Raw genomic sequence first — 56,154 nt, 5'->3', positions numbered from 1 at the left:
CGGCGATGGTGGCGTTTGCCAGGGGGTTGGTGGCCGTGATGAGGCCGCTGGCCAGCCCGCGGAGCTTCTTGGGCGTCCATTCCATGGCCAGGGGGACGGCCGTGCTGTACTCACCGCCCAGGAACGCACCGCCGAGGAAACGGAGCAGGACCAGCAGGACTATAGCGAGACTGCCGACGCTCTGGTAGCCGGGCAGGCAGGCAATTCCCAGGGTGGCCAGGCCGAAACCGGCGAGCGCCACGAGGGTGAGCTTGTGGCGTCCGAACTTGTCCGCGAAATGGCCGAAGATGGCAGAACCGAGCGGCCGCGCGACGAGGGTGGACGCGAAGACCAGGGCGGCGATGGTCGCGGCGGTCCCCTTGTCCATTTCCGGCGGCTGGAAGTAGATCATGGCCGGCGCCAGGGCGATGATCGGCAGGTAGATGTCGAACTGGTCGGCGTAGTAGCCGAAAATCCCGCCCTTGAGCGCTGAACGTCCGGGGTTGGGGTTATTGGTGCGGTTTCGTCCAGCCCGTTGTGGGCGGGCGGGTTTCGCTGGTGCTTGCAGGGTGTTGTGTGCGGACATCGTCGTCCTCCGTTGCTTGTCAGTGGAATTCATCATGGTGGCGCTGGTTCCTAGTTGCGCTGGGCGCGTTCGACGACGCCGGCCAGCCGGCCGGTTGTCTGGTTGCGCTGGGTTCCGCCGCCGAGGGCGGCGGACAGTTCTGCTGCTGCGGTGGCCACGTCCCAGGCGGCCTGTGATTCGCGATCAAGGGTGAGGACGTGGTTGGTGGCGACGAGGGCGAGCGTGGCACAGATTCCGTGCTCGTCGAAGATCGGCGCCGCTACGGCATTGACACCCCCGAGATCGGGGCTCGTGGCCACACCGGTCACCCGGGTGAGCTCGATTTCGGCGCGCAGCGCTTCCTGCTGTTCCGCGGGGAGGGCCGAGAGCATTCGTTCTGCCCGCAGCTGGTCCGGGGTGAAGGCCAGGAACACCTTGGCCTGGGCCGAGACGAGGGGCAGCTGCGAGCCGACCCGCACGGAGACAACCACATTGCGGCTGGTGTCCTCCTCCACCCGTGACACCACGGGCCCTCCCGAGCCCCACAGGCTCAGGACGGCCGTCATGTGGGCTCCCAGGCTCAGGTCCCGCATCACGGCCGGAGCGAGGTCCAGGACCTTGCGCTGGCTCATGGCGAACGCGCCGAGCTGAAGGAGAAGGCCGCCCGGAACGAAGGACCCGATGGCGTGGCCGCGTTCCAGCAGTCCCGCGGCGACCAGCGAGTTGCAGTACCGGTACACGGTGGACCGGTTCAGATGCAGCAGATCCGCGGCCTCCGCGGCCGTCAGCTGCGGCCGGTTAGGACCGAACAACTGCAGGATCTGGGCGGCGCGGGTGACGGCTTGGATGTCCGACGCGGAACCGGCGGAGTTTTCTTCAGACAAGGGAGCCTCTTCGTTCGTATCGCTTTTGTTCGTATTGCTAATTGAATGTTCGCAATGCGGGACTATTTATTGATACTCTAAGTGAACTGGGACACAGTGGCAAGTGCTGGGCCCCCTCAACTGCCAGGCAAGACTGCCCGCCTTGTTCAAAATACGAAGCACGGATGTTTATAGCGAACACTTCCGTGGAGCCGAAGCCCGACCTCAAGGGAGAGACCCGCCATGTTTGATAAGTCAGATCCGCGCGCTGGCTTGAGCCGCAGCGCCCCCGCGGCCGCAGCAGACGCCGCCATTGCGGCGCCCCACTACACGGAGTTCGACGGCGAGCCCAGCGAGGTCAGCGCCCGGGGCAGCAAAACCTGGATCACCCGTGGCCAGAACTTCATCGTGGCCTACTCCAGCCTGGTCGCCGGTGATGAACTGCGCCGCCCGGCCGGGCAGGATGAATATGTGGTCATCCTGCACGAGGATGACGCCGTGGTCACCGTCCACGCCGGGAACGGGCAGGTGACCGCAAAGGGTCAGAGTCTCGTGGTGGTTCCGCCGGGGGAATCCGTGATCGTGGCAGATCAGCCGACGGACGTCGTGCGCGTCTTCGACATCCGAACCGACGACCTCGCGGCCCTGGCCGCGAATGCCGCGGACTACCGTGAACCCCACCCGCGGGTGGCCGCACTGGAAAGCTGGCCGGAGCCTGCCGACGGGGACAGACTGCGTGTCTATCCGCTGGACACCATCGCCGCCGAACCCGGCCGGTTCGGACGCATCTTCCGCACCCGCACGCTGATGATCAACTACATGTACCCGACCGAGGGGCCCCGCGACGCCAGTAAACTCTCGCCGCACCATCACGACGACTTCGAACAGGGGTCCCTGGCCGTCCGGGGCGAATTCATCCACCACATCCGCACGCCCTGGACGCCCGACATGAACCAGTGGAGGGACGACGAGCACACCCCCGTCGGCAGCCCGTCGCTGGCGATCATCCCGCCGCCCACGGTGCACACCACCAGGGCGACCGGGGCCGGCAGCAACATCCTGATCGACATCTTCAGCCCGCCGCGTGAGGACTTCTCCGACCAGCCCGGCTGGGTGCTCAACGCCGCCGAATATCCGCGCCAGTAGCACCGCCTGCCTCTCCATCAGTCCGGTCATCCATGAAAAGAAGGCTTCCAGTGTCAATCCTCAACACGCCAGGGGCAGTCGGCACCTGGGTCAAACTGCCCACCATCGAGTCGGTCCAGATCCTGGCGCATGCCGGCTACGATTTCGTCGTCATCGACCAGGAACATGCCCCCATCGACATCCGCACTGCCTACCAGCTCGTGAACACAGCCACGTCCGAGGGCCTGCTGGCCCTGGTACGCGTGGATGAACTGCGGCCGGCGTCGATCCAGCGGATCCTGGATGCCGGCGCCGCCGGCGTGCTGATTCCCCATATCGATACCCCCGAGCAGGCAGAACTAGCGGCCAGGTCGGTGCGCTTCCCGCCGTTCGGCATCCGGGGCGCCGGCGGCACCAGCCGCGCTGGCCGCTGGGGAACACTCCCGACAACGGACTATCTGGCCTCGGGCAACGACAAAGCGCTCTGCATCCCGCAGCTTGAAAGCAAGCTCGCGATCGACAACGTGGAGAAGATCGCGGCCGTGGCCGGCATCGATGCGTTGTTCGTGGGGGTCGCGGATCTCAGCATGGACATGGGCACCACGCCGTCGGACCCGCAAGTCGTCCGGCTCTACCTCCATGCCTTGGAGGTCGCCCACCGTGCGGGCAAGCCCTGCGGTTTCGCCTCGGGTTCGGCCGCCGGCGCCCGGGCTGCGCTGGACCAGGGCTTCGACTTCGTCATGGCCAGCAGCGATACCGCAATGCTCGTCGCCGAGGCATCCGGTGTTGTGGGAGCGGTCAAGGGCGCGCCCCGCTCCTGACCGCTCCCTGCGCATATCCGGGGCGGCGGCCGGACGCGTACGCTCGGTCTGTGGACATTGTTGAGTTCCTCTCCGCACGGATCAAGGAGGACGAGGCGGCGGCGCGAAGACTCCTGCTCGACAGGTCCGTCTCCGAGTCCGGCCAATGGTACGAGCGCCGCCTGCTGCTGGAGTGCGAGGCCAAGAAGAGGCTGATCCATATCGTGGAATCGGCACGGCAGTCCGCCCTGGCTTCGATGGTCAGCGACCCGTACGGGGACGGGCAGTGGATTCCGGAGGCCATCGGCTGGATGGCCGAGTCCCTCAATGCCCTCGCCCTGCCCTACTACGACCATCCGGACTTCGAGCAGGGCTGGCTGCGGTGAGCAGTCCTGCGCCAGGCCGGTCCGGCCGGACGGCCCACCCTAGGCTGCCAGGGGTGCGCCGAACAACGCGGTGGCCCGGCGGACGAGATAGTCCGGCACGTCTGCCTCGGCGCCGTGCAACGCGTGGCCGAGGAACACTGCGGTGCCCCGGGCCGCATCGGCGAGGTCCAGGCCGCACTCGTGCATCAGCTGGCCGGCCCGCAGGTTCGGCGGCAGGTTGTTGATCCTGCCGACTGAGTTGAAATAGATATGCCAGTCGCCGCGGGCGACCGAGTCCATGTCTCCCCCGACCAGCCGCCGGAGGTTCGCCAGGCTTGGCTCGAGGGACTCCACCCGGAGCGGCTGGTTGAGCTGGTCCGGAACTATCAGTGCAATACAAGTTGTGCTCATCGTACTTTCCTCTATATGGAGTAACCGAGCCGGGGCCGGATTCGTTCCCGGGACTGCTGAAATCCGCCGCGGACGACGGCGGGAAGCGTCGTCCGCCGTCGGGCAAAACGCTGCCGGATTCTGACATCGTGGTGTCCCTTCCCCTAAGCTGGGGTCATCCATCCGGGGAGATGGGGTGTGCAGCGATGGGGGACACTGTTGCGTTCGAATTCCGGCAACCGGGACGATCCGTCCCCGGCACATTTCCGCGCGGCCGACGACGGCAGGCCAGGGACCGTGCGACGTTCCGCCAGCGGACGCATCCCGCAGTGGGCGATAGACGAGGCCCTGGGAAAGATGGACGTTCCTTCCCCGTGGCGTGGCACCCCTGTCCCCGGCAAGAACGTGGAGAGGCCCGCTTCCCGCGCCCGCACGAAGCGTTCCGCCGGCGCGCGGCGCCGGGGCAGGACATCCGGCACGGTCCTCGGCGTTGCCCTCGTCGTGGGCTTGTATTTCAGCCCTGCCCTGTTCGAGCGGTTCGTCCTGCCGGCAGTCCGGCCATACCTGCCGGGTGCCACCATGCCGCCACCAGGGTTTGAGGCCGCGCAGTCCCCGCTCGGCCGCCCGCCCGCGGGCACGGGGTCACGTGCCTACTCGCTGCAACCGTCCCCGGACCCGGGCCAGCCCTTCGTCGCCTACGATCCGTGCCGGCCGGTCCACTACGTCGTCAGGCCCGACAACGCACCTCCCGGTTCAGACCAGCTGGTCCAGCAGGCCATTGCCAAAGTCTCCGCCGCAACCGGATTGCGGTTCCAGGACGACGGAGCCACGTCCGAGGCCCCCAGCGAGCACCGCACAACCTACCAGGACGACCGCTACGGCAAACGCTGGGCACCGGTGCTGATCGCTTGGTCCAACCCCGAGGAAACCCCGGGCCTCGCGGGAAGGATTGCCGGGCTGGGCGGCAGCAGCTATGCGCAGGCTCCCGGACATCCGCTGGTGCTGGTGGCGGGCCAGGTGGCACTGGATGCACCGGTCCTGGCAGACGCCATGCACGGGCCGGAAGGGCCCGCCCATGTCCGCGCCATCATCATGCACGAACTGGGCCACGTCGTCGGGCTCGACCACGTAGCCGACTCCAGCCAGCTGATGAACGCCGAGAACTCCGGGCTCACGGACTTCGCCGCCGGTGACCGCGCCGGCCTGGCCCTGCTGGGAAGCGGAACCTGCGTCCCGCAGCTGTAAGCAGCCAGGCAGAGAGCGCGCGGAACCATTTCCAAGATTTTCCCAAGGTCCGGGCTTAAAATGCGGGCGGAGGCTTAAGATTGGCCGGGGGGCACTCGCCAGCGAAGACGCTTAATGGGAGGCCACGATGTTCAGCCAATTCCGCCAGCCATCATCATCGCAGCCAGCAACCGTCACCGCCGGTCCGCGCAGCCACCGGCCCACGGACGTGGCCCGCCCGCCGACGGACAGATCATGGTCCCGCCGGATCCTGGCCGGCCTGGCGGCGGCGGCCCTGACCATTGGCGGCGGGATCGCGGCCGCCTCCCCCTCAGCCGCCGCGGAGCCGAAGGAAGACTACATCGTTGTCCTCAAGGACAGCGCCGTGGACCCCGCTGCCACCGCCGCGGCCCACCAGAGCACGTACGGGTTCACGACGTCGGGGATCTACCGGGACGCCGTGAGCGGCTACGCCGCCACGATGACGGCGGCCGAAGCCCAGCGCGTCCAGGCTGATCCCGGCGTCGACTTCGTCACCATGGGCCGGAAGTTCCACAAACCGCGGGACGCGGAACCGCCCAGCACCCAGGTGACTCCGCTGTGGCGGCAGCGCATCAGGGGCGCCGCGTCCGAGGGCGACAGCACCAGGGCCGGTGACGACGGGCGTGGTTCGCTCGACGTCAACGTGGCGGTCATCGACAGCGGCATCGATGCCACGCACCCCGACCTGAACGTGCGCGGCGGCGTCGACTGCACTTCCGGCTCGCCCGTCACAGTGACCCCCGTCGATGTCCTGGGCCACGGCACCGCCGTGGCCGGCGTCATCGGCGCCCGGAACAACCGCACCGGCGTGATCGGGACCGCACCCGGCACCCCGCTGTGGTCCGTCCGCGTGGTCGATGACGCCGGCATGATCTCCGAGCAGAGCATGATCTGCGCCATCGACTGGGTGACATCCACGCGCCGGGACAAGGACCGGAACAACAACATCGAAGTTGCCAACATCAGCATCGCCGGCCCCGGCACCGACACGGACAACTGCGGCAAGGGCACGGACCCGATGCACTACGCCATCTGCCGCTCGGTCAGCGCCGGAGTCGCCTACACCGTGGCGGCGGGCAATGCCGGTATGGATTTCGCCGGAACGGTCCCCGCCACCTATGACCAGGTGCTGACAGCGACGGCCATGGCGGACTTCGACGGCCGGCCGGATGGGCTGGCGGCACCCGTCTGCGGGACCCAGGCCTGGGGCGCCGCCTATGGGCAGAAGGATGACCAGCCGGCGTTCTTCTCCAACTTCGCCACCCAGCCGAAGGACAAGGCCCACACCGTCGCCGCCCCAGGCGCCTGCATGCTGTCCACGGCGCCGCTGTCCAAAGCGCCGGGCGGCTCTGCCGTCATGGATGGGACCAGCTTTGCCAGCCCCGCCGTGGCAGGATCGGTGGTCTTGTGCATCAGCCGCGGGGAATGCGAGGGCTCGGGCCAAGCCGTGATGGAGAAGTTCCTGGACGTGACCAAGGACTACAACAGGGCCCACCGTGACTACGGTTTCGGCGGCGATCCGATCCGCCCGATCGACGCGCACTACTACGGGTACCTGACCCAGGTCGCCAATTTCTGATCCGGCGGCGCTCCTTGAGGGTGGACCAGCCCTCCAAGCAAGAGGACGACGGCGGGAATTCCCGCCGTCGTCCTCTTGCCTTGCAGCGGGCGAGTCAGTGCTCGGCCGCAGATCTACGCACGTGCGCTACGAGTTCACCAGGCCTGGTGTTCGCGGGTCAGGCCGAAGGGGACGGCATCGCTGACGGCGATGGTGAAGGAATCGTGTCCGTGGCGGGTGACCAGGATGCCGCGGCGCTCGTGCATGGCCCTCGACTGGGCGAACGTCACTGCATCATTGAGTTGACGGTCCATGCTGGCGCGATCGGTGGCGGTGATCGTCAGGGGCAGTTCAGGGGTGATGGTTGTCATCGGTCTATCCTTGAGTTGGCTCGGTGGAGATCGGGGAAGATCCTTGCGCTCTGCTCGCGAGCTGGCCAGACCCCACGCCGGCCCCGCTCGTCTGACATCAACAGTAGCGGCATGGCAATATTTTGGCAATCGATTGCCACCCACCTTTTTCCCGACCCTCAGGAAGAATGCTCCCGCCATGAGGCGATCATGGCGGGAGCAGGAATCCGGATATCAGCCGAGGAGTCCGGCACTCGCGAGGGCTGCCTCGGCCTCCTCGGCCAGGCCGAAGTTTTCGCCGCCGCGGCTAAGGATCTCGGACAGCACTGCCGACAATGCGGTTTCCGGGTCTTCAACCATGCCATGGGCGCGCCAGCCGATGTGCTTGTCCGGACGGACCAGGATGACGCCGTCTTCCCCGATCTCGCGCTGGCGAAGCCAATCCCCGTACAGGTCCTGGACCTCACGGCCTTCACCGATCACCACGGCCGTCAGCTGGATGCCCAGGCGCTCGGCGACCTTCACCGCCGCATCGGCCCAGGCCTGGCCCGTGATTCCGGTGAAGATGGTGAAACCGGTACCCTTGGCGATGTCGTGAGTCGAATATTTGGATTTCTGATCGCCAAGCCAGGCGTGCGGCAGGCGCAGTCCCGGGAACGTGGATTTCTGGTGATGCAGCAGGGCGTCCTCGCTCAGCGACGGGCGCTCACCGCCGTCGCCCACCACGGCAGTCGACTCATAGAACTGGCCGATTTCCGTGCCCTGGGCGTTGAATTCATCGCCTAGATGTGGTCAGGAAACTCGGTCCTTCCGGGCCGAGAGGAATGGCCGTGCATGAGATCGGCCTAATCCGGTCGCTTCTGGGACTCGATGTACTCCTTGACGACCTCAAGAGGTGCGCCGCCGCAGGAGCCGGCGAAGTAGGACGGGGACCAGAAATGGCCACCCCAAAGGAACTGCTGGACCCTGGCGGAGTGGTCCTTCCGCAGCATCCGGGACGAGACGCCCTTCAGGGAGTTGACCAGTTTCGATACCTCCACGGTGGGCGGGTAATGCACGAGAAGGTGGACGTGGTCTTCTCCGCCGTTGAACCCGGTCAGGGTGGCCCCGAAGTCCTGGCATGTTTCCCGCATGACCCTTTCGCAGGTGGCGAGCATGGCATCATCGAAGACCTTGCGGCGGTATTTGGTCACAAAGACCAAATGAACATGCATGTTCCATATGGCACTTCTGCCCCTGCGTATATCCGGGTTTGGTTCCCATCGTGGTGACATTGACCAATTGTATCATTGGCGGTATTGTCGGCATCGTGAAGAAAACGGTGCAACTGAAGCTGACGCCCACAGGCGAACAGCGCACTGCCCTGCTCCGCACACTGGCAGGCTGCAATGAAGCTGCCAATTTCGCCTCAGAACGCATGCGAACAGAGAGGATCGCCTCGAAGTTCTCCCTTCACCGCGCGGTGTATGCAGATCTCAAAGCGCGAGGGCTCGCGGCCCAGGCGGCCGTCCGGGTCATCGGGAAGGTTGCCGACGCGTACACCACCCAGCGCGGCGCCATTAAAACAGGGGCACTGAAAGGCAAACGCAAAGCGAAAGCCCTTGCCAAGCCGATCAGCTTCCGCCCCGACGCGGCCCAGGCGTTCGATGACCGGAACCTCTCCTGGAACCACGGCGCACAGACCATCTCCATCTGGACGACCGCGGGACGCATCCAGGGCCTCCCCTACGTCGGGTCCGCGGAAGCAGCAGCCCTGGTGAGCGAGTTCCGCCGCGGCGAAACCGACCTGATCGAGCGCGGCGGGAAGCTGTACCTCATGGTCACCGTGGACGTGCCAGACCAGGAGCCAGCCATCCCGGACGGGTTCCTGGGCGTGGACCTCGGGATCGTCAACATCGCCACCACCTCCGACGGGGCCAACTGGTCCGGCGGGGCAGTCACGCTCCGCCGCAAGAAGAATGCCGCGTTGCGGGCGAAGCTCCAGGCCAAGGGCACCAAATCCGCCAAGCGGCTCCTGAAGAAACGCTCCGGGAAGGAAGCCCGGTTCGTCCGGGACATCAACCACCAGATCAGCAAGAAAATCACCACCGAGGCTAAACGCACCGGACGGGGCATTGCCATTGAAGACCTCAAGGGCATCCGCGAACGGGCACGGTTACGAAAGTCTCAAAACACGGCACTGCACTCCTGGGCGTTCGCCCAGCTGGGCGGATTCCTGGCTTACAAGGCGGCCGCCGCCGGCGTCGCCCTGACGGCCGTGGACCCGGCCTGCACATCGCAGCTCTGCCCGGCATGCGGAACGATCGGGCGACAGAACCGGCCCAACAGGGACCTGTTCCAGTGCGCGTCCTGCGGCCACACCGGGCCCGCGGACGTGATCGCTGCAGGGAACATGGCCACCCGCGCGCACCACAATTTTGGGGCTGCCATCAACCAGCCCGACGCAGCCTAAACACCACATCCAGTGGTGGCTAAGAGCCGCAAACCTGCCCCTTCAGGGGCGGATGGTTGATAGTCCTTGGCATCCAGCGCGGCGCCTTCCGGTGAATTCTCCTTGCGCAGCTGAAGCTTCTCGGTGAATTCCGTATCGGTGGTGGCATCAGTGACGCCGAGGGCGTCGAAGATGGGCTTGTAGTCGCGGCTGGACTGGTTGGCCCGGTTGACGATCTGCTTGGCGACCGGTGCGCGCTCGGTGGAGTACGTTTCGAGCAGCTCCGGGCCCCCGGTCCAGCCGCAGGCCCAGGACATAGCGGCCCAGCGTGAGGTCAGCTTCAGCGAACGCGCGTCCCAGCTGCCGCTCGCTGATGCCGACGGCGGCAGCCACCTCGGGCGTCGACAGTCCCGGATCGCCCAGGTGCCCTTCCACGTAGCCCTTGGCCGCGGCCAGATACCCGGCACCGGTGCCCGCACCGTGTCCCGAGGCGATGAGGCGGAATAACTCCAGAATGGAGTGCTCGACGTCGTCCGCGGGCTCCTGCCGGGACGCAACCGCCTGGCGGATCATCCTGGCCAGCTCCTGCGCCTGGGGTCCGGCACCGGGACCGAAATCGAAGCGCACGGGCCGGTTCAGGGGCTGGCCGTCGGACAGCTCCCGGAACAAGGGCCGGGGAATGGTGAGGACCAGCTCCTGCAACCCCTGCGCAAAGCCCCGCATGAAGGGCAAATCCGCGTCATACATGATGGCTTGCCCCGGTTTCAAAGACTCATGGCCGCCGCGGTGGTAGAAGAACGCATCGCCTGCCAGGGCAAAAAAGACGGCCACCACATCGGTGGGATTCTCCCGGATGAACGACTCCGACCGCTCGACGATTTGGGCGGTGCCCTGCACCTGGGCCAGACGCAGGGACGGGAATTGGAGGTTGACTTCGGACGCGTGCAGCGGCGATTCGTCGATGGTCCGGATGTCCAGGGAAATCAGGGCCTTCGCGTTGTGGCTTTCCCAAAGCTGGACACGGCTGAGAGGCGCGATGCCCTGCGTGCTGAACCGTAGGGCGCGGGGCGGCGAGTGCAGTCTGGGCTGCTGGCTGTCCATGGTTCCGTCGATTCTAGCCGAGTGGCAGCAGGCCCGGCTCAAGCTATCGGCTCCGCTGCCCCGGCGCCGGTCCGTCCTTCATCCGCCACGCACTGATGAGGAGCCAAACGGTCCAGACCACCGTCAGGGCTATCCCCGACAGTGTGGGCACGGAGTTTGCCGCCGAGAAGTCCCGACGATCCAGCGAGTCGGCGTGAAAGACCCCGGCCGCCAGCGACACCACGACGCCGGCAACGAGCAGCGTCGCAGCCAGGCGCACCGTTGTCCTTGCCGCGGTTCCGGCCCCCGGTCCTGTCAGGACCGCCGGAGGCCGGGTGCCGCCGTCGCCTGCCGGGAGATTTTCTAATGTCATCACCGCCCCTTTCCGGCCCCGCCCTGCACAGCCTCGACCGCCTCGAGGGCCAGCCGGACGTCCGCCATCCCGTTGTAGAGGTGGGGCGAGATCCGCACGCGTTTGTCGCCGGTCCAGGCCAGCACGCCGTGGGCCTCGAGGCCGCGGCGCCACCGGCTCTCGTCGTCGACGTTGAAGGCAACGATGCCTGCGCGCTTGCCGGAGTCCGCAGGAGTGAGCATGTCCATTCCCCGGGCGTCCAGCTCCGTCCACAGGACATCCGTGAGGGCACGCACGTGGCTTTCGATTCTGGCCAGTCCGCTGGCGCGAAGGTAGTCGATGCCGTTTCCCAGGATCTGCACGCACAGGGCCGCGGGGTTCCCCAGTTCGAAGCGCCGTCCGTCCCGGACCGGCGTCACCGTGGTGTCCCGGACGTCGGCGTCGACCCACGCGGCGGACGTCCACCCGGACTCCCGCGGCTGCCAGTCCGGCTGCCGGTCCGCATTGCAGTACGCGATTCCGGCGCCGTGCGTGCCCAGGGCCCACTTGTAGCCGCACGAGAACGCAAAGTCGGTCAAGGTGATGTCGAAGCCCGCCACGCCGAGGGTCTGGGACACGTCCACCACCAGCATCGCCCCGCACGAGTCCGCAATCGCCCGGTACTCGCTGAGGTCGATCAGCTCGCCGGTGTAGTAGGAGACCAGGCTGGTCACGATGGCCCGGGTGCGGCCGTCCACGGTGTCGGCGTAGCGCTGGGGATCCATCAGATGGTCCGGGCTCGTGACGAGACGGATCTCCAGGTCCGTGCCGGTCCGCCACGGATACAGGACGGAGGGATATTCCCATTGCGGCATCACGACGTTTCCCCCGGCCGCGTCGATGCCGCGGGCCACCAAGTTCACGGCCTGCGCGACATTCTGCGGAAACCCCAGCTCCGCGGCCCGGCACCCGAGCAGGGCCGCCAGCGAATCCGCCGCCCGTGACACCTTGGCGTAGATGCGTTCACGCCCTCCCATCCCCCGGGCCTTGTCCTGCATGAATTCGCTGAACACGGCCGCCTGCGAGGCGAGCATGGGCGTCTCCCCCGCGGCCGCCAGATGGCACAGCCCGGGAAGCCCGGCGAAATCACCCGGGCTGACAAGGGGTGGCAATCCCGGGTCCGGGACACCGTTCCGCTGCTGGGACATGCCGCCGCGCCTCCTCCGGAACTTGGGCCTTCCCCCGCCAGGCGATCGGCCGACGCTTCAATGCTGGCCTCGGTAACTGCCGGGCACAAGGGGCAGCGGGAACGACGACGGCGGGACGTCCCGCCGTCGTCCTCTCGCGGTGCGCCGGGGGCGCCCATCCTTGTCAGGGCGCGGCGGCCAGCCCGGTCCGAAGTTCCACTTCGAGGGCCGCGAGGGCCTCTGCCGCGTCAAGGATGGCGTTCACCTGATCTGCCGGAAGCCGCATCATGGCCGCACTGATGGAACCGGACCAGGCTTCCGCCACTAGCCTTTTGTTCTTCAGCGCAGTCTCGGTCGGATGCAGCAACGCCAGCCTGCGGTCAGACGGACTGGATTTCCGGCGGACGAGGCCGCGGTCGACCAGTGCCCTGACGGCCGCACTGGCATTGCTTTGACGCAACCCCAACGCAGCGGTGAGCTGCGAAACGGTCATCCCGGGTTCCGCAATGACGCGCTTCAAAACGGCCAGTTCCGAAGCGGGCAGCGGATCGAGGCCGGCAGCCGAGGGCAGAACGCGGTGGATCGTCCAGGCGAGGGTATGGAGCTGGGAGCCCAAGTCCTGCAATCGAAGGTCGCCGGTGGTCGTGGTCATGGTCCCAGCTTAACCCATATGTTGACATATATATAGATTCATAAGTACAGTCCTCGCGGACCATCACTCCCCTCCTGGTTAGGAACCACCTGTGACCACAACATCCCCGCCGGGCGCCGCCCAGCTGCCGGGCCTGGTGATCGCGGTCCTGGCCCTGCTGACCGCCGTGAGCCCGCTGTCCACCGACATGTACCTGCCCGCCTTCCCGCAGATGGCGGCCGATCTCGGCGCCTCGGCCACCGGCATCCAGCTGACGCTCACGACCTTTCTCGTCGGCCTGGCGCTCGGCCAGCTGGTCATCGGCCCCCTGTCCGACGGCACGGGACGGCGCAAGCCGCTGATCATTGGTGCCGCGATCTGCCTCCTGGCCAGCATCGCCACTGCCGTTGCCCCGACCATTGAATTCCTCATCGTGGCTCGCTTCATCCAGGGCTTCAGCGGCGCTGCCGGCGTGGTCCTGTCCCGCGCCATCATCGCCGACTCCGCCAAGGGCGTCCGCGGCGCCAAGCTGCTGGGCCTGATGATGATCATCGGCGGCATCGCCCCGGTGCTGGCCCCGGCGCTCGGGGGCGCCATCATCGCCGGGCTGGGTTGGCGCGGCGTCTTCTGGGTCCTCGCGTTCATGGTCGCCCTGATGTTCGTCGCCGCGCTGTGCTTCATCAAGGAATCCCTTCCGGCATCCGGGCGGCAGTCCGGCGGCGTGAAGGCCATGTTCCGCAGCGGCAGGACCGTGCCCTCGAACCGGAACTATGTGGGCTACCTGGTCACGTTCTGTTTCGCTTTCGCTGCCATGTTCGCCTACATCTCGGCGTCGCCGTTCGTCCTGCAAAACATCCTGGGCCTGTCCCCCGGCACGTACTCGCTGGTCTTCGGCGTCAATTCCCTGGCCATCATGATCTCCGCCATCATCGCCACCCGCCTGGCGGGCCGCGTCGCCTACCGCAAGATGCTCGGCGGCGGCGTCATCGCGCTTCTCCTCGCCTCGGTGGCGCTGCTGGCGGTCGTCATGACCGGCGTGTCCATGATCCCGACCCTCGTGCTGCTCTTCGTCTTCCAGGGTTCAGTGGGGTTCATCTACGGCAATGCCACAACCCTGGCCCTCGGGGAAGCCAGCCACCATGCCGGCACCGGTTCGGCCTTCCTCGGTGCCTTCCAATTCGTCCTCGGCGCCGCCGTCTCGCCGCTCGTCGGCCTGGCCGGCGACCACGATGCCCGCCCCATGGGCATCGCCATGGCCGTGGCCGCCGCCATCTCCGCCGCGGCGTTCTTCCTGCTGACCCGCCACCGTTCCGCCAGTGCAACAGGAACGGACGGGCAGCCCGCACAGACTCAAGCTGCAGAAGCGGCGGAAGCGGCTGCACACTGACATCTGCCGCCACTCCGGATGAGGGAGGAGCCGGCAGGCACCCCGGTGTGAACCGGCCCGTTGTGATCGGGCCTGTTGTGATCGGGCCTGTTGTGATCGGGCCGGCGAGCTTATCATATGGGGACAGGCCTGCCGGTAAACCGGCATGGAGGCCCGCCTCAGTGTGAGGGTGCAGAGCGCCAGACCCGCCCGGCCGGCACCCATCCTCAGAGTAAGGGGAGATGAAATTGGCCACATATGAATACTCATCCCCGGCCGCCACGGCCACGGCAGCCCCAAGTGTGGTGCCGGCGCGCAAAGGCAGCATCGTCGTCAAGTGGATCACCTCGACCGACCACAAGACCATCGGGTACCTGTACCTGATCGCGTCCTTCGTGTTCTTCTGTCTGGGAGGGGTGATGGCGCTGCTGATCCGTGCCGAGCTGTTCGAGCCCGGCATGCAGGTCCTGCAGACCAAGGAACAGTACAACCAGCTGTTCACCATGCACGGCACCGTCATGCTGCTCATGTTCGCGACGCCGCTGTTCGCCGGCTTCACCAACGTCATCATGCCGCTGCAGATCGGGGCACCCGACGTCGCCTTCCCGCGGCTGAATGCGCTGGCCTTCTGGTTCTTCCTCTTCGGCTCCACCATCGCCATGTCCGGGTTCATCACCCCGCAGGGCTCGGCGTCGTTCGGCTGGACCGCCTATGCGCCGCTGAACAACACCACATTCACCCCCGGGGTCGGCGGGGACCTGTGGGTCTTCGGCCTGGCACTCTCCGGCTTCGGCACCATCCTCGGCGCGGTCAACTTCATCACCACGATCATCTGCATGCGTGCCCCGGGCATGACCATGTGGCGCATGCCGATCTTCACCTGGAACGCGCTGGTCACGTCCATCCTGGTCCTGATGGCGTTCCCGCCGCTGGCCGCGGCGCTGTTCGGCGTCGGCGCGGACCGCCGCTTCGGCGCGCACATCTACGATCCCGAAAACGGCGGCGCCATCCTCTGGCAGCACCTGTTCTGGTTCTTCGGCCATCCCGAGGTCTACATCATCGCCCTGCCGTTCTTCGGCATCGTCTCCGAGATCTTCCCGGTCTTCAGCCGCAAGCCGATCTTCGGCTACAAGGGCCTGGTCTACGCCACGATCGCCATCGCCGCGCTGTCCGTCACCGTTTGGGCCCACCACATGTACGTCACCGGCTCGGTGCTGCTGCCGTTCTTCTCCTTCATGACCATGCTGATCGCCGTGCCCACGGGCGTGAAGTTCTTCAACTGGATCGGCACCTTGTGGGGTGGCTCCATCACGTTCGAGACCCCGATGCTGTGGAGCATCGGCTTCCTGGCCACGTTCCTCTTCGGCGGCCTGACCGGCATCATCCTGGCCTCACCGCCGCTGGACTTCCACGTCTCGGACTCCTACTTCGTGGTGGCGCACTTCCACTACGTCGTCTTCGGCACCGTGGTGTTCGCGATGTTCGCGGGCTTCTACTTCTGGTGGCCCAAGTGGACCGGCAAGATGCTCAACGAGCGGCTCGGCAAGATCCACTTCTGGATGCTGTTCCTGGGCTTCCACGCCACGTTCCTGATCCAGCACTGGCTCGGCGTCAGCGGCATGCCCCGCCGCTACGCGGACTACATGCCGCAGGACAACTTCACCTGGATGAACCAGTTCTCCACCTACGGGTCCTTCCTGCTGGGCGCGTCGATGATCCCGTTCCTCTGGAACGTGTACATCACCTGGCGCAGCAACGAACGGGTGGAAGTCGATGACCCGTGGGGCTTCGGCGCCTCGCTCGAGTGGGCCACGTCCTGCCCGCCGCCGCGCCACAACTTCACCTCACTGCCGCGCATCCGTTCCGAACGCCCGGCCCTGGACCTGCACCACCCCGAACTCCGGGTCCGCTCGCACGAGACAACCCACTCGCCTGCGGCGGAAGTTCTCGGCGCAGCCGATATCGGCGAAAAGGATGTCCGCAGCCCCAACCCGGACGAATAACATCCGGACGTCCGGCGCCGCTGCCCCGCTGCAGGAACGGGCGCTGCCGGCACCACGGCAGGCCGCTCCGCCACAGGGCGGGCCAGCCGCCGTCGGGAGCGCCGCCTGATCATCTGCAAGGCGCAGGTTTCGATTTGTGAGTCCTCGATTTCCGGAACCTAAGCAAACAAGGGTTTGCTTAGGTATGCCCGGGCGATCGGCGGCACCCGCGTCCGGCAACCAGTACCAGAATGAGTGTCCGGAAGGGCGGAGGCCGGCATGAGGCAGTCCCTGCTGCGGCATTTCCGTACCCTGCACAGCCTCGCCCCGGCCAACAACGATCATTTATCGGCGCTGCGCGTGGCCGTGAGCGTGGCCGTTCCGTCACTGGTTCTCCTCGTCGCCGGGCGCCCCGAGCTGATCATCTACGCCGTCTTCGGCGCCCTGACGGGAATGTACGGGCGGTCCGAAGCCCACCAGCTTCGGCTCAGGCACCAGGCGCAAGCGGCGCTGGTGCTGCTGACCGGCGTGGGCGTGGGCGTCTTTCTGTCCGTGAATCACCTGCACTCGTGGTGGCTGGTGGGTGTGGAAGCGCTCTTGGCCGGCGTCGGTTCGGTGTTCTCCGACAGGGTGAACCTCAAGCCCAACGGCCCGTTCTTCGGCATCCTTGCCCTGGGCGCGTGCGCTTCCGTTCCCACGGCGGTTCCCTGGCCGGTCGCGCTGCTCATCTGCGCCGCAGCTGCCGGGCTTTCGCTCGCAGTGGGTTTTGGCGGCTGGATCCGCGGCCGGGCGTGGAACCCGGGAGCGGTCCGGGTGGCGGCGCCCCTGCGCGGACCCCGCAGGCAGCTGGCGGTCATCCACGCGGCACGGTACGTCCTGGCGGTCGGCACCGCGGGGACCATCGGCGTTCTCAGCGGCAGCGGCCATCCGCACTGGGCCATGGCGGCGGCGGCGGTCCCGCTGGCGGGCGCCGATTTGCCCAGCAGCGTGCACCGCGGGCTTCACCGCATCATGGGCACGTTCCTCGGCCTGGTGCTCGTCGCCGTCGTGCTTCTTCCAGGCCCGTGGGCCCCCTTGCGACTCTTCCCGGGGGCGGAGGCCGCAGTGATGGCGGTGCTGGTCATCATTTTCCAGTTCACCACCGAACTTTTCATGACCCGGCACTACGGCCTGGCCATGGTGTCCTTCACCCCGGTGATCCTGCTGATGACACAGCTTGCCGCTCCGGCGGACCCGTACGTCCTCATCACCGAACGCGGCGCGGAAACCCTGGTGGGCGCGGTGACCGGCATCCTGGTGATCGTCCTTGTCCGCCGGCACCGGCGGATTACACCTCGGTCCGCCGCGGCGGACCGAGGTGATCCGGGCGGGCAGCACCCGAAGATTACCGAAACTACCGTGTAGCGCCCGGCGGGGAGTGGGGCTGCCGGCCGTGGGGCCCAGTCAGGCGGCGAAGATACTCCAGGCGGCTTCATGGGTCGCGCCGGGTTCCAGCCGCACCAGGTCCTCGCCGCTGTTGAAGGCATCCGGCGGGCAGGTCATTGGTTCGACGGCGAGTCCCAGCCGGCTGGGCGAGGGCGGCTGCTTGTCCGCGGTGTGGACCTGCAGCCAGGGGCAGCTCCGGTCCCAGGCCATGCCGACGCCGGTTCCGCCCGGGTCCCGGACGGTCAGCTGTGCGCGGCCGCCAGCGTCGAAGGCGACGGCTGTGAAGGCGTGGTCAATTTCCGTGGCGCCGATGGCGCGCGGCGCGCGGAAATCGAACTCGTGGCCCGCCACGCTCCGGGTGGCAACGGGCAGCAGCCGGTCCGGTGTCACCTCAAGGAAGGAACCCGCCGGGATCTGAAGTGTCCATTCATCCAGCGGCGCCGGCCCAGCCAGCAGGTAGGGGTGCGGGCACACGCCGTAGGGCGCCGCATCCACACCGGTGTTGGCTGCTGTTACGCGACTGTGCAGCCCCTCGGCGGACAGCCGGTAGCGGACGGTGAGGTGCAGGCTGAACGGGTAGCCGGGTGTCGGCTCCAAGGTGCAGGAGAGCTCCACCGACGACTCGTCGCGGGATTCCAGGGTCCATGCCGTGCCGAAAGCGAAGCCGTGAAGGGCACACGCCCGTTCGGGTTCGTTGACGGGCACCTCGTAGTCCACGCTGTCGAAGGTGTACCTGCCGTCGGGGATCCGGTTGGGCCAGGGCGCGGCGATAATTCCCCGAAAATCGGGAATGGGGCCGCCCGCCGGGAACGGGACGATCAGGTCCCGTCCCCGGTGGCGCAGCTCGCGGAGGGCGCCGGCGCGTGCCGTGACGACGGCGGCGTACTCCCCTGCCTGGATCTTGTATTCGCCTGTCCTCACAGTCCGCCGGCCAGCCTGTAATAGGCGGCGTTCCAGTTCAGTTCCTTCTTGAACCCCTTGATGGTGGTGCCCTCGTCGATCGTCAGGAGCTCGGTGCGGGCGATCTCCGCGAAGTCCTCGAAGACATCCATGCCCACAGCCGTGGTCAGCACCGTGTGGTGTGCCGCCCCGGCGGTCAGCCAGGCAGCGGCGGAGGTGGCGAAGTCGGGCTTGGGGGACCACAGCGCCCGCGCCACCGGCAGGTTCGGCAGCGGCTCGTCCAGGTCGACGACGTCGACGGCGTTCGCGACCAGGCGGAAGCGGTCGCGCATGTCGGACAGGGCAACGACCACCCCGGGTCCGGCGTCGGTGTCGAAGACCATGCGGACCGGGTCCTCCTTGCCGCCGATGCCCAGCGGGTGGATTTCGACGCGGGGTTTGGTGGCGGTCAGGGACGGGCAGACCTCCAGCATGTGCGCGCCGAGGATCTTCTCCTGTCCGGGCGTCAGGTGGTACGTGTAGTCCTCCATAAGCGAGGCGCCGCCGGGCAGTCCGGCGCCCATGACCTTGGCCGCGCGGACCAGGATGGCGGTTTTCCAGTCGCCCTCGGCGCCGAAGCCATAGCCGTCGGCCATCAGCCGCTGGACGGCCATGCCGGGAAGCTGCCGCAGCGCGCCGAGGTCCTCGAAGGACATGGTGAAGGCGGCGGAGCCGTTGGCCTCAAGGAAGCTGCGCAGGCCGAGTTCGATGCGGGCGCTGTAGCGCAGCGAGTCGTGCCGCGCTCCGCCGGCGCGGAGCTCGGGAACCACCTCGTAGAGGCGCTCATATTCGGCGACGAGGGCGTCGACGTCGGACTCAGCTGCGCCGTGCACGGCGTCGGCAAGCTCGTTGACGGACCAGGTGTTCACCGAGACGCCGAAGCGCAGCTCGGCTTCGGTCTTGTCACCTTCGGTGACGGCGACATTGCGCATGTTGTCGCCGAAGCGGGTCAGTTTCAGCCTGCGGACCGCCGCCCAGCCCGCCGAGGCGCGCTGCCACACTCCCACCTGCCGGGAAACCTCGGGATTGGAAACGTGGCCCACCACCGTCTTGCGGGGAATGCCCAGGCGGGACTGGATGTAGCCGAACTCGCGGTCGCCGTGGGCGGCCTGGTTGAGGTTCATGAAGTCGAAGTCGATGTCGGCCCAGGGCAGTTCCACATTGGCCTGGGTGTGCAGGTGCAGGAGAGGCTTCCGCAGCAGGTCCAGGCCCTGGATCCACATCTTGGCGGGCGAGAACGTGTGCATCCAGGCGGTCACGCCGATCACTGCGTCGTCGGAGTTGGCTTCGAGCGCGGTCCGGCGGATGGCTTCGGAGTCGGTGAGGACAGGCCTCCAGACGATCCTGACCGGGACGTCGGAGGACTGGTTGAGCTGGTGGGTTATCGCCTGGGACTGCGCGGCCACCTGCTTGAGGACATCTTCACCGTAGAGGTGCTGGCTTCCGGTGAGGAACCAGACCTCGTACTGCTTGAGGGAGGTGTTGTTGGCGTTCGACATGGGTTCTCTCCTGGGAATTCTGGGAAGGTTTCGGGCGGCCTAGCGGCCGTAGACGTTCTGGTAGCGGGCGTAGAGGGATTCGATCTTGGCCGGATCGATCGGCAGCGGCTCGCCCAGCTGCCGTGAAATGTGGACCGTGCGGGCCACTTCCTCGCACATGACGGCGGCCTTGACGGCGGAGCGGGCATCTTTGCCGATGGTGAACGGGCCATGGTTCTGCATCAGGACGGCCGGCGAGTGGGAGGCCTGCAGGGTTTCGACGATGCCGCGGCCGATCGAGTCGTCCCCGATCAGCGCGAACGGGCCAACCGGGATGCTTCCGCCGAATTCGTCGCCCATCATGGTCAGCACGCACGGGATGGCCTCGCCCCGCGCGGCCCAGGCAGTGGCGTAGGTGGAGTGGGTGTGGACCACTCCCCCGACGTCCGGCATGTGGCGGTAGACATAGCCGTGCGCGGCCGTGTCCGAGGATGGCGAGAGTTCCGGGTTGGTCCACTCCACCGGGGTTCCGCCTGAGTCGGCGGAAATCCCTGTCACCGGGCTGCCGTAAAGGTCCGTGACCACCATGAGCCCGGGGGTCAGCTCGTCGTACGAAACCCCGGACGGCTTGATGACCATCAGGTCATAGCCCGGGACCCGGGCGGAGACGTTGCCGGCGGTCCAGACCACCAGCTCGTAACGGGTGAGCTCGGAGTGCAGGTCACAGACCTCGCGGCGGATCCGGGCGATCGTTTCCAGCAGCGCGCTCATGCCGAGACCTCCTCTACGCGTTCGGCGGCATCGGTTGCGCCGGACACGGGTCCGGCGTCGCCCAGGCCGGGCCTGGCCTTACGCTGGATGGCCTTGAGCCGGTGCATGACCTCGTTCGTTCCCCGGCCGAAGTAGTCATGCAGGCTCCGGTACTCCCGGAACAGTTCCTCGTAGGCCGCGACGTTTTCCGGGATAGGGGTGTAAACGGCGCCTGGCTCGGATCCCATGGCTTCCGCGGCGGCCCGGATGTCCGGGTACTCGCCGGCGGCGACCGCCGCGTGGATGGCTGATCCGAGGGCAGGTCCTTGGCTCGACCCGATCGTGGAGAGCTGCAGGCCCGTGATGTCGGCGTAGATCTGCATCAGGAGCGGGTTTTTCAGCAGCCCGCCGGCGACGATGAACTCCGTCACGGGGACGCCCGAGTCGCGGAAGGCATCAACGATGGTGCGGGTGCCGAAAGCCGTGGCCTCCAGCAGGGCACGGTAGGTGTCCTCCGGGCGCGTGGCCAGGGTCTGCCCCACCACGACACCGGACAGTTCGTGGTCCACCAGCACCGAACGGTTGCCCGAGTGCCAGTCCAAGGCAATGAGTCCGTGCTCGCCGATCGCCTGGCGGGAGGCGAGTTCCGTGAGGTACTCGTGGATGCCGAGCCCCTGCCGGTCCGCGGCCTGATGGTATTCCGGCGGAACGCCGTACTTGGTGAACCAGCCGAAGATGTCTCCCACGCCGCTCTGGCCGGCCTCGTAGCCCCACAGTCCGTCCACGATGCCGCCGTCGACGACGCCGCACATGCCGGGGACCTCATGCAGCCCGGTGCCGTTCATGACATGGCAGGTGGAGGTGCCCATGATGGCAACCAGCTGGCCCGGCTCGACAGCCTTCGCCGCCGGCGCCGTGACATGGGCGTCCACATTGCCCACCGCGACGGCGATCCCCTCGGGCAGGCCTGTCCAGGCTGCGGCTTCGGCGGTGAGGTAGCCGGCGGCATCCCCCAGCCGGCCGATGGTGTGCTCCAGCTTGGCGCTGACGAAGTCCTTGAACTCCGGGTTCAGGGCAGCGAGGAAGTCCTCGGAAGGGTAACGGCGATCCTGGTAGATGCCCTTGTAGCCGGCGGTGCAGGCGTTGCGGACGTAGTTTCCGCACAGCTGCCAGACAATCCAGTCGGCTGCCTCGACCCAGTGGTCCATGGCCGCGTACGCTTCCGGATCCTCTTCCAGCAGCTGCAGGCCTTTGGCGAACTCCCACTCGGAGGAGATCAGCCCGCCGTAGCGCGGCAGCCAGGTTTCGCCCAGTTCCGCTGCAAGGGCATTGATGCGGTCCGCCTGGGGCTGTGCGGCGTGGTGCCTCCACAGCTTCACGTAGGCGTGCGGCCGGTTGGCGAATTCCGGCAGCTCGCTCAGCGGAGTGCCGTCTGCCTTGACCGGGACCATGGTGCACGCGGTGAAGTCGGTGGCGATTCCGACGACGGCGGAGGCAGCGATCCCGGCGTCGGCGATCGCGGCGGGGACGGCGTGGCGGAGGACGTCCCGGTAGTCGTTCGGGACCTGAAGTGCCCATTCCCCGGGAAGCCGGGCGGCGCCGTCGCCCGCTGTGTCTGCAGGAAGCGCATCGGACAGGACGGCGTGCGGATAGTCGAAGACCCCGCTGCCCAGCTCCTTGCCGTCGCTGACGCGCACCACCACGGCACGGCCGGAGAGCGTCCCGTAATCGACGCCAATCACAAAGTTTTCGGTTCCGCCGGCTGTCACGTCCATCAAAATCCTCCAATAAAGTTCCGCAGCGTTGCGAACCCTTTCATTGTTAGCGCTAACAATCAGCCTGTCAAGAATCAATCTCCAATGACGGCTCGGTTGACGCGGCAGACCGACCGGGTCGGGGCCGCGGGGCGGCCTACCGCGGAGCGGCCTACCGGGGGGCCTGCCGGGGGGCGGAAATATGCATGGTGGACGTGCTGGCGCGCACGACAAGTTCGGGATTCACCACGGTGGTGCTGCCTGCGGCGCCGTCCTCTATCTGCGCCCGCATCATGTCCATGCAGCGCCGCCCGAGCTCCTCGAAATCCTGCCGCACCGTGGTCAGCGGCGGCATGAAGTAGGCCGCTTCCGGCTGGTCATCGAAGCCGACCACCGACACGTCCCGGGGCACGCGGATACCGGCTTCGCCGAAGGCGCGGAGCATCCCGAGCGCCATCTGGTCGTTGCCCACGAACACTGCCGTCGCCGAGCGCTTTTCGGCGAGCCCCTGGCCGATGCGGTAGCCGCTGCCGGCACTCCAGTCACCTTCCACCAGGAGATCGGCTTCCAGGCCGGCCTCCGCCATCTCCTCACGCCAGCCCGCGGTCCTGGCTGCGGCATCGATCCAGTCCTGGGGGCCGGAAATGTGACCGATCCGCCGGTGGCCCCGGCTGATCAGATGGGCGACGGCCAGCCGCGCCCCCAGTTTCTGATCCACCATGGCACCGCTGAAGCGCCCTGCCCCGCCGGTTCCCACCACCGCAACCGGCACGGCAAGGTTCAGTTCTTCGAGGGCTTGGAGTGTCCCCTCGCGCGGGACGATCACGATGATTCCGTCGACACCCTGGTCCGTGAAGTGGCGGACAGCATCTGCGATGGAGTCCGCGCCGGATTCCTTCAAGGCGGCGATGCTGACGAAGTATTCTGCCTCGCGGGCGGCCTGCTGGACGCCGAGAAGGGTATTGGCGGGGCCGTACTGGCCAAGTTCGGTGCCCAGTACGCCGATGGTCTGCGACCGCCGGGTAACCAGGCTTCTGGCCGCAGTATTGCGCCGGTAACCGAGTTCGGCGATCACAGCCTCGACCCGTTCGCGGGTGGCCTTGCTGACATTGGGGTGCTTATTAACCACCCGCGAGACGGTCTGGTGGGAAACGCCGGCGCGCGCTGCAACGTCTTCAAGGCGCGGCACCTGCCGGTCACTGCTGTTCCCCATGCGAGGCACCCTTCCGGTACGGGACAAGTACGTTCCAACATCCTACGGCCGGCATCCGGCGTCGGTCGCGCCGGCGTCGGCCGGTGCGTTCACCGGAACCGCCGCCCAAGGGATCATGTCTCGGCCTGTGACTTGACCCACAACGCCGGGTGATGCAAACTTTCACTAACGAACTTGTTAGCGCTAACACTCTTCCGGGTCCGTCACCTCTCGTCGAGATAGCTAACCGGATCTTATTACAGGACCGTCGAAGAGCGCAGATGCTTTTCGAACCAGTACCACTTCGCGGACCCTACAGGACCGCGGAAGGAGAATATCGTGAGGATCAAGAAACTCCTGGGCGCCTTCGCTGTCGTCCTCGCAGTCACAGTGGGGGCCACGGGTTGTGGCTCGCGGGGCGGCGCCGCCAGCCCCTCCGGCACAGCGGATGCCGCGGGCTCCCTCGTGGGTATTTCAATGCCCACCCAGACGTCGGAGCGCTGGATCGCGGACGGCAAGAACGTCTCCGACTCCGTGACGAAGCTGGGCTATAAGACTGACCTGCAGTTCGCCAACGACGACATTCCTACGCAGGTTTCACAGATTGAAAACATGCTGACCAAGGGTGCGAAGGCCCTCATCGTCGCTGCCATTGACGGCACCACCCTGACCGATGTCCTCGCAAAGGCGAAGGAGCAGAACGTCAAGGTCATCGCGTATGACCGCCTCATCAACGGGTCACCGAACGTCGACTACTACACAACATTCGACAACTACACGGTGGGTGTCCAGCAGGCCACATCGCTGCTGACCGGCCTGGGCCTTCTTGACGCCAGCGGCAAGAAGGTGGACGGCACGGGCCCGTTCAACGTGGAACTCTTCGCCGGCAGCCCGGATGACAACAACGCCAACTTCTTCTGGACCGGGGCCATGGACACCCTGAAGCCGTTCATGGATGCGGGAACACTCAAGGTCCCCAGCGGCCAGACCAAATTCGAGCAGGCCGCCATCCTGAGGTGGCAGGCTCCCGTGGCACAGAAGCGCATGGAAGACCTCCTCACCGCGGCCTACAGCTCCGGCACCAAGCTCGACGGCGTCCTCTCCCCGTATGACGGCCTGTCCATCGGCATCATCTCGGCACTGACCAGCACCGGCGGCTACGCCAAGGGCAGCCTGCCCATCGTTACGGGCCAGGACGCCGAGAAGGGCTCGGTGAAGTCCATCATCGCCGGCGAACAGTACTCCACGATCTTCAAGGACACCCGCCAGCTCGGTGCACAGGCCGTGAAGATGGTTGATGCAGTCCTGAAGGGCCAGGAGCCCGAGGTCAACGACACCAAGACGTACAACAACAAGGTCAAGGTGGTTCCCGCGTACCTGCTCAAGTCCGTGATCATCACCAAGGACAACTACAAGAAGGAACTCATCGACTCGGGGTATTACCCCGAGGCCGACGTCAAGTAGCCACCTCGCGGGGTTGTGGCCGGGCATCCCGTCCGGCCACAACCCCTAGCGCAGGCCCCTGCAGCCGCAGGCAGCCCAGTTTCGACCAGTCAGTGGGAATTGACGATGAATACACCAATTCTTCAAATGCGAGGAATTACCAAGACCTTCCCGGGCGTGAAGGCCCTCCAGGACGTCACCCTGGACGTGAACCGCGGGGAAGTCCATGCCATCTGCGGTGAGAACGGAGCGGGAAAATCCACCCTCATGAAAGTGCTGTCCGGAGTTTACCCGCACAACTCTTTTGACGGCGAGATCCTGTTTGAAAACGAACCGTGCAGTTTTTCCAGCATTACCGACAGTGAAAAGCGCGGCATCGTCATCATCCACCAGGAGCTGGCACTAAGCCCGTACCTGTCGATCGCCGAGAACATCTACCTCGGAAACGAGCAGGCCAAGAACGGCTGGGTGGACTGGCGCAAGACCAACCTCGAAGCAGCCAAGCTGCTGGCACGCGTTGGCCTCAGCGAAAACCCCGTCACCCCAGTCCAGCACATCAGCGTGGGAAAACAGCAGTTGGTGGAAATCGCCAAGGCCCTTTCCAAGGAGGTCAAGCTGCTCATCCTGGATGAGCCCACCGCCGCCCTCAACGACGAGGATTCGGGCCACCTTCTGGACCTGATCCTCCACTTGAAAGGCCAGGGCATCACCAGCATCATCATCAGCCATAAGCTCAACGAGATCCGCAAAGTCGCGGACGCCGTCACCATCATCCGTGACGGCAAGACCATCGAGACCCTCCGCTTGGACGAGGGACAGATCACCCAGGAGCGGATCATCCGCGGCATGGTGGGCCGGGACCTGGAAAGTTTGTATCCGGACCGGGATCCCAAGATCGGCGAAGAAGTCCTCCGGATTGAGGACTGGTCCGTCCAACACCCGCAGGACCACACGCGCATCGTCGTCCATAATGCGAGCCTGAACGTGCGCAAGGGCGAAGTGGTCGGGCTGGCCGGCCTCATGGGAGCCGGACGGACCGAACTAGCCATGAGCGTCTTCGGACGTACATACGGCACCGCTATCTCAGGGAAAGTCTTCAAGTACGGGCAGGAAATCAACACCTCCACCGTTTCGGCGGCGATCAAACACGGCATCGCGTACGCAACGGAGGACCGCAAGCGCTACGGGCTGAACCTCATCGAGGACATCAAACGCAACGTCTCCATGGCGGCGCTCGGCAAGCTCGTCAAGCGCGGGTGGGTGGACAAGAACGAAGAAACCATCGTGGCCAACGGCTACCGGAAGAGCATGAACATCAAAGCTCCCTCGGTGGCTGCCATCACGGGCAAGCTTTCGGGCGGCAACCAGCAGAAAGTGGTGCTGAGCAAGTGGATGTTCTCCGACCCGGACGTGCTGATTCTTGATGAACCGACGCGGGGCATCGACGTCGGCGCCAAGTACGAGATCTACACGATTATCGCCAAGCTCGCAGCAGAGGGAAAAGCAGTCATCGTGATCTCCTCCGAACTGCCCGAGCTTCTGGGCATCTGCGACCGGATCTACACCCTGTCCGCCGGCCACGTCACCGGGGAAGTGGCCATCGCCGACGCATCCCAGGAAACCCTTATGCACTACATGACCAAGGAAAAGGAATAACGAACATGTCGGCCCTACGAGAATCCCTCGGCTTCCTGACTAGCCGCCTGCGCCAGATTGGCATCTTCGTCGCCCTGATCCTGATCGTCCTGCTCTTCCAGGTGCTGACCGGGGGAATCCTGCTGGAACCGCAGAACGTCACCAACCTCGTTGTCCAGAACAGCTACATCCTCATCCTGGCGATCGGCATGGTGATGGTGATCATTGCCGGCCACATCGACCTCTCCGTGGGATCCATCGCCGGTTTCATCGGTGCCGTTGCCGGTGTCATGATCGTCCACTGGGGATGGCCTTGGTGGCTTGCCATCCCGGCCTGCCTGCTGGTCGGCGCGCTGGTGGGCGCCTGGCAGGGGTACTGGATCGCCTACGTCGGCATCCCCGCCTTCATCGTCACCCTGGCCGGCATGCTGATCTTCCGCGGCCTGACCCTGATCACCCTCAAAAACCAGCAGATCACCCCGTTTCCCGCCGAGCTGCGCGCCTTGGGCGGAGGCTTCCTGCCCGACATCTCCGGCGGCACGTCGGCGCTGGAATGGCTGACGGTCTTACTGGGCGTCGGCGCCACGGTCGCCCTGCTGATCCAGGCGGTCAAGGAACGCCGGATCCGCAAGAAGTTCGAGCTGGAGAACGAACCGATGGCCTGGTTCGCCACCAAGACCACGTTCATTGCCCTGCTCATGCTGACCATCACTTTCCTGCTCGCCTCCTACCGCGGCACCCCGATTGTCCTGATTGTGCTCGCGGTCCTGGTGATCGTTTACACGGCCCTCATGAACAACAGCGTTTTCGGCCGCCACACCTACGCCATCGGCGGCAACCTGCACGCCGCGGAACTCTCCGGCGTCAAGACAAAGGCCGTCACGTTCCGGCTCTTCGTCAACATGGGCGTCCTCGCCGCACTGGCCGGCCTCGTATTCACTGCCCGCCTGAACTCGGCGCAGCCTGCGGGCGGCACCGGCTTCGAACTGGACTCCATTGCAGCGGCCTTTATCGGCGGCGCCGCGGTCACGGGCGGCATCGGGACCGTGGCCGGGGCCATGATCGGCGGCCTGATCATGGGCGTGCTCAACAACGGCATGTCCATCCTTGGCCTCGGCACGGATTACCAGCAGCTCATCAAGGGCCTGGTGCTCCTCCTGGCCGTCGGTTTCGACATCTTCAACAAGAACCGAGGTGGCCGCGGCGGCGGAGCCAGCATGGGCAAGCGTTTCAAGCTCAAGACGACGCCACCGGCCACCGAGCCGGCAAAACCTGCCGGGGAGCGCCCGGTTGCCGCGGGTATCCAGCAGACCAGCACCGTCCAGAACCGTTGACACAGCAGGGAGGGAAAGCCCCCATGACAACCATCGAACGCATCGACATCCGCGTCACCAGCAGGCGCCTGCTTGACGAACGTCTCCAAGCCGCCGTGCGGCACCTGCAGGAAATCGCCGTCCTGACCGGAACTCATGGAATCCTGATCACCCGAAACGGGCCCGGGAACTTCACTGCGGAGCTGTCCGAGCACGTTCCATTCGGAATGACCCGCGAACTCACGTACTGACAGCGGCCCGCCAGGGGCGTGCGCCAACTGTGCGGGCAGGGCAAGCTCCTGCCCGCACAGCCCGTTAAACACTCCGCCGCTACCTCCGTCAGGCTCAACCTGCCCGAGCCAGCGGCCCCGTTCCGGGCGTGATTTTCGCTGCGCAACTGCGCCCTCGCTGCGCAAAATACCCGGCGCTACGGGCATTCCCATTCACGTAGCGCCGGGTATTTTGCGCAGCGCAGCCCTGAACCCTTTACGAGGCTAGCTGCCGACGGTTGTTACTTTCAGCAGCACGGCGTGCTCCGGGTTGAGAATGGGCATGGGCAGGCCCACCTCGGCCAGGAAGCGGCCGCTGGCCTCAGCCCCGGATGCCAGCCATGCCGGGGGCTGGACCTGCGTGAAGGTGTGGGCGTAGTCAGCGTCGCCCGGCGCCGGGAAGACGGCCTCCACCCGGTAATTGGTTTCGGCGGGAAGGCCCGGGATGGCGACCCGTCCGGGCTGCTCCGAGAATGAGGTCCGCGTGCTGACCAGGGCAAACAGCGCCGCCGTCGAGCCCGGCACCGCACCGCCACCAGCCGCCACGTCGGCTACGACGCCGTGCAGCATCCGGGCGTCGTCGGGCATGTCCGCGCGGACCATCCGGCCGCTGTGGATCAGCCCGCGGTGCTCCTTGTAAAGCCGGATGAAGCGCTTGAGCTCCTCGCGCTCGGCGCCCTGCACCTGCCGGACGTCCCACTCCATCCCGAAGTGGCCGAACAGCGCCGTAATGGCGCGGAAGGAGAGGTCATGGGTGCGGGCCGTCGTATGCGAGGTCGTGGGGCCGATGTGTCCGCCCACGAGCTCCGGCGGAACCACCAGGCCGGTCCAGCGCTGGATGGTCTGCCGCTCCAGGGCATCGTTGCAGTCCGAACCCCAGATCCTGTCGGTGCGCTCCAGGATCCCGAGGTCCACCCGGGCACCGCCGGACGAGCAGCTTTCAATCTCGACACCGGGGTGGGCCTTGCGGAGCTCATCGAAGAGCCGGTAGGCGGCGAGGGTCTGTGCGTGGACCGAGGCGCGGCCGGCGTGGCCGTGCTCCAGCAGGTCCCGGTTCTGGTCCCACTTGAGGTAGCTGATGTTGTTCTCGCGCAGCAGCGCATCCACCCGATCGTAGATGTACTGCCACGCATCGGGATTGACGAGGTCGATGATGTGCTGGTGCCGCCACTCCAGCGGCAGGCGGCCGCCGTCCTTGTAGCTCTGGGCGGAGGGCCCCGCGATCCACTCCGGGTGCGCCCGGACAACATCGGAGTCGAGGTTGACCATTTCCGGTTCCACCCAGAGGCCGAACTCCATGCCGCGGGACGTGACCGCTTCGATCAGCGGCGTGAGTCCCGCCGGCCAGAGGGCCTCGTCCACGTACCAGTCGCCCAGGCCGGCGTGATCGTCGCGGCGTCCGCGGAACCAGCCGTCGTCGAGCACAAAGCGCTCGACGCCGAGCTCCGCGGCGGAGTCCGCGAGTTCGATCAGGGTTGTGAGGTTGTGGTCGAAATACACGGCCTCCCAGGTGTTCAGCACCACCGGGCGGGGCTTTCCGGCGCCGTGTCCCGCGGCGGCCGGCAGCACGTGGTGCGGGCGGTTCCGGAACCAGGCGTAGAAGGCTTCGCTGACGCCGTCGAGTCCGCGGTCCGAGTACGCGGCGAACAGCGCGGGGGTGGCGTAGCTGCCGCCGGGCGCCAGGACGATCTCGGCCGGGCCGAGCAGCTCCGATCCGCCGATCATGGTCCGGCCGTCCGCGACACTGTCCGCGAACTGCTCGTGGTTGCCGCTCCACGCCAGGTGCGTTGCCCAGACCTTGCCGTGGCGGTTGCCGAAGCCGGCGGTGCCCGCGGCGAGGAGCAGCGAGGAATCGTGCCCGGTGCGGCCGTGCCGGCCGGTCCGCACCCAGGTCCCCTGCTGGATCGTCCGTCGCTGCGGGTGGCGTTCCCGGCACCAGCGCCCGGTCAGGTCCAGGAGTTCGACGGCGTCCGGCGCCACCGGGAGCACCGTGGCCAGCTCGTCCAGCTGGAAGGGCGAGTTTCCCGTGTTGGTGACGGTATGGCGCAGCTCCAGCAGCCCGCCGTCGTGCAGCCTGAGGGAGGACGCAACGCTGATGCCGGCGTCGGCGTCAGACTGGACAATCACAGCGGTGTTAGGCACCGCGGAATTCCTGGCGGGGCCCGCACCGTCCGCGGACACGTCCGCCACGCGGAGCCGGACGGAGAAGTCATGGCCCGGGACGCCGTCGGCGATCCGGTGGCCGCGCAGGGCCGGACGGCCCTGCCAGCTCGAGGAAGCCTGCGGAAGCAGCCCGGCGGGCATGGCCGCATCGACGGCGGAGTGCGGGACGGGCCCGCCGAGGATGGCCAGGTCGGGAAGGGAGGCGCCCAGGTCGGCACCCCAGTGGATCACCTCGGCCTCCCCGCTGTCGAAGCTGATCACCAGGCTGGTGCTGGCGGAGCGCAGGTACAGGGGATCCATGGCGGGTCTCTTTCGGTGGTTCGGCGCGCGTCCGGGAACGCTGGAGTCGTGGGAGTGCGGGGTGGTGCGGGGAGGGAAGTCCCCGGGTGCCGCCGCCGCGGGGAGGAAGCGGCGGCACCCGGAGCGGGTGACGGCGGGCGGCGCCGCAGTCAGCGCCTGCCGTTCCGGCGTCGGGCCCTACTTGAAGAGGGCGTTGACCTGGTCGTTGGCTTCCGTGAGGGAACTGGCCGGCTTCTTGCCCGAGAGGACGGCGTCCATCGCCGGCTTCATGATGCCGTCCACCTTGGCCGCCTTATCCGCGATCGGGAAGAGGAACGTGGTGCTGTCCTTGACGTGGGTGGTGAAGGCGGAAACGTCGGTGCCCTTGTCCGCGAAGGCCTTGGCGGCGATCTCGGAGGAGCTGGTGATGGCCGGGAACACCACGGCCTTCTTGGCCACCACGTCCTGGCAGGCGGTGGAACCGAGGTATTCGACCCACTTGACCGAGGCAGCCGGGTTCTTGGTGCCGGCCCAGACGGAGTCGGCCAGGCCGTTGAACATGCTGGCGCGCTTGCCTTCAGGGCCCTTGGGGGTGGGGGCGAACGCGGTCTCCACGCCCTTGTAGCTCTGGTACTGGCCGATCAGCCAGTCACCGGTGGTGTTGATGGCGGCCTTGCCGGCACCGAAGTTGTCCGCCAGGCTGGCGCCCACGGTGGTCTCGAGCTTGGGCATGTAACCCTTCTCGGTGAGGCCGGCCCACCAGCTGATGGTGTCCTGGAAACGGGGGTCGTCATAGTTGAACTTGGTGCCCCACGGGTTCTTGTCCTTAGCGGTCCAGCCGGTGGTGCCGGTCAGGAAGCTCCACTCGGTCTGGCCCTGGCCGGAGCCGCCGCCGGCCAGGCCGAGGCCGTAGACCGCCACGTTGGTCTTGTCGAAGCCGGCCTCGTCGCCGCGGACGCCGTTCTTGTCCACGGTCAGGTGGGCGATCGCCTTCTCGTAGCTGCCGCCGTCCTTCGGGTTCCAGTCCAGGTTCGCCATCTGCTCGGCGCCCAGGCCTGCGGAGTCCGTCATGGCCTTGTTGTAGAACAGGCCTACCGTGTCCCAGTCCTTGGGCAGGCCGTAGCGCTTCCCGTCCTGACCCACCCAGAGCTCGGGGAGGCCCTTGCTGTAGCTGTCCAGCTTGATGCCGTCCTTGGCCACGGCGTCGTCGAGGGAGAGCAGCTGCTTCTTCGCGGCGTACTCGGGGTACTTCGAGAGGTGGTTGGTGAAGACGTCCGGGGCCGTGCCGGCAACGAAGCCGTTGGTCAGCGTGGTCCAGTAGTCGTCCCAGCCGCGCTGGGTGATCTTGACCTTGATGTCCGGGTTGGCCTTGGTGAAATCGTCCGCGCACTGCTGGTAGGCCGGGAGCTGGTTGGCGTCCCAGAGCCAGTAGTTGATTTCGCCCTTGGCTTCGGCGGATGCCGGGCCGGAACCGCCGCAGGCGGAGAGTGAGAGGGCGATGGCTGCGGCGGCAGCGACGGCGCCGAGGGTCTTCTTCATGGTGGACCTTTCGTGGAAGTGCTTGGGGAGTGAAGTGCTTGTGGAGTGTTTTCGGTGAAGAGTTACTTGATGCCGGAGAAGCCGATGGAGTTGACCACCCGTTTGCCGAAGGCGATGAAGAGCAGGAGTACGGGCAGGGCCGCCACCAGGGTTGCGGCCATCAGGCCGGACCAGTCGGGGGCTCCCTGCGGGGACTGGGACTTGAACACGCCCAGGCCCACGGTGAGGACGCGGACGCTTTCGTCCTGGCCCACCAGCAGCGGCCAGAAGTACTCGTTCCACTGGCCGATGAAGGTCAGGAGGGCCAGGGTGGCCAGCGGCGCGGCGGCGTTGGGCAGCACGATCTGGAAGAAGATCCGGAGGTGCCTGGCGCCGTCGAGCATGGCTGCTTCCTCCACCTCCCGGGACATGCTCAGGAAGAACTGCCGCAGGAAGAAGATGGCGAACGGGGTCATGAACAGGAACGGCAACGCCATGCCGGCGAAGGTGTTGAGCAGGCCCAGGTTCTTGATCATCAGGAAGTTCGGCAGGGCGGTGAAGATTGGCGGGACCATCATCGTGGCGAGGAACAGGGCGAAGACCACGTTCCGGCCGGGCCAGCGGAGCCTGGAGAAGGCGTACGCGGCCATCGCGCTGAAGAACACCTGGCCGGCGGTGGTGACGGAAGCGAAGATGATGGAGTTGCGCAGGTAGAGCCAGAAGTTGATGGCGGCGCCGGAGCCGCCGTCGGCGATGGCCTCTTCGGGGCTCTGCAGGCCGAGGACCCGTTTGAAGGCGCCCAGGCTGAAGTCCGCGGGAAGCAGGTTGCCGGCGTTGGCGGCCAGTGAGTGGTTGCTGGACAGCGCGGTGCGGAGCATCCAGAGGAACGGTGCCACCGTCACGGCGACGGCAACGGCGACGAGGGTCCAGGCGCCGACGCGGCGCCAGTTGACGGGCTTCCGGCGGGCTGGCTCCCCGGGGGCTGATTCCCCGGGAACGGAGGTGGCGCTGACTGGCTTCTTGCGGGAAAGGGTGGAGGTAGTCATGGCTGGGGTTCCTTAGTCCAGATCCGATTCGTTGCCCTTGAGGAACTTCATCTGGATGAAGGCCACCAGGGCGAGAATGACGAAGAGAATGACGGACAGGGCCGAGGCGTAGCCGAAGTCGGATTCACCGAAGGCCTTCTGGTAGATGTACATCTGGATGACGCGGGAGGCATTGACGGGGCCGCCGCCCGTGGTCACGGCCACGGTGTCGAAGACCTGGAAGGAACCGATCACGGTGACCACCAGGACCAGCACCAGCACCGGGCGCAGGAGCGGCATGGTGATGCTCCAGAAGGTCCGGGTGGGGGACGCGCCGTCGAGCGAGGCGACTTCGTAGACGTGGTTGGGGATGGACTGCAGGCCGGCGAAGATCAGCAGCGCCGTGTATCCCATGTGGCGCCAGACGTTGACACCGGCGATGGTGGGGATGGCCCACTGCTCGCTGCCGAAGAAGGCGATGCGGGGCAGGCCGAGCCAGCTGATCAGCTCATTGACGATGCCCATCTGGTAGTCGAGCATCCAGAACCACAGCAGGGCAACGATGACGTTGGCCACGAGGAACGGCAGCAGCAGTGCGCCCCGGATGAACGTGGACTTGGCCACCCGGTGCATCAGGAGGGCCAGCCCGAGGGCGATGATGGTCTGGAAGCCGATGTTGAGTCCGACGTACTGCACGGTCACCCCCATGGCGTTCCAGAACAGCTCGTCGCCGAAGATGGCGGTGTAGTTCTTGGTGCCGATCCAGGTGGGGTCACCCAGGATGCTGTATTCCGTGAAGCTGAGGTAAATGCCGCGCACCGTGGGAACCAGATAGAACGCGACGAAACCGACCATTGCCGGGAGGATGAACAGCAGGGCGATCCGGAGATCGCCGAGGCGGCGTCCCCTGCCGGCCTTTCCGGCCCTGCCTGCTTTTCCGCGATGCGAGGGCTTGGATCCGCCGGCCACTGGATCCGGAAGCTTGGTGATGGTAGTCATCGTCGACTCTTCCTGGTGGTGTGATGTGGATAACAACTGAGAGGGAATCTACACGAGTAGATAGCGAGTGGCAAGAGAGATTTCGCGGTTTCACTGTGTTTTTCTCGTTCTCACCAACAGTGATTGACTCGTGTAGATCCCCGTGCGACACTTTCCCAAAGCGTGCACGACGAGAGATTGGGCTGTGACAGCATGGATGCCATGAGAGCACCCGAAGCGCCGGCACCCCGCAGCCAGGTGACCCGCAAGGACGTGGCCCGCTACGCGGGCGTCAGCACCGCCGTCGTCAGCTATGTGGTGAACGGCGGCCCGAAGAAGGTGGCGCCCGGCACCGAAGCGAAGGTGCAGGATGCCATCCGGATCCTGGGCTACCGGCCCAACGCCGCCGCACGGGCGCTGAAGCTCGGTTCCAGCGAGACCTTCGGCCTGGTCCTTCCGGACAACTCCAACCCGTTCTTTTCCTTGCTGGCGCACGCGGTCGAGGACGCGGCGGCGGAGCGGGGCTTCGCGTTGCTGCTGACGAATTCTGACGGGAACCTCGCCAAGGAGCGCCGGCACGTGCGCAACCTCGCCGCGCGCCAGGTGGACGGCGTGGTGCTGGCCAGCGTCCTGTTCGAACCTGATCTGGCCGATCTCGAAGCGGCAGAGATTCCCTCGGTGCTGCTCAATCACGGCAGCGAATCCCCTGGATTCAACAGCGTAGGCGTGGACCTTGCGGCCGGCGCCAGATTGGCCGTCGAACACCTGATCGGCCACGGCCATACCAACATCGCCCTCGCGATGGGAACAAATTCGGGCAACGACTTCGACCGCCGCGAGCAGGGTTGGCTGGAGGCCCTCGAAGACGCCGGATTGTCCGAGGGCCAGATAGTCCGCGGGGCGTTCACCCGTGAGGGCGGCTACGCCGCAGGCCTGCGCTTCCTCGCCTCCGCGAACCGGCCCACCGCCATCTTCGCCAGCTCCGACATGCAGGCGATCGGCATCCTGCGCGCCATCCACGAAGCCGGGCTCACGGTGCCGGGCGATATCGCCCTGGCCTCCTTCGATGGTTCGGCCGAGGCCGAGTTCAGCTGGCCCCCGCTGACCACGGTGGAACAGCCCGTGCGGGACATGGCGGAGGCAGCTGTCGCGGCCCTCATCGGAGCACGCCGCGGCGAGCAGCCGGAGCACCGCACCTTCCCGACGGTCCTGCGGGTCCGGCAGTCCTGCGGCTGCGCCGGCCCGGCAGCGTAGCCTTCATCGACTGCTCCGTAAGCGCCGTTTTGAGGGGTCAAAAGGGCGGTTACGGAGCACTCGACGTCAGGAGATGCGTTCCGCTCCCGCGGCCGGCGTGACGGTGAAGATGTCCGGCCGGGTGAGGCCCGCCTCCGCGAAGGCGTGGACGACGGCGTCGCGGACCTGCTGCTCTTGCGCGACGGGAGTCAGTGCGATGGCCGAGCCGCCGAAGCCGCCCCCGGTCATCCGTGCGCCGATGGCACCGTGCGCACGGGCCGTATCCACCGCGAGGTCGAGTTCCGGGCAGGAAATCTCAAAATCATCCCGCATGGAGGCGTGACTGGCGTCAAGAAGGCTGCCGATGTGGGCCGGCCCCTGGGCCCGGAGGGTGTCCACGGCCTGCCGCACGCGGTCGTTTTCTGTGACGATGTGGCGGACCCGCCGGAAGGTCAACTCATCCAGCAGACCGCTGGCCTCGTCAAGGTCCGCGACAGCGACATCCCGTAAGGCCTTGACGCCCAGGACCTGGGCGCCAAGCTCACAGGAAGCGCGGCGGGAGGCGTAGCCGCCGTCGGCGTGGGAGTGCGAGACCTTCGTGTCGATGACCAGCAGGACAAGCCCGGCCTCCTGCGCCTCGAACGGGACGAGTTCCACGGCCTGGTCCCGGCAGTCGAGGAAGACGGCATGACCTCTGGCCCCGCGCAGGGACGCCGACTGGTCCATGATGCCGGTCGGTGCGCCGACGAAGGCGTTTTCCGCATGCTGGGTCAGCCGGACCATCTCCTCGACGGACAGCCCTGCCCCGGTGAGCTCGTTGAGGGCCGTGATGACGGCGCACTCGATCGCATGTGAGGACGACAGTCCGGCGCCGAGCGGCACGTCGGAGTCGAGCAGGAGGTCGAAGCCGGGAACCTCGACGCCGTGCTGCTGCAGAGCCCAGACCACGCCGAGGGGGTATTTCACCCAGCCCTTGACGGGCCCCGGGGTCAGGGCGGCGGCATCGGCCTCGGCGAGGCCCTGGTCGCCAAAGGTGGACAGCAGCCTTATCGTGGAGTCGCTGCGGAGGCGGACCGCGGTCCTGGCCCGCTTGTCGATGGCGAAAGGCAGCACGAAGCCCTCGTTGTAGTCGGTGTGCTCGCCGATCAGGTTCACCCTGCCGGGGGCGGCCCAGACGCCGTGCGGGGCTGCCCCGAACGTAGCCTTGAAGCGGTCCGCCTGGGCGCCGGTCTGGGCGTCGGCGCGTGTTGTCGTGTTCATGCGGGGGCGCCTTCCGGGGCCAGGGTGGCGGGGGCCAAAGCGCCGGGGGCCGCGACGGCGGCCAGTTCGCCGGCCACTTCGCGCAGCCGGGCAGCGACGGACTCGGGCGTGGTGTCGTTGATGAAGGCGCCCATGGCAGCCTCGGAGCCGGCCAGGTACTTGAGTTTGTCGGCCGCGCGGCGGGGTGAGGTCAGCTGGAGATGCAGCTGACCGGCCTGCCGCATGGCCGGCTCCAGCGGAGCCTGGTGCCAGGCTGCGATGTAGGGGGTCGGCGTCGGGTACAGGGCGTCGAAGCGCCGCAGGAGCTCCGGGTAGAGCTGCGCCAGTTCGTCGCGTTCCGCCCCGTTCAGGGCGGCCAGGTCCGGGACCTGGCGGTGCGGGACGAGGTGGACTTCCAGCGGCCAGCGGGCGGCGAACGGGACGTAGGCACTGAAGTGTTCGCCTTCGAGGACCATGCGGCTGCCGTCGCTGCGTTCGGCCTGCAGCAGGGACGAGGTGAGCGTCGCCGTGCCGTCCGAGTTGTCGAAGTATTCGCCGGCCGCGGCGGCCAGCACCGCGGCCCGTGGCGTCACGTAGGGGTAGGCGTAGATCTGCCCGTGCGGGTGGTGCAGGGTCACCCCGATCTCCGCTCCCCGGTTTTCGAAGGGGAAGACCTGCCGGATGCCGGGCAGGGCGCTGAGGGCGGCCGTCCGGTGGGCCCAGGCATCGATCACTGTCCGGGTGCGGCGCCAGCCCAGTTCCGCGAAGGAACCTGTGTGCTCCGGGGTGAACGCCACCACTTCGCACCTGCCGACCGCCGGTGCCGTTGTCCCCCAGCCCGGCGCCGTGCGGAGGTCGCTCGTGTCAGGGCCGAGCGAGGGAAAGCGGTTTTCAAAGACGGCCACGTCGTAGTCCGGTGCCGGGATCTCGGTCTGGTTGGCCTGAGTCGTCGGGCAGATCGGGCACTGGTCCGCCGGCGGCAGGTGGGTACGCGCCTGCCGGTGCGCGGCGACGGCAACCCATTCCCGGCTGAGGGCGTCAAAGCGCAGCTGGCCGGGGTCCGGGCGGGCCGGCAGTTCCCGGCGGTCCACCAGGGATTCCGCGGAGCGCGCGGCCGACCCGGCATCATCAAAGTAGAGGATCTCCCGGCCGTCGGCCAGGCGGGTCGTCGTGGTTCGTGTCATGACCTCATTTGTACACGAGAAAACATTTTCAAACAATAGAGAACATAATAAATCATGAGGGGGTGCCTCCTGGCGAGCGAAGATTAGGATGTGCTGGAGGAAGCCGGCGCAGCCGCCGTCGTCCGCTCCCCCGCTCCCTCGCTCCCTCGCTCCCTGTCAGCAAGCCACAAAGGACGCAGAATGCTAGCCGCAGCCCGCCACTCCGCCATCATCGCGGAGGTCCAGCGCGAGCGGATCGTCCGCGTTGCCGACCTCGCCCGGCTGCTGGGCGTTTCCCTCATGACTGTCCGGCGGGACATCGAAGCGCTGGATGCGGCGGGCGCCGTGGAAAAGATCCACGGCGGGGCCAAACTGCCCGGCGGGGTGAGCACCCACGAACCCGGCTTCGAGCTGAAGGTGACCCAGCTGCAGGCGGAGAAGATGGCGATCGCCCATGAGGCGGCGGCGCAGGTGCGCGAGGGCATGGCCGTGGGGCTCAGCGCCGGAACCACCACCTGGGCCCTGGCGCAGCTGCTGTCGGCCGGGCCACGGATCACCGTGGTCACCAACTCGGTGCGCATCGCAGACGTGTTTCATCAGAGCCAGTCCCCGTCCACTGTCATCCTCACCGGCGGCGAACGCACGCCCTCGGATGCACTGGTGGGGCCGCTGGCCACCTCCGCGCTGAAGCAGCTGCACCTCGACGTCCTCTTCCTGGGCGTCCACGGCGTGGACGCCGACGCCGGGTTCACGACGCCGAACGTGCTGGAGGCCGAAACGGACCGGGCCTTCGTGGCCGCGGCCCGCCGGGTGGTGGTGCTCGCCGACCACACGAAGTGGGGAACCTTCGGCATCAGCACCATCGCCGGCCTGGAGGAGGCGGACGAACTCATCAGCGATGCGGGCCTGCCCGGCGAAGCCCGGCGGATCCTCGGCGAGCGGGTGGGGCGGTTGCGTCTGGCGGGCGGGGCCGCCGGGGCCGCGGACGGATAGGCCTTGGCGCTGTGCGTTCACCACCCGTTTCAGGGCCGGACGCTTCTGTCTTCTACTGTCTGGGCAGAACGGCGGCCCGGCATTGAGGCCGTATCAGTGACGAGAGGCAGCGATGACGACAAATATCCACCAGCCCAAACTCAGCAGGCGGGCAGCGTTGGCTGCTGCCGGAACTCTTGGGGCGCTGGGAATCACGGTGGCCTCGGAAGCCGAGGGCAAAGCCGCACCAGGCGCGAAGGCGCCAAAGCCGACCCTCGCCTTTCGCCCGGACGGCGCATTCAAGATTGTCCAGTTCAACGACACCCAGGACGACGAGCAGACGGACCGCCGCACGATCGAACTCATGGACCGGACCCTGGATGCGGAAAAGCCTGACTTTGTGGTGATCAACGGAGATGTGATCAACGGGGGATGCGACTCTGAGCTGGAGGTCAAACAGGCGCTCAACCACGTGGTCCAGCCCATGGAACGCCGGCAGATCCCGTGGGCCGTGACCTTCGGCAACCATGACGAAGATTCAGTACAGCGAACAGGTATGACCGAAGCCAAAATGCTTCAGTTCCTGCAGACCTACGAGTTCAACGTGAACGCCGACTCCACGCCGGACCTCACCGGCACCTCCAACACGCAGCTGCTCGTGCAATCCTCCCGATCAAAAGCACCGGCCTTTGGCCTTTGGCTCATCGACACCGGCCGATACGCCCCCGACAGCATCAATGGCCAGGACTTCGAGGGATACCCGGACTGGGACTGGGTACGCATGGACCAGGTCGCCTGGTACCGCAATTTATCAATCGCAACGGAGAAAAAGTACGGAAAGAAAGTCCCTTCCCTCATGTGGGGCCATATCGCGCTTCATGAGCACCGCAACATGTGGTTTGCCAGCCTCGACTCGCGGACGGACACCGATCACGCGCGGGCGGTCAAGAGGCACAACATCGCCGGAGAGCGGAACGAAGACGAGTGCCCGGGGCCCATTAACTCCGGCCTGTTCAATGCCTTCCTGGAGCGCGGGGATGTACTCGGATACTTTGTGGGGCACGATCACGTCAACACGTATGCGGGCAACTACTACGGCGTCCAGCTCGGCTACGCACCCGGAACAGGATTCGGCGCCTATGGACTGCCCGGCCCGGACCGGAACCGCCTGCGCGGCGCGCGCGTCTTTGAGCTGGACGAGAACCACCCCGGAACCTACAAGGACACGCGGCTCGTTTTCGCCAAGGATCTCGGTATAGACCTGACGGCCAATGACCAGCCCATCGTTCCCCTCCCGCTGAATCCCCCGCAGCGCTAGCAAAGTCTCTGCGAGGGGTCGGGAATACCAACCCGGATGCAGAATGGCGTTTTTTAGCTCGGTTTGGCGGTTTTAGCTGATTCCGCTGACGAGGGTGGAGCGTGCGGCTTCGATGACGTCGTCGGTGATGGTGCTGAGCTCGTTGATTTTCATGAGCCGTTCGGCCTGGGTGAAGAGCCCGTCGATGAGGCGGAAGTTGAAACGGCCGGATCCGCTGGACCCTGGCTGTCCTCTATTGGCTGATCGGCCGGCGGACAGGCGGCACAAAAAGATCTCCGGCACGTGGGCCGGAGGGCGGTTGCCGGTGAATACGTCCTGATGGTTGACAGTGCAAACCGTTTTGGCTAGTGTGACTTACACAACAGGCAAAACGGTTTGCAAAGGAGCCAGGTAGTGGCAAAAGTAGGCATCCGTGATGTGGCGAAAGCTGCTCAGGTTTCCGTCACGACGGTGTCGCATGCTCTGAGCGACACCCATGGCGCCCGCGTAAATGCCTTGACCAGGGAGCATGTTCGGTCGGTCGCCGAGAGCCTCGGTTATGCTCCGAACCGGCTGGCGAGCGGGCTCCGCAACCAGCGCTCGTATCTGATCGGTCTCGTGAGCGATCAGATTGCGACGACTCCTTTTGCGGGCGAGATGATTCTGGGGGCCCAGGATGCTGCCTATGAACGGGGCTGGCTGCTGATGATGCTGGACACCGCCAGCGACCCTGAGCTGGAAAAGCGGCAGATCAGCACCCTGCTCCAGCACCAGGTCGATGGCATCGTCTACGCGAAGATGTACCATCAGCGGATCGGGGTCCCGGCCGAACTGGCAGGGGTCCCGACTGTCCTGCTGGATGCCGTTTCAGAGCACGGAAACGTGTCCTCCGTGGTCCCGGATGAGGTGGAAGCCGCACGGACCGCCGTACGCGCCCTGATAGGCGCCGGGCACCGGAGCATCGGATTCATCAACAACATCGATGACATTCCTGCAACGCACGGACGGCACCGGGGCTACGTGGAGGCCCTGACGGAGGGCGGCATCGAATTCGATCCCGCCCTGGTTGCCTCAGCGGTATCCGAGGCCCACGGCGGCAGAACGGCCGCACATCAATTGCTCTCCCGGCCTAAGCGGCCGACGGCCCTGTTCTGCTTCAATGACCGGATGGCCATGGGCGCCTATCAGGCGGCCGGTTCCCTCGGCATGAAGATTCCGGACGACGTGTCCGTCATCGGGATTGACAATCTCGAACTGATCGCCGGGAGCCTGTGGCCGGGCCTGACAACGGTGGCGCTTCCGCACTACGGCATGGGCCGCTGGGCTGTGACCAGGCTCTTGAACGAGATCGAAGGGCCCGAAGAAAAGGAGCCCGTCCAGATGATGTTCGACTGCCCGCTGGTCCAGCGCGGGTCGGTCGCCCCGCCGCTGCAGACCTGAGGGCACCGGCACACCGCACCTATCCTTGGTGCGCACAAAAAGGGGAGCGTGGCCGCAGCAACGGCCACGCTCCCTTGAACGGAACCGAACCATTCATGCAGGAATCAAGCAGAAAGATTCACCAACAATGAACAATCGTCTTAAGCGGCTCCTGGCCGCCAGTCTAACCGCCGCCGCCCTTGCCGGCAGCATGGCCGCCTGCGGCACAGGCGCCGGAAACTCCAAGGACGGGGCCAACGGCGATCTCACCCTCTGGACCCACAACGCCGGAAACCCGGAGGAACTGGGGGCCATCCAGTCCGTGGTGGACGCCTACAACCAGAGCCAGGGCAAGGTGAAGGTCAAGGTCCAGGCCTTCCCGCAGGACTCGTACAACGACTCCGTCGTCGCTGCGGCCTCGGCGAACAAGCTGCCGTGCATCGTCGACATCGACGGGCCGAACGTCCCGAACTGGGCGTGGTCGAAGTACTTGGCGCCGCTGAAGCTCTCGGCTGATCTGTCCCAGAACCTGCCCAGCACCCTGGGCAAATGGAACGGCCAGACCTACTCGTTCGGACACTACGATGTGGCCCTGGCCATGCTGGCCCGCGGCTCGGACCTGAAGGCGGCCGGCGTGCGGGTCGCTACCGCGGACAAACCCTGGACAAAGGACGAGTTCGATGGAGCGCTGGCCGCGCTGAAGAAGCTGGGCAAATGGGACACACCGCTGGACCTCGGCACGGCCGGTACCGGTGAATGGCTGCCCTACGCGTACTCGCCGTTCCTGCAGTCCTTCGGTGGGGACCTGATCAACCGCAACGACTTCCAGAGCGCCGACGGTGCCCTCAACGGTGACAAGGCGGTCGAGTGGGCCAGCTGGTTCCACGGCCTGATCGACAAGGGCTACGCCGCGCAGAAGAGCGGCAAGGACTCCACCGCCGACTTCCTGAACAACAAGAGCGTCATCGTCTACACGGGCAGCTGGGCCGCCGACAAGGCACGCACGGCGCTCGGCGATGACCTGGTCGTCATGCCGTCCGTGGACCTGGGCAACGGCCCGAAGATCGGCGGCGGATCCTGGCAGTGGGGTGTGACCACGGGCTGCAAGAACCCGGACGCAGCGATGGACTACCTCTCCTTCTCCCTCAAGCCGGAAAACATCGCCAAGGTCGCCAAGGCAACCGGCACGATTCCCGCCACCGACGCCGCTGCTGCCCTGGTGCCCGGTTACGAACCGACAGGCAAGAACCGGGCCTTCCTCGACTTCTCCAAGAAGTCTGCCGTGCTGCGGCCTGAAACACCGGCCTACCCGTTCATCGCCACCGAATTCGGCAAGGCCGCCCAGGACATCATTTCCGGCGCCGACCCGAAGCAGGTCCTGGACAAGGCCGTCAAGAATATTGACTCCAACATCAAGTCCAACAACGGCTACAAGAACTAGCCCGCCTCCGGGGTGCCGCGCTGCGATCGAACCGGCGCGGCACCCCGGGCCCGGACCCAGTCAGGACCAGAAACGATGAATTCCTCTCCAGCCCCGGCATCCTTGCCGACGACCGCCCCCGCCATCCCTTCAACCTCTTCACCACAGAAACCCCAGAAACCCCAGAAACCACGCCAGCTCAAGCAGTACCACCGGCGCGAGCAGCGCGCCGGATGGGCCATGCTGAGTCCCGCCGTGCTCCTGCTGCTGCTGTTCGTGTTCGTGCCTGCCATGCTCGCCTTCGGGCTGGCCTTCACCAACGCACGCCTGATCTCCCCGAACCCACCCATGTTCGTCGGCCTGGACAATTTCGTTCGCCTGTTCGCGGATGAAACGTTCTACCGCGCCCTGCTGAACGTGGCGTACTTCGCCGTCATTGTGGTGCCGCTGCAAGCCGGTGTGGCCCTGCTCATGGCGCTGCTGGTCAACGCGAAGGTCCGCGGGGTCAACTTCTTCCGCACCGTGTATTTTCTGCCCGTGGTCACTTCCATGGTGGTCGTCTCCCTGCTGTGGCTGTTCATCTACCGTCAGGACGGCCTGCTCAACGAAATCATCACCAGGCTGACGTTCGGGGCGGTCCATGGACCGGACTGGCTGAACAACACTGCCACGGCCATGCCGGCCATCATCCTGATGTCGGTCTGGCAGGGGGCCGGTTTCCACATGATCATCTGGCTCTCGGGGCTGCAGACCATTTCAGCGGACCTGTACGAAGCGGCTGCCATTGACGGGGTCAGCCGGTGGCAACGGTTCAGGTACATCACCTGGCCGGGGCTCTCCGCCACCCGCAGCCTGATCCTGATCACCATCACCATCCAGGCGTTGAGCCTGTTCACACAGATCAACGTGATGACCCAGGGCGGACCGCTCGATTCGACGACGACCATCGTCTACCAGGCTGTCCGTGCCGGCTTCAAGCAACAGGAAACCTCCTACGCCTCCGCGATTTCCCTGGTCTTCTTCGCGCTGGTACTCATCATCTCCGCAGTACAGCGCTACCTCACCCGAGAGAAGTCCTGACATGGCCACCACCTTAGAGGGCGCCGGTCCGCGCGCCCGAGCCCGTTCAACCTCCCAGAGCCCCCGTCGGGTGCGCGGTATCGGCGGCTGGATCGTGAGAATCCTGCTCGGCGTCGTCTTTACCTTCCCCCTGCTGTTCATGTTCGTGTCCTCGCTGAAACCGGACCAGCAAATCTTCGGAGACCTGTCGTCGATCGCCGCTTTCCTGCCGGTCGGCAACCTCTCGCTGGATAACTACGGCGCCGTCTTTGACCGGGTTCCCGCCGCCCGGTTCCTGATCAACTCCATCGGCATCTCGGCGGTGACCGTCGTTCTGGGTGTCCTGATCAACAGCCTCGCCGCATTCGCCCTGTCACGGATGCGGGTCCGCGGTAAGGGGATCATCCTGACGCTCATCATCGCGACCCTGATAGTGCCCTTTGAAACACTTGCCCTGCCGCTGGTCTGGTGGGTCAACCAGCTGCCCTGGCTGGACATCAACGGGTTCTCGCTGTCACTGACCACCGGATGGCTGGACACGTACCATGTGCAGATCATCCCGTTCGTAGCCAACGCCTTCTCCATCTACCTCTTCCACCAGTACTTCGAATCCATCCCCAAGGAACTGGACGAAGCGGCCCGGGTGGACGGGGCCGGCTGGTTCAAGATCTACCGTCAGATTGTCATGCCGCTGTCCGGACCGGCCATCGCCACAGTTTCCATTCTGACCTTTCTTCCGGCCTGGAACTCCTATCTGTGGCCGCTCATGGTTGTGCAGAGCGAGGAACTACGCCCGGTCATGATCGGGGTGCAGTACTTCTTCCAGCTCAATGTCTCCTGGGGCGAGGTCATGGCCTACTCCTCAATGATCACCCTGCCCGTCGTCGCCTTGTTTATCGCGTTCCAACGCTCCTTTGTCAACAGCATCGCCTCCAGCGGAGTCAAAGGCTGACCACGGCCACCTCTGTACTGCCTTGAGACGTTCCGGCTGAGCGCCTCGCCCGGACACATGTCCCACAGCACCGCCAAACGGGCAGCGTGAGGCGGAAACACAACCGTCGTCCCGCTTACGGGGCGCTCCGAACACAGAATAGAAACGAGATTCAGACCCCATGACCGCCGTGACCGCCACGACGCCCGATGCTTTCCGGCCCGCCCTGCACTACGCAGCCCGCAGTACCTGGCTCAACGATCCCAACGGCCTGATTTTCCATGAGGGCGTTTACCACCTCTATTACCAGAACAACCCGGAAGGCAATGTCTGGGGAAACATGTCCTGGGGCCACGCCACATCCCCGGATCTGGTGACCTGGACCGAGCACCCGGTTGCCATTGCGTGCGACGAGCTGGAAGACATCTTTTCCGGCAGCATCGTCTTTGACCGGCACAACACCAGCGGATTCGGCACTGAATTCAAGGCGCCGCTAGTGGCCGTGTACACCAGCGCCTATAAGCAGGCGTCGGAGCACCACGGTGTGCAGGCCCAGTCCCTGGCATACAGCCTCGACGGCGGCTACACCTGGACCAAGCACGCCGGCAACCCTGTACTGAGCCGGGGATCATCCGAGTTCCGCGACCCAAAGGTCTTCCGTTACGAGGGCGACGCCGGGAGCTACTGGGTCATGGTGGCTGTGGAGGCCCAGGATTTCGAAGCCGTCTTCTACAAGTCCGAGGACCTCAAGAGCTGGGAGCTGTTGAGCAGCTTCGGCCCGGCGAATGCAACCGGCGGCGTGTGGGAGTGCCCGGACCTCTTCCCGCTCGCTGTCGACGGTGATCCGGGAAACCTGAAATGGGTCCTGACAGTGAACCTCAATCCCGGCGGACCCAACGGCGGCTCAGCCGGACAGTATTTCGTGGGAGACTTCGACGGAACCACCTTCACCTCCGCCACCACAGTCACCAAAGGCCTGCAGGACCCGGACAGGCTGGGCCACTACCAGTGGCTCGACTGGGGCCGCGACTACTACGCTGCCGTCTCTTTCAGCGACGTCCCCGACGGCCGGCGGCTCATGATCGCGTGGATGAACAACTGGCAATACGCCAACAACATCCCCACCACACCGTGGCGCAGTCCCATGTCGCTGGTCCGCGACGTGTCCCTGAAGGGCACGGACGGGGGCTGGCGGCTCGTGCAGCAGGTCGCGCGGGAATTCACCTCCGTGCCTGCCGGGACCCCGCCGTTCATGGCCGGTGCCGGCGAGATCTCCGAAGGCACGCACCTCCTGGACGGTGCCGCGGGCAGCGTCCAGCGGATCGAGGCCACCTTTATGCCCGGAACAGCCGAGGAGTTCGGCCTGATTGTCCGCGGCAACGGAACACACGGCACCCGCATCGGCATCCGGCCCGCGGAAGGCCGCATCGTCGTCGACCGCCGGGAATCCGGGCAAACAGACTTCCACGAAACCTTCGCCTCGATCGACACAGCCCCGATCGAGCCGGCTGGAAATTCCTATGACCTCACCGTCTACGTGGACCAATGCTCCGTCGAGGTTTTCGCCCAGGGAGGCCAGGTCACCCTGTCCGAACTGATCTTCCCCGCCAGCACCAGCACGGACGTCTCGCTCTACGCCGCCGGCGGCACAGCAACCATAAATAGCCTGAACATCACTCAATACGCTTGACGGCGGCCTTCGAAGCGCAAGCTGCTGCCCTCAGGCCTCCCGCCCTCAGTTCCTGGACGTCGTCGTTGTCGGCGAAGCCCTCATCGACGTCGTCATCAGGGGTGAACGATGATCTTCACGGCCGTGTCGTTGTGGTTGATCAAGGTATCGAACCCCTTGTCCACGAGGTCTTCCAGCGCGATCCTGCCGGTGATGAATGGCTTCAGGTCCACCTTGCCGTCCTGGACCAGCCTGATCGCCTCGGCGTGGTCGCGCACGTAGGCGATTGTGCCCCGCAAATCGATCTCCTTCAGCACGATTTTCTGCATATCCACCGTCGCCGGATGGCCCCAGATGGACACGTTCACCACCACGCCGGCGGGCTTTACAGCATTAAGTAAGGTCTCCAGCACTGCGTTGACGCCGGCACATTCGAAGGCCACATCTGCGCCGACGCCATCGGTGATTTCCTGTACCCGTGTCTGGACGTCTTCCTGGCTCGGATCGATCACGTAATCCGCGACCCCGCTGGAGCGCGCCTTTTCCTTGCGGGCCGCGCTGAGCTCGCTGATGATCGTAGTGACACCCATACTTTTCAAAACGGCCGCCGTCAGCAGCCCGATGGGTCCGGAACCGCCGATCAGTGCGACGTCGCCTGTCTTGGCGCCGCTGCGGGTCACCGCGTGGTGGGCAACCGACAGCGGCTCGATCAACGCGGCCTCATCCAACGGAATGTCACCGATCTTATGGACCCACCTCGTGTCCACAACAATCTTCTCGCCGAGACCGCCGCCCCCGCCGGACAAGCCAATGAAACCCATCTTCGTGCACAGATGATAGTTGCCGGCCTTGCAGGGTGCGCACTCGTCGCACACGAAATAAGGTTCGACGACGACATTGTCGCCGACTGCCAGTTCGTCAACACCTTCCCCGACCTCCACAATCGTCCCGGAGAATTCATGGCCCATGGTGACCGGCGCTTCTTCGCCGGAGAGAGGATGGGGGTGTCCGGGTGCTGGGACAAAGATGGGGCCTTCCAGAAACTCATGGAGATCGGTTCCGCAGATGCCGCACCACGCAACCTGGATTTTTACTGTCCGGGCCCGCACCTCCGGCTCCGGAACATCGTCGATCCGCACGTCATTGCGGGCGTAAAACCGTGCTGCTTTCATGTTCTCTTCCGCCTTTGTATCGAGGTCTGATTCGTCAAGCTCAGCTATACAGGATGCCGCCGTCCACGAGCAGCGTTTGTCCCGTGACATAGTCCGAATCCGGGCCAGAATCGGAAAGCCCTTCACTGCGGCAATCGAAGCGGCTGAGATGATCCTGCCGGCGTGTTGAAGTTCATCGAACTTTGCAGCGGCCGCCTGGATGCCCCAGATCCGCCACGGCAACGCTGAATCCGTCCCGGGCCAATCTCAGCGCTATACCCCGGCCGATCCCCTGGCCGGCGCCGGTGACGAGGGCTACTTTGTTTTGAACAGTCATGTTGTTGGCGTCCTTCAGGCAGGGCGACGGCCGGGCCATGTCGGCCCAGCCGTGGCCTGGTTTGGGTGGTGATCAGCGTGTGTGGTGCGATGCCTGAAGCTCATACACCGGTGTGGGCAGCCCCTCCATCCGGGCCTTGAGCTGCAGGGCCAGGTAGTTGGAATAGTGCCGGCTCTGGTGCAGGTTGCCGCCGTGGATCCAGAGGTTTTCCACGTTGGTGGGCTTCCACATGTTCCGCAGCTCCCCCTCCCACGGACCCGGGTCCTTGGGCGTCTCCGAGCCGAAGCCCCAGCACTTGCCTACCCTGTCAGCCACCTCGGGTGAGACGAGGTCCGCGAGCCAGCCGTTCATCGAGCCGTAGCCGGTGGCATAGATGATCACGTCGGCTTCCAGTTCGGTGCCGCCGTCCATGACCACGGCGTTGCCCGTGATCTTGCTGACCTGGCCGTTGGCGAGTTTCACGCGGCCGTCGATGATCAGCTGGGACGCGCCGACGTCGATGTAGTAGCCGGAGCCGCGCCGCAGGTACTTCAGGAACAGCCCCGAGCCGTCCACACCGAAGTCCAGCTCGAATCCCGCCGCTTCGAGCTGTGAGTAGAACCCGGCGTCGCGCTGTGCCATCTCCTGGTACACCGGGATCTGGGCTTCCGGCAGGATCCGGTACGGCAGGGAGGCAAACAGGAGGTCGGCCTTTTCGGTGGTGACGCCGTTGGCCAGCGCCTTCTCGGAATAGAGGTCGCCGAGGGCCAGGTCCATCAGCGACTCGCTGCGGGCGATGTGGGTGGAGGAGCGCTGGACCATGGTGACATCGGCCCCGTGCTCCCAAAGATCCGCGCAGATGTCGTGGGCCGAGTTGTTCGACCCGATCACCACGGCCTTCTTGCCGGTCCAGTCTCCGCCGCCCGGGTGCTTGGACGAGTGGTACTGGTGCCCCAGGAAGCTCTCCGCGCCGTCGAACGTTGGCACGTTGGGGTAACCCGAGACGCCCAGGGCGAAGACGAGCTGCTTGGGACGCAAGGTGACCGGTTCGCCGTCGCGGATGACCTGGACGATCCATTCCTGGGCGTCCTCGTCGTAGCGGGCGTTGGTGCATTCGGTGCTGGACCAGTAGTTCAGCTCCATGATGCGGGTGTAATGCTCCAGCCAGTCGCCGATCTTGTCCTTGGCCGCGAAGACGGGCCAGTCCTCCGGGAACTTCAGGTACGGCAGGTGGTCGTACCAGACGGGGTCGTGCAGGTGCAGGGACTTGTAGCGGTTGCGCCAGGAGTCGCCGGGCTTTTCGTTCTTCTCGATGATGAGCGTGGGCACGCCGAGCCGGCGCAGCCGGGCGCCGAGGCCGATGCCGCCCTGCCCGCCCCCGATGATCACCGTGTAGGGCTGGTCCTCGTAGCCGAGCCTGGCTTCCTGCTCCTCCTTCAGCTCCAGCCAGGACTTGCGGCCCTTGCTGATGTGGTGGGCCACGCCCTTCTCACGGTTGGCACCCTTCTTCTCCTCGAAGCCCTTGAGCTCCTGCATGGTGGTGAGCAGGGTCCAGCATTTGCCGTTGCGCAGGCGCAGATGTGCGTAGCCGCGGGCCTGCGAGGTCTCGAAGTTGACCCAGGCCTCGGTGCTGGCGGCGTCCCCGGTGGCGTCCTCGGCCAGGGTCCAGTTGGACGGCTGGATATCCTCCAGCATGGCGTCCAGCATGCTCCTGATCTGGTCCTTGCCCTCAAGCGTCTTCAGATTCCAGGTGAAGGATACGAAGTCGCGCCAATACGATCCGTCCTCGAACAATTCCAGTGCGGCCCCGGTGTTGTGGCTGCGCAGCGCGTCGTCGAACTGCGCCAGCCACGCCTCGGCTATGCCGTTTGCGGTCTCAGGCATGTCTCCTCTTTCCATTGCTGACGATGAGCCATTTCCCGGTTCCGTATCAGCCGCCCGGATGGTGACTCGCATCACAAGTAAATGCCGCGGGGGGTTACAATCGGGTTACACGGGCCTCCCCCTTTCCTGTGGGGCTATTCGGGCAGATCGATTCGACGGCAAGTTGGGAGTAGACGCATGCGGCACGCGTTGGCGCCCGATCCCGGGCTCCGTTTCTCCTCTCCCCTGGAATACGCCAGGACACTCCGCACCGCACAGGAGGCCACGCTGGCCGGCTCGCCGGATCCGGCGTTCCCGCCGTCGCTGCTTGAGTCGTGGCGCCGCTCCCTCGCTCTGGGCATCAATCCCGAGCGGCACAGTCCGGTGCATCTGCATGAGGTTTCCGAAGCCCGCTCTTTGGGCGCCGGACACCGCCTGGCATCCGTGGTTCCGGCTTTGTCCCAGATGCTCGCCGATGAGTCCGCCGCCGGCCGCCACCTGCTGATCGTCACCGACCATCAGGGCGAGGTGCTGTGGCGGGTCGGCAGCGGGTCCGCGTTGCGGCAGGCCGACTCCTTGGAGTTCGTTGAAGGTGCCGACTGGTCCGAGTCCGGTATCGGCACCAACGCCATCAGCGAAGCGCTTGTTACCGGAGGCCCGGCCCAGTTGTTTTCGGCCGAGCACCTGGTGCGGACACACCACGACTGGGCATGCACCGCCGCCCCGATCCGTGACCCGTTCAGCGGGGAAATCGTCGGCGTGCTGGATGTTTCCGGGCCGATCGATACCGTGACGCCGGACAGCCTGCGCATGGTGCGTTGCGGCGTGCGGCTGGCCGAAGAGCTGCTGCGGTCCGCGGGCCCGACGGCGGCAGCGGGTCCGCGTGCCGCCGTCGGGCTTTCCCGTCCCGGCACCGCCTCTACGCTGGTCCTGCGGCTGCTCGGCGACAAGCCGACGGCAGAGCTCGACGGCGGCCGTGGCGTTCCGATCACGCTGCGCCGAGCCGAAATACTGGCCTTGCTGGCCTCCCGGACGCAAGGCTGGAGCGCCGAAGAGCTGGCCTACCAGCTGCACGGCGAAGACGGAGCGACCGCGACAATCCGGACGGAGATGCACCGGATCCGTGCGGTGCTGGGTGCCGTGGTGGAACCCAATCCGTACCGTTTTGCCGCTGGTGTGCGTGTGGTGTCCGACGCCGACGTAGTCGCCGGGCATTTGCGGGCCGGCCGCCTCGGAGAAGCGTTGGCCGCGTACCCGGCCCGCTTGCTCAATCGCTCGACGAATCTGACCGTGGAGCTCATGCGTGACGAATTGAATGAGGCTGTTGCAGCCTCGGTCCGTTCAAGCGGAGACGCCGAGGTGATCTCACGTTGGTGCGCCAGCGACATGGGCTCGGGCGACATAGCGGCCGCTGCCGCACTGGCAAGATTGACCGGTCCCGGGGACGCGCGTTTCCAGTTGGTGCGGGCTCGAATGGAACGGATTGATCGGGAGCTGCGGGCGTAGGCTCGGCGGTGGAGCCGGCATGGTGGTGTGGCCGAGTTTGCGGGTCTGATGCGGGTCCCGCGCAGGACGCCTGGGGCCCGTCCCTGGCGGTCGGTCCGGACTCGTCGTCCCCACCGGGTACAGCTTCAACCTCGACGGCGCCGCCATCTACCTTTCGCTGGCCGCCGTCTACATCGCCCAGGCCACCAACACCGAGTTGAGCATCGGCCAGCAGCTGGGCCTCATCGCCGTCATGCTGCTCACCTCCAAGGGTGCGGCCGGCGTCGCCGGCGGCGGCTTCATCGCCCTGACCGCCACACTGGCCACTTTGGGAACCATCCCGGCCGCCGGCATCACGCTCATCTTCGGCATCGACAAGTTCATGTCCGAATGCCGGGCCCTGGTGAACTTCACCGGCAACGCCGTCGCCACCCTGCTCGTCTACGCCGGCGCGCTGGCCGTGCTCGATGCGGAGGAGAATGCGGCCGGTTCCAACATCACGAATTTCGAGGATGCTCTCTGGTGGGCAATGACGACCATCACCACCGTCGGTTACGGCGACCATTTCCCGGTGACCTTGCTGGGTCGGCTGGTGGCCGCGGGGTTGATGATCGGAGGGATCGCTGTGCTCGGCGTCGTTACGGCCTCGGTGGCAGCCTGGCTTGTGGAGAACGTTGCGGTCGAGACCGCGGCCGACGTCGAGGCGAAGGAGGAGCCCCTCCGGCTGGAAATTGCCCGGCTCGCCCGCCAGATTGAACAGCTGAGCGCGCAACTGCCCGAGCGTGCAACCCACGAAGACAATGGATCAGCCCCGGATCTTGCCGCTTCCGATAAAGCCCCGCGGTGATTGCCTGCGCCGGATACTGAAGCTGACACGAACTGGATGCATCGCATTGTCAAACCGCTGGACTACGGTTGGCAGCACCAGCAATTTTTCTTCAGGGGGACAAATGGAATTTGCCGAAAAACTCTCAGCTCTGGCAGCAAAGGTGCGCCAGCAGCGAGGGGTGATTCAGACCGAAGAGGCAACCAAGAATGCCTTCGTCATGCCGTTCATTTCCACCATTCTCGGCTACGACGTCTTCAACCCGATGGAGGTGGTTCCCGAGTTCATTGCGGATGTGGGCCTCAAGAAGGGCGAGAAGGTCGACTACGCCATCGTCAAAGACGGCGAGATCCAAATCCTGATCGAGTGCAAGAAATCGACGGAGCCGGTAAAGATCGAGCATGCGTCCCAGCTGTTCCGCTACTTCGCGGTGACGAATGCCAGGATCGCGATCCTGACCAATGGTGAGATCTACCAGTTCTTCACCGACCTGGACGCACCCAACCGAATGGATGCGAAGCCGTTCCTGGTTCTGGACCTGAACGACATCGACGAGTCGCTCATCCCGGAGCTCGAGAAATTGTCCAAGGACGTCTTCGACCTCGATTCCATCATCAACGCCGCGGGCGAGCTGAAGTACATCGGCGAGCTCAAGCGGACGCTGGCCGCGCAGTTCAAGGACCCCGAGGACGAATGGGTCAAATTCCTGACGGCCCGCGTGTACACCGGCGCCTACACTCAAAAGGTCCGCGAGCAGTTCACGGCACTGGTGGCCAAGGCGTCGAAGCAGTTCCTCAACGACCAGGTCAACGAGCGGCTCAAGAAGGCCCTCGGGGCGCCGGGCTTCCCCCAGAACGACGACGCGGCCGCAGCGGCAACGGTCACCAGCGCACCGGTCGCCGAAGCTGACCTCGCGGACCCGGACGGCATCGAAACGACCCTTGAAGAAATCGAGGGCTACCAGATCGTCCGCGCCATCGTCTGCAGCGAGGTCAAGCCGTCGCGCGTCGCCCAGCGGGATGCCAAGTCATACTTCGCGGTGCTCCTCGACGACAACAACCGCAAGCCGATTGCCCGGCTGCACTTCAACCGCACCCAGAAATACATCGGGATCTTCGGCGCCGACAAAGAGGAAACCCGGGTACCGATCAGCTCTTTGGAAGAGATCTACGAACACACCGAGGCACTCCGCGCGAGCGTCAAGAGCTACCTGTGAGCGAAGTCGACGAGGCTGACCGCAGGACATGCCGCTGTTTTCGAGATGACGCGTCTGCGTTCACCCCAATGTGAGCCTGCGTCTGCCTGAAGGACAGAGGACGACGGCGGGAGCGTCCGCCGTCGTCCTCTCCCATCCCAGCGCCGTGAGTTGCCGACTGATGCCGCCCCGCACCTGTGATGAGATTCACCCGCAATAATCGCCATCTCGCTTGAGACGTTCGCACCGTCCCATGCACTATGGAAAGGCACGGCGGGACGGATCGTCCCGGCGGGCAGCCCCGACGTCCACCACGACGCTAAGCGTACGCAGTGGATCAGCGGCACAAGTTTTACCCATCCTGGTGGACGCAATGAGGCCAAACCGGTGAGCTCGCAGAGCTGCCCAAAGGTCACAGGCGTTCCTGGATTGGACCTACCGCGGCTCCGCATCGGTGCGGCAGCCGGACATCCGGATTCATGAATGGAAGCTGAACAATGACGTTTGAAACCGCGAACTCTGTAACCCACAAGCTCTGGGACCGCTCCACGATGCACCACGACCTGGACGCCCTGGTCCACGACCTCTCGGTCCGGCACAACACCGCCAAGAGCAACATCGCCGTCCACGCCAGCGGGCCGAACACCTTCACGCTCAGCCTGAACCACGGCGAAGCCAACCTCGAGACGGTCAACCTGTAGCAACACCAACAGTCGACGGCGGGAGGTAACCCCTCCCGCCGTCGTCCTTGGCTGTAAGCCCCGCCGTCGCCGTTTGAATCTTGGGACCGCCCGATATTCAGCCGTGGATGCTCCATGACGGTTGGGCCTGCACGAGACGATAGTTTTGTGGGATGACGGCCAGCTACAGGTATGACGTGGAGGTCCTGCATCTCCTGGTGTCGCCGGCGCACGCTTACTTCGGCCGCGCACGCGAGGGCGCAGCCGACATCCCCACCACAGATGCCGGGCAAGTGGAGCTGGTGGCCGGCAAGGGAATCGTCGGTGATCGGTTCTTCGGCAAGGCCGCGCACATGGATGCCGCAGTCACCGCGTTCGCGATCGAGGCTCTCGAAGCCATCGCCGCGGAGCTGGGAACGGCACCCCTTGACCCGCTCCTGACGCGTCGCAACGTGGTCCTCAGAGGAGCCCACCTGGCACCGCTGCTCGGACACGACTTCGCGCTGGAATCCCGCGGGGACCTGGTGCGGCTCAGGGCCGGGCGGCCTGCCCATCCTTGTGTCTGGATGGATGAGATGCTCGCCCCGGGTGCCCACAAAGCCATGCGCGGGCGGGGCGGCGTGCGGTGCCAGGTGCTTTCCGACGGCGTCCTGCACCGCGGACCGGCAGTGCTGATCAGCCCCGTGCCGCTCGACCCCGAACGCGCAGGCGACGCGACCCTGTTGCGGGCATCGCGGCTGCCCTAGCCTGACGCGGCCCCTCGCAGATCAGACGTGCTGGTCGACCAGCACCGGGTTGCCATCCGGATCCAGGACGATAAAGCTCGCCGGGCCCGTCGTGCCCTCGTCTGCCTCGGAAACGAACTCCGTGCCCGTGGCTTTCAGTTCCCGCTGGAGGTCACATCCGTGAACGGGTCCACCGCCTCCGCGGCCGCGATGTCCTTGACGGTGAGGCTGATCGAAAAAGTGCCGAGCTGCATGATTTACTCGACTCTCCGGGGGACGGATCGTACCGATGATACCCGCGGCCAACCGCCGTCGGAGCCGCGGGACGGGCCGGCCTCGCGGGCGAAGTTAAAGGACGACGGCGGGCGGCCCCGCCGTCGTCCGCTAATCGCCGAGGAAGCGCAGCAGGAACGGGACGGTGGCGTGCATCGTCCACAGGTCCCCGCCGCTGGCGGCCTGCTCGCCGAGGTAGTCACCATGGCCGCCGGGGACGATCAGCAGGCGGGCGCCCGGGATGACGCTGGCCATCCGCGCGGCATATTCGGCGGTGACAACGTCGCGGTCGGCGCTCACCACCAGCGTGGAGGCCGTGATGGTGCCCAGCTCTTCGTCGGACCATCCGGCGAAGGCCAGGATGCGCCGGCTGTCCAGCTCGAAGAGGCGCTCCAAGTGGCCAGGTGCCGGGTTGAGACGGCGGTCGGCGTCCTTGTAGGTGTCAGGCTCGTCATCAAGAGTGGCCTTCGCAATGCGGTCCCAGAACTCATCCGGCACGGAATCGCGGCTCGCAAAGGTGGAGGCCGCAATGAGGCGCCGCACAGCGGCGGGACGCCCGAGTGCCAGCGCGATGGCGGTATGGCCGCCGGCACTGAAGCCCAGCACATCCACAGTTTCTACGTTGAGCTGGTCCAAGACAGCGAGGATGTCGCCGGCGGAGTTCTCGGCCGTCAGGGGGCGGCTGGTGGGCTGCGTGCGGCCGTGGCCCTCCTCCTCAACGGCAATCACCCGGCGCTGTTCGGCCAGCAGCGGGATGAGTTCGCCGAAGTTGGTGCCGATCGTGGAGCCGCCGCCCGGGATGAGGAGC

51 protein-coding genes and 1 pseudogene (2 of these 52 cut by a window edge) are annotated in these 56,154 nt (G+C 65.8%); 26 read left to right on the top strand and 26 right to left on the bottom strand.

Annotation, left to right across the window (positions count from 1 at the left end):
* Both ACQCSZ_RS23905 and ACQCSZ_RS23900 read right to left on the bottom strand, forming a co-directional pair.
* Positions 1-565: the 5' portion of an MFS transporter gene (locus ACQCSZ_RS23905; protein WP_427006060.1), read on the bottom strand. The gene continues 824 nt to the left of window position 1, outside the view; the window shows 565 of its 1,389 coding nt (coding positions 1-565); the start codon lies at positions 563-565; its stop codon lies off the left edge, out of view.
* A 50-nt stretch (positions 566-615) separates the two neighbouring features.
* A complete protein-coding gene (locus tag ACQCSZ_RS23900) occupies positions 616-1,428 on the bottom strand; it encodes an IclR family transcriptional regulator (protein WP_427006059.1) in 813 nt (270 codons plus the stop codon).
* Positions 1,429-1,650: 222 nt separating this feature from the next.
* On the opposite strand from ACQCSZ_RS23900, the gene ACQCSZ_RS23895 reads away from it, so the two are divergent.
* Genes ACQCSZ_RS23895 through ACQCSZ_RS23885 form a run of 3 tightly spaced genes read left to right on the top strand, consistent with a single transcriptional unit; the run spans position 1,651 to position 3,718 of the window.
* Positions 1,651-2,553, top strand: coding sequence for a hypothetical protein (locus tag ACQCSZ_RS23895; protein ID WP_427006058.1), 903 nt, complete (start codon positions 1,651-1,653; stop codon positions 2,551-2,553).
* A gap of 50 nt (positions 2,554-2,603) precedes the next feature.
* On the top strand, positions 2,604-3,353 hold the full coding sequence (locus ACQCSZ_RS23890; protein WP_427006057.1) for an HpcH/HpaI aldolase family protein: 750 nt from the start codon (positions 2,604-2,606) through the stop codon (positions 3,351-3,353).
* Positions 3,354-3,403: 50 nt separating this feature from the next.
* Positions 3,404-3,718 (top strand): DUF6221 family protein, encoded by a 315-nt coding sequence (locus ACQCSZ_RS23885; protein WP_427006056.1) that lies wholly within the window; start codon positions 3,404-3,406, stop codon positions 3,716-3,718.
* Between the two features lie 39 nt (positions 3,719-3,757).
* Here ACQCSZ_RS23885 and ACQCSZ_RS23880 read toward each other — a convergent pair whose 3' ends face one another.
* Complete coding sequence (locus tag ACQCSZ_RS23880; protein WP_427006055.1) at positions 3,758-4,108, bottom strand: DUF3846 domain-containing protein; 351 nt, start codon at positions 4,106-4,108, stop codon at positions 3,758-3,760.
* A 198-nt stretch (positions 4,109-4,306) separates the two neighbouring features.
* Between ACQCSZ_RS23880 and ACQCSZ_RS23875 the strand changes: the two genes are divergently transcribed.
* Both ACQCSZ_RS23875 and ACQCSZ_RS23870 read left to right on the top strand, forming a co-directional pair.
* Positions 4,307-5,332: a peptidase gene (locus ACQCSZ_RS23875; protein ID WP_427006054.1), complete on the top strand. Its 1,026-nt coding sequence runs from the start codon at positions 4,307-4,309 to the stop codon at positions 5,330-5,332.
* Positions 5,333-5,459: 127 nt separating this feature from the next.
* On the top strand, positions 5,460-6,932 hold the full coding sequence (locus ACQCSZ_RS23870; RefSeq protein WP_427006053.1) for a S8 family peptidase: 1,473 nt from the start codon (positions 5,460-5,462) through the stop codon (positions 6,930-6,932).
* Between the two features lie 134 nt (positions 6,933-7,066).
* Here the strand turns inward: ACQCSZ_RS23870 and ACQCSZ_RS23865 are convergent, their stop codons facing one another.
* From ACQCSZ_RS23865 to tnpA, 3 genes are all read right to left on the bottom strand, one after another.
* Positions 7,067-7,282: a hypothetical protein gene (locus tag ACQCSZ_RS23865; protein WP_427006052.1), complete on the bottom strand. Its 216-nt coding sequence runs from the start codon at positions 7,280-7,282 to the stop codon at positions 7,067-7,069.
* Between the two features lie 213 nt (positions 7,283-7,495).
* Positions 7,496-7,984, bottom strand: a complete 489-nt coding sequence (locus ACQCSZ_RS23860) for a hypothetical protein (protein ID WP_427006051.1) — start codon at positions 7,982-7,984, stop codon at positions 7,496-7,498.
* A 122-nt stretch (positions 7,985-8,106) separates the two neighbouring features.
* Complete coding sequence (gene tnpA / locus ACQCSZ_RS23855; RefSeq protein WP_427006050.1) at positions 8,107-8,535, bottom strand: IS200/IS605 family transposase; 429 nt, start codon at positions 8,533-8,535, stop codon at positions 8,107-8,109.
* A gap of 35 nt (positions 8,536-8,570) precedes the next feature.
* On the opposite strand from tnpA, the gene ACQCSZ_RS23850 reads away from it, so the two are divergent.
* Positions 8,571-9,713 carry an RNA-guided endonuclease InsQ/TnpB family protein gene (locus ACQCSZ_RS23850; protein WP_427006049.1) on the top strand — a complete coding sequence of 381 codons (1,143 nt, stop codon included), beginning with the start codon at positions 8,571-8,573 and terminating at the stop codon, positions 9,711-9,713.
* A 147-nt stretch (positions 9,714-9,860) separates the two neighbouring features.
* Here the strand turns inward: ACQCSZ_RS23850 and ACQCSZ_RS23845 are convergent, their stop codons facing one another.
* From ACQCSZ_RS23845 to ACQCSZ_RS23830, 4 genes are all read right to left on the bottom strand, one after another.
* A complete protein-coding gene (locus ACQCSZ_RS23845; RefSeq protein ID WP_427006048.1) occupies positions 9,861-10,793 on the bottom strand; it encodes an AraC family transcriptional regulator in 933 nt (310 codons plus the stop codon).
* A gap of 43 nt (positions 10,794-10,836) precedes the next feature.
* A complete protein-coding gene (locus ACQCSZ_RS23840; RefSeq protein ID WP_427006047.1) occupies positions 10,837-11,145 on the bottom strand; it encodes a hypothetical protein in 309 nt (102 codons plus the stop codon).
* Positions 11,145-12,311 (bottom strand): aminotransferase class V-fold PLP-dependent enzyme, encoded by a 1,167-nt coding sequence (locus ACQCSZ_RS23835; protein WP_427006046.1) that lies wholly within the window; start codon positions 12,309-12,311, stop codon positions 11,145-11,147. The genes ACQCSZ_RS23840 and ACQCSZ_RS23835 overlap by 1 nt, the downstream gene beginning before the upstream one ends.
* Positions 12,312-12,474: 163 nt before the next feature.
* The gene (locus tag ACQCSZ_RS23830; protein ID WP_427006045.1) at positions 12,475-12,942 is read right to left on the bottom strand and encodes a MarR family winged helix-turn-helix transcriptional regulator; all 468 of its coding nucleotides are present in this window, start codon (positions 12,940-12,942) and stop codon (positions 12,475-12,477) included.
* 91 nt (positions 12,943-13,033) lie between these two features.
* Here ACQCSZ_RS23830 and ACQCSZ_RS23825 point away from each other — a divergent pair, with 91 nt between their 5' ends.
* From ACQCSZ_RS23825 to ACQCSZ_RS23815, 3 genes are all read left to right on the top strand, one after another.
* A complete protein-coding gene (locus ACQCSZ_RS23825; RefSeq protein WP_427006044.1) occupies positions 13,034-14,308 on the top strand; it encodes a multidrug effflux MFS transporter in 1,275 nt (424 codons plus the stop codon).
* 227 nt (positions 14,309-14,535) lie between these two features.
* Positions 14,536-16,290, top strand: coding sequence for a cytochrome c oxidase subunit I (ctaD, locus tag ACQCSZ_RS23820; protein WP_427008443.1), 1,755 nt, complete (start codon positions 14,536-14,538; stop codon positions 16,288-16,290).
* Positions 16,291-16,548: 258 nt separating this feature from the next.
* Positions 16,549-17,673: an FUSC family protein gene (locus ACQCSZ_RS23815; RefSeq protein WP_427006043.1), complete on the top strand. Its 1,125-nt coding sequence runs from the start codon at positions 16,549-16,551 to the stop codon at positions 17,671-17,673.
* 39 nt (positions 17,674-17,712) lie between these two features.
* Here ACQCSZ_RS23815 and ACQCSZ_RS23810 read toward each other — a convergent pair whose 3' ends face one another.
* The 5 genes from ACQCSZ_RS23810 to ACQCSZ_RS23790 form a co-directional block, all read right to left on the bottom strand.
* Complete coding sequence (locus ACQCSZ_RS23810) at positions 17,713-18,615, bottom strand: aldose 1-epimerase family protein (RefSeq protein ID WP_427006042.1); 903 nt, start codon at positions 18,613-18,615, stop codon at positions 17,713-17,715.
* Positions 18,612-20,132 carry an L-arabinose isomerase gene (araA, locus tag ACQCSZ_RS23805; RefSeq protein WP_427006041.1) on the bottom strand — a complete coding sequence of 507 codons (1,521 nt, stop codon included), beginning with the start codon at positions 20,130-20,132 and terminating at the stop codon, positions 18,612-18,614. Before araA ends, ACQCSZ_RS23810 begins: the two co-directional genes overlap by 4 nt.
* 39 nt (positions 20,133-20,171) lie before the next feature.
* Positions 20,172-20,882 carry an L-ribulose-5-phosphate 4-epimerase gene (locus tag ACQCSZ_RS23800; protein WP_427006040.1) on the bottom strand — a complete coding sequence of 237 codons (711 nt, stop codon included), beginning with the start codon at positions 20,880-20,882 and terminating at the stop codon, positions 20,172-20,174.
* Positions 20,879-22,636, bottom strand: coding sequence for a ribulokinase (araB, locus tag ACQCSZ_RS23795; protein WP_427006039.1), 1,758 nt, complete (start codon positions 22,634-22,636; stop codon positions 20,879-20,881). The genes ACQCSZ_RS23800 and araB overlap by 4 nt, the downstream gene beginning before the upstream one ends.
* Positions 22,637-22,787: 151 nt before the next feature.
* Positions 22,788-23,828 (bottom strand): LacI family DNA-binding transcriptional regulator, encoded by a 1,041-nt coding sequence (locus tag ACQCSZ_RS23790; protein ID WP_427006038.1) that lies wholly within the window; start codon positions 23,826-23,828, stop codon positions 22,788-22,790.
* A gap of 318 nt (positions 23,829-24,146) precedes the next feature.
* Between ACQCSZ_RS23790 and chvE the strand changes: the two genes are divergently transcribed.
* The 4 genes from chvE (at position 24,147) to ACQCSZ_RS23770 (ending at position 28,449) form a co-directional block, all read left to right on the top strand.
* Positions 24,147-25,271 (top strand): multiple monosaccharide ABC transporter substrate-binding protein, encoded by a 1,125-nt coding sequence (chvE, locus tag ACQCSZ_RS23785; RefSeq protein ID WP_427006037.1) that lies wholly within the window; start codon positions 24,147-24,149, stop codon positions 25,269-25,271.
* 105 nt (positions 25,272-25,376) lie between these two features.
* The gene (gene mmsA, locus ACQCSZ_RS23780; RefSeq protein ID WP_427006036.1) at positions 25,377-26,906 is read left to right on the top strand and encodes a multiple monosaccharide ABC transporter ATP-binding protein; all 1,530 of its coding nucleotides are present in this window, start codon (positions 25,377-25,379) and stop codon (positions 26,904-26,906) included.
* Positions 26,907-26,911: 5 nt separating this feature from the next.
* The gene (mmsB, locus tag ACQCSZ_RS23775; RefSeq protein ID WP_427006035.1) at positions 26,912-28,219 is read left to right on the top strand and encodes a multiple monosaccharide ABC transporter permease; all 1,308 of its coding nucleotides are present in this window, start codon (positions 26,912-26,914) and stop codon (positions 28,217-28,219) included.
* A gap of 23 nt (positions 28,220-28,242) precedes the next feature.
* A complete protein-coding gene (locus tag ACQCSZ_RS23770) occupies positions 28,243-28,449 on the top strand; it encodes a hypothetical protein (protein ID WP_427006034.1) in 207 nt (68 codons plus the stop codon).
* Between the two features lie 243 nt (positions 28,450-28,692).
* On the opposite strand, the gene ACQCSZ_RS23765 is transcribed toward ACQCSZ_RS23770, so the two are convergent.
* From ACQCSZ_RS23765 to ACQCSZ_RS23750, 4 genes are all read right to left on the bottom strand, one after another.
* Positions 28,693-30,930 (bottom strand): alpha-galactosidase, encoded by a 2,238-nt coding sequence (locus ACQCSZ_RS23765; RefSeq protein WP_427006033.1) that lies wholly within the window; start codon positions 30,928-30,930, stop codon positions 28,693-28,695.
* A gap of 177 nt (positions 30,931-31,107) precedes the next feature.
* Entirely contained in the window at positions 31,108-32,448 is a 1,341-nt protein-coding gene (locus ACQCSZ_RS23760; RefSeq protein WP_427006032.1) for an ABC transporter substrate-binding protein, read from the bottom strand.
* A gap of 62 nt (positions 32,449-32,510) precedes the next feature.
* The gene (locus ACQCSZ_RS23755) at positions 32,511-33,473 is read right to left on the bottom strand and encodes a carbohydrate ABC transporter permease (RefSeq protein WP_427006031.1); all 963 of its coding nucleotides are present in this window, start codon (positions 33,471-33,473) and stop codon (positions 32,511-32,513) included.
* A 12-nt stretch (positions 33,474-33,485) separates the two neighbouring features.
* Positions 33,486-34,451: a carbohydrate ABC transporter permease gene (locus ACQCSZ_RS23750; protein WP_427006030.1), complete on the bottom strand. Its 966-nt coding sequence runs from the start codon at positions 34,449-34,451 to the stop codon at positions 33,486-33,488.
* A gap of 201 nt (positions 34,452-34,652) precedes the next feature.
* Between ACQCSZ_RS23750 and ACQCSZ_RS23745 the strand changes: the two genes are divergently transcribed.
* Positions 34,653-35,684 carry a LacI family DNA-binding transcriptional regulator gene (locus tag ACQCSZ_RS23745; RefSeq protein ID WP_427006029.1) on the top strand — a complete coding sequence of 344 codons (1,032 nt, stop codon included), beginning with the start codon at positions 34,653-34,655 and terminating at the stop codon, positions 35,682-35,684.
* Positions 35,685-35,750: 66 nt separating this feature from the next.
* Here ACQCSZ_RS23745 and galK read toward each other — a convergent pair whose 3' ends face one another.
* Together galK and galT are read right to left on the bottom strand one after the other, a co-directional pair.
* A complete protein-coding gene (galK, locus tag ACQCSZ_RS23740; RefSeq protein WP_427006028.1) occupies positions 35,751-36,923 on the bottom strand; it encodes a galactokinase in 1,173 nt (390 codons plus the stop codon).
* Positions 36,920-38,086 (bottom strand): galactose-1-phosphate uridylyltransferase, encoded by a 1,167-nt coding sequence (gene galT / locus ACQCSZ_RS23735; protein ID WP_427006027.1) that lies wholly within the window; start codon positions 38,084-38,086, stop codon positions 36,920-36,922. The genes galK and galT overlap by 4 nt, the downstream gene beginning before the upstream one ends.
* 180 nt (positions 38,087-38,266) lie before the next feature.
* Between galT and ACQCSZ_RS23730 the strand changes: the two genes are divergently transcribed.
* The gene (locus tag ACQCSZ_RS23730) at positions 38,267-39,058 is read left to right on the top strand and encodes a DeoR/GlpR family DNA-binding transcription regulator (protein ID WP_427006026.1); all 792 of its coding nucleotides are present in this window, start codon (positions 38,267-38,269) and stop codon (positions 39,056-39,058) included.
* 112 nt (positions 39,059-39,170) lie between these two features.
* Positions 39,171-40,355: a metallophosphoesterase family protein gene (locus ACQCSZ_RS23725; RefSeq protein WP_427006025.1), complete on the top strand. Its 1,185-nt coding sequence runs from the start codon at positions 39,171-39,173 to the stop codon at positions 40,353-40,355.
* 72 nt (positions 40,356-40,427) lie between these two features.
* Here ACQCSZ_RS23725 and ACQCSZ_RS23720 read toward each other — a convergent pair.
* Positions 40,428-40,559: pseudogene (locus ACQCSZ_RS23720) on the bottom strand (AAA family ATPase); the annotation flags it as partial.
* A gap of 189 nt (positions 40,560-40,748) precedes the next feature.
* Here ACQCSZ_RS23720 and ACQCSZ_RS23715 point away from each other — a divergent pair.
* From ACQCSZ_RS23715 to ACQCSZ_RS23695, 5 genes are all read left to right on the top strand, one after another.
* Positions 40,749-41,774, top strand: a complete 1,026-nt coding sequence (locus ACQCSZ_RS23715; RefSeq protein WP_427006024.1) for a LacI family DNA-binding transcriptional regulator — start codon at positions 40,749-40,751, stop codon at positions 41,772-41,774.
* Between the two features lie 127 nt (positions 41,775-41,901).
* The gene (locus ACQCSZ_RS23710) at positions 41,902-43,194 is read left to right on the top strand and encodes a sugar ABC transporter substrate-binding protein (protein WP_427006023.1); all 1,293 of its coding nucleotides are present in this window, start codon (positions 41,902-41,904) and stop codon (positions 43,192-43,194) included.
* Between the two features lie 75 nt (positions 43,195-43,269).
* A complete protein-coding gene (locus ACQCSZ_RS23705) occupies positions 43,270-44,253 on the top strand; it encodes a carbohydrate ABC transporter permease (protein ID WP_427006022.1) in 984 nt (327 codons plus the stop codon).
* A 1-nt stretch (position 44,254) separates the two neighbouring features.
* Positions 44,255-45,184 (top strand): carbohydrate ABC transporter permease, encoded by a 930-nt coding sequence (locus ACQCSZ_RS23700; protein ID WP_427006021.1) that lies wholly within the window; start codon positions 44,255-44,257, stop codon positions 45,182-45,184.
* Between the two features lie 160 nt (positions 45,185-45,344).
* Entirely contained in the window at positions 45,345-46,853 is a 1,509-nt protein-coding gene (locus tag ACQCSZ_RS23695; RefSeq protein WP_427006020.1) for a glycoside hydrolase family 32 protein, read from the top strand.
* A gap of 95 nt (positions 46,854-46,948) precedes the next feature.
* Here ACQCSZ_RS23695 and ACQCSZ_RS23690 read toward each other — a convergent pair whose 3' ends face one another.
* The 3 genes from ACQCSZ_RS23690 to ACQCSZ_RS23680 form a co-directional block, all read right to left on the bottom strand.
* Positions 46,949-48,004, bottom strand: coding sequence for a 2,3-butanediol dehydrogenase (locus tag ACQCSZ_RS23690; RefSeq protein ID WP_427006019.1), 1,056 nt, complete (start codon positions 48,002-48,004; stop codon positions 46,949-46,951).
* A gap of 172 nt (positions 48,005-48,176) precedes the next feature.
* Positions 48,177-48,320: an SDR family NAD(P)-dependent oxidoreductase gene (locus ACQCSZ_RS23685; RefSeq protein ID WP_427006018.1), complete on the bottom strand. Its 144-nt coding sequence runs from the start codon at positions 48,318-48,320 to the stop codon at positions 48,177-48,179.
* A 72-nt stretch (positions 48,321-48,392) separates the two neighbouring features.
* Positions 48,393-50,183, bottom strand: a complete 1,791-nt coding sequence (locus tag ACQCSZ_RS23680; RefSeq protein ID WP_427006017.1) for an NAD(P)/FAD-dependent oxidoreductase — start codon at positions 50,181-50,183, stop codon at positions 48,393-48,395.
* Between the two features lie 177 nt (positions 50,184-50,360).
* Here ACQCSZ_RS23680 and ACQCSZ_RS23675 point away from each other — a divergent pair, with 177 nt between their 5' ends.
* From ACQCSZ_RS23675 to ACQCSZ_RS23655, 5 genes are all read left to right on the top strand, one after another.
* A complete protein-coding gene (locus ACQCSZ_RS23675) occupies positions 50,361-51,668 on the top strand; it encodes a GAF domain-containing protein (RefSeq protein WP_427006016.1) in 1,308 nt (435 codons plus the stop codon).
* Between the two features lie 70 nt (positions 51,669-51,738).
* Positions 51,739-52,494 carry a cation:dicarboxylate symporter family transporter gene (locus ACQCSZ_RS23670; RefSeq protein ID WP_427008442.1) on the top strand — a complete coding sequence of 252 codons (756 nt, stop codon included), beginning with the start codon at positions 51,739-51,741 and terminating at the stop codon, positions 52,492-52,494.
* 103 nt (positions 52,495-52,597) lie between these two features.
* A complete protein-coding gene (locus ACQCSZ_RS23665) occupies positions 52,598-53,689 on the top strand; it encodes a type I restriction endonuclease (protein ID WP_427006015.1) in 1,092 nt (363 codons plus the stop codon).
* Between the two features lie 476 nt (positions 53,690-54,165).
* Entirely contained in the window at positions 54,166-54,369 is a 204-nt protein-coding gene (locus tag ACQCSZ_RS23660; RefSeq protein ID WP_427006014.1) for a hypothetical protein, read from the top strand.
* A 152-nt stretch (positions 54,370-54,521) separates the two neighbouring features.
* Positions 54,522-55,094 (top strand): MOSC domain-containing protein, encoded by a 573-nt coding sequence (locus ACQCSZ_RS23655; RefSeq protein WP_427006013.1) that lies wholly within the window; start codon positions 54,522-54,524, stop codon positions 55,092-55,094.
* A gap of 363 nt (positions 55,095-55,457) precedes the next feature.
* Here ACQCSZ_RS23655 and ACQCSZ_RS23650 read toward each other — a convergent pair whose 3' ends face one another.
* Positions 55,458-56,154, bottom strand: partial view of an alpha/beta fold hydrolase gene (locus ACQCSZ_RS23650; RefSeq protein ID WP_427006012.1) — the 3' portion only. It continues 89 nt past the right edge of the window; the window shows 697 of its 786 coding nt (coding positions 90-786); its start codon lies beyond the right edge, outside the window; it ends in the stop codon at positions 55,458-55,460.

It is taken from the genome of Pseudarthrobacter sp. H2, assembly GCF_050157045.1.
In the GTDB taxonomy this organism is placed as follows: domain Bacteria; phylum Actinomycetota; class Actinomycetes; order Actinomycetales; family Micrococcaceae; genus Arthrobacter.
Note: the sequence above shows the minus strand (reverse complement) of the source record. Positions and strands in the feature narration are given on the sequence as shown.

What these genes read in the sequence shown, in the direction of transcription:
- galK (WP_427006028.1), bottom strand. Translation starts at nt 36,923, where the DNA reads ATGAACACGACAACACGCGCCGACGCCCAGACCGGCGCCCAGGCGGAC.
- ACQCSZ_RS23865 (WP_427006052.1), bottom strand. Translation starts at nt 7,282, where the DNA reads ATGACAACCATCACCCCTGAACTGCCCCTGACGATCACCGCCACCGAT.
- galT (WP_427006027.1), bottom strand. Translation starts at nt 38,086, where the DNA reads ATGACACGAACCACGACGACCCGCCTGGCCGACGGCCGGGAGATCCTC.
- ACQCSZ_RS23675 (WP_427006016.1), top strand. Translation starts at nt 50,361, where the DNA reads ATGCGGCACGCGTTGGCGCCCGATCCCGGGCTCCGTTTCTCCTCTCCC.
- ACQCSZ_RS23750 (WP_427006030.1), bottom strand. Translation starts at nt 34,451, where the DNA reads ATGACTACCATCACCAAGCTTCCGGATCCAGTGGCCGGCGGATCCAAG.
- ACQCSZ_RS23760 (WP_427006032.1), bottom strand. Translation starts at nt 32,448, where the DNA reads ATGAAGAAGACCCTCGGCGCCGTCGCTGCCGCCGCAGCCATCGCCCTC.
- ACQCSZ_RS23830 (WP_427006045.1), bottom strand. Translation starts at nt 12,942, where the DNA reads ATGACCACGACCACCGGCGACCTTCGATTGCAGGACTTGGGCTCCCAG.
- ACQCSZ_RS23725 (WP_427006025.1), top strand. Translation starts at nt 39,171, where the DNA reads ATGACGACAAATATCCACCAGCCCAAACTCAGCAGGCGGGCAGCGTTG.
- ACQCSZ_RS23685 (WP_427006018.1), bottom strand. Translation starts at nt 48,320, where the DNA reads ATGACTGTTCAAAACAAAGTAGCCCTCGTCACCGGCGCCGGCCAGGGG.
- ACQCSZ_RS23840 (WP_427006047.1), bottom strand. Translation starts at nt 11,145, where the DNA reads ATGACATTAGAAAATCTCCCGGCAGGCGACGGCGGCACCCGGCCTCCG.
- ACQCSZ_RS23730 (WP_427006026.1), top strand. Translation starts at nt 38,267, where the DNA reads ATGCTAGCCGCAGCCCGCCACTCCGCCATCATCGCGGAGGTCCAGCGC.
- ACQCSZ_RS23700 (WP_427006021.1), top strand. Translation starts at nt 44,255, where the DNA reads ATGGCCACCACCTTAGAGGGCGCCGGTCCGCGCGCCCGAGCCCGTTCA.
- ACQCSZ_RS23680 (WP_427006017.1), bottom strand. Translation starts at nt 50,183, where the DNA reads ATGCCTGAGACCGCAAACGGCATAGCCGAGGCGTGGCTGGCGCAGTTC.
- mmsB (WP_427006035.1), top strand. Translation starts at nt 26,912, where the DNA reads ATGTCGGCCCTACGAGAATCCCTCGGCTTCCTGACTAGCCGCCTGCGC.
- ACQCSZ_RS23870 (WP_427006053.1), top strand. Translation starts at nt 5,460, where the DNA reads ATGTTCAGCCAATTCCGCCAGCCATCATCATCGCAGCCAGCAACCGTC.
- ACQCSZ_RS23710 (WP_427006023.1), top strand. Translation starts at nt 41,902, where the DNA reads ATGAACAATCGTCTTAAGCGGCTCCTGGCCGCCAGTCTAACCGCCGCC.
- ACQCSZ_RS23665 (WP_427006015.1), top strand. Translation starts at nt 52,598, where the DNA reads ATGGAATTTGCCGAAAAACTCTCAGCTCTGGCAGCAAAGGTGCGCCAG.
- ACQCSZ_RS23895 (WP_427006058.1), top strand. Translation starts at nt 1,651, where the DNA reads ATGTTTGATAAGTCAGATCCGCGCGCTGGCTTGAGCCGCAGCGCCCCC.
- ACQCSZ_RS23845 (WP_427006048.1), bottom strand. Translation starts at nt 10,793, where the DNA reads ATGGACAGCCAGCAGCCCAGACTGCACTCGCCGCCCCGCGCCCTACGG.
- ACQCSZ_RS23755 (WP_427006031.1), bottom strand. Translation starts at nt 33,473, where the DNA reads ATGACTACCTCCACCCTTTCCCGCAAGAAGCCAGTCAGCGCCACCTCC.
- ACQCSZ_RS23880 (WP_427006055.1), bottom strand. Translation starts at nt 4,108, where the DNA reads ATGAGCACAACTTGTATTGCACTGATAGTTCCGGACCAGCTCAACCAG.
- araA (WP_427006041.1), bottom strand. Translation starts at nt 20,132, where the DNA reads ATGTCGAACGCCAACAACACCTCCCTCAAGCAGTACGAGGTCTGGTTC.
- ACQCSZ_RS23790 (WP_427006038.1), bottom strand. Translation starts at nt 23,828, where the DNA reads ATGGGGAACAGCAGTGACCGGCAGGTGCCGCGCCTTGAAGACGTTGCA.
- tnpA (WP_427006050.1), bottom strand. Translation starts at nt 8,535, where the DNA reads ATGTCACCACGATGGGAACCAAACCCGGATATACGCAGGGGCAGAAGT.
- ACQCSZ_RS23655 (WP_427006013.1), top strand. Translation starts at nt 54,522, where the DNA reads ATGACGGCCAGCTACAGGTATGACGTGGAGGTCCTGCATCTCCTGGTG.
- araB (WP_427006039.1), bottom strand. Translation starts at nt 22,636, where the DNA reads ATGGACGTGACAGCCGGCGGAACCGAAAACTTTGTGATTGGCGTCGAT.
- ACQCSZ_RS23695 (WP_427006020.1), top strand. Translation starts at nt 45,345, where the DNA reads ATGACCGCCGTGACCGCCACGACGCCCGATGCTTTCCGGCCCGCCCTG.
- ACQCSZ_RS23765 (WP_427006033.1), bottom strand. Translation starts at nt 30,930, where the DNA reads ATGGATCCCCTGTACCTGCGCTCCGCCAGCACCAGCCTGGTGATCAGC.
- ACQCSZ_RS23770 (WP_427006034.1), top strand. Translation starts at nt 28,243, where the DNA reads ATGACAACCATCGAACGCATCGACATCCGCGTCACCAGCAGGCGCCTG.
- ACQCSZ_RS23745 (WP_427006029.1), top strand. Translation starts at nt 34,653, where the DNA reads ATGAGAGCACCCGAAGCGCCGGCACCCCGCAGCCAGGTGACCCGCAAG.
- ACQCSZ_RS23815 (WP_427006043.1), top strand. Translation starts at nt 16,549, where the DNA reads ATGAGGCAGTCCCTGCTGCGGCATTTCCGTACCCTGCACAGCCTCGCC.
- ACQCSZ_RS23835 (WP_427006046.1), bottom strand. Translation starts at nt 12,311, where the DNA reads ATGTCCCAGCAGCGGAACGGTGTCCCGGACCCGGGATTGCCACCCCTT.
- ACQCSZ_RS23800 (WP_427006040.1), bottom strand. Translation starts at nt 20,882, where the DNA reads ATGAGCGCGCTGCTGGAAACGATCGCCCGGATCCGCCGCGAGGTCTGT.
- mmsA (WP_427006036.1), top strand. Translation starts at nt 25,377, where the DNA reads ATGAATACACCAATTCTTCAAATGCGAGGAATTACCAAGACCTTCCCG.
- ACQCSZ_RS23690 (WP_427006019.1), bottom strand. Translation starts at nt 48,004, where the DNA reads ATGAAAGCAGCACGGTTTTACGCCCGCAATGACGTGCGGATCGACGAT.
- ACQCSZ_RS23660 (WP_427006014.1), top strand. Translation starts at nt 54,166, where the DNA reads ATGACGTTTGAAACCGCGAACTCTGTAACCCACAAGCTCTGGGACCGC.
- ACQCSZ_RS23705 (WP_427006022.1), top strand. Translation starts at nt 43,270, where the DNA reads ATGAATTCCTCTCCAGCCCCGGCATCCTTGCCGACGACCGCCCCCGCC.